Here is a 54176-nt window from a genome sequence, read left to right as displayed (position 1 = left end):
ACCAGCGACACGCCGATCGCGGTCGCCACCGCCTGCGCCACCGCGACGAGCACCAGCCCCACGATCGGGGTGACCAGTTCGGCGGCCGGCTGCCGCGTGGCGACCAGGTCGACGACCCGGCCGAGCAGCGGCGCGGTCACCAGGCCGATCGCGGTGGCCGCGAAGAGCATCGTGAACGCGGCCGCCGCGCGGCCCTTCGCCCGGCCGACGAGCTCGCCGAGGACGGCGCGGATCCGCCGTCCGTCGGCCACGGGGAGGAGTTCGCGGGTCATGACAGCACCGCCGCTCGGTAGTCGGGACGCCCGGCCAGCTCGGCGTGACTGCCTTCACCCGCGACGCGCCCGTCGTCGAGCAGGACGACGCGGTCGGTGGCGGCCAGCAGCGCCGGGCTGGTGGTCACGAGGATCGTGGTGCGGCCGCGCCGCAGTTCGGCGAGACCCGCGGCGATCCGGGCCTCGGTGACCGTGTCGACGGCCGTCGTCGGGTCGTGCAGCACCAGCACCGGCGCGTCGGCGGCGAGCGCCCGGGCGAGCGCGACCCGCTGCCGCTGCCCGCCCGAGAGCGACCGCCCGCGTTCGGTGACGGCGGTCGCGACGCCGTCGGGCAGCGCGCTCGCCACCTCGTCGACGGCGGCCGCGGTCATCGCCTCGGCCGTCTTCGGCCCGGTCTCGATGTTCTCGGCGACGGTCCCGGCGAACAGGTCGGCGTCGTGCGCGGCGACCAGCACCACCTCGCGCACCCGGCTCGGGTCCACAGTGGACAGGTCGATCGAGTCGACCGACACCGAGCCGCCCGTGGGATCGGCGGCGCGGCCCAGGCAGTCGAGGAGGTCCGTCGCGGCGGCCGGGTCGGTGGCCACCACACCCAGCAGCTCGCCCGGCCGCGCTTCGAAGCCGACGTCGCGCAGGGCACCGCGGTTCAGCGCGGACAGCTTCACGTGCCCGGCCGCCGGAACCGGCAGCTTCGCGTCCCCGGCGCCGACGGCCGGGGGCGCGTTCAGCACGTCGGCGATGCGCGCGGCCGACGCCCGGCCCTGCGCGAGCTCGCCGTTCACCCACGAGAAGATGCTGAACGGCGTGATCAGGTACTGCGCCAGCCCGACCGCCGCGACCAGGTCGCCGACGCTGATGTCGCCCGCCGCGGCGAGGTTGCCGCCGACCAGGGCGACCACGGCGATGAAGATGCCGGTGAGCGCCAGCAGCGCGCCGTTGTGCCAGGCCTGGGCGCGGGCCGCCCGCAGCGTCGCCCGCAGCGAGTCCTGGCTGGTCCGGCGGTAGCGGTCGACGGCGGCGCGTTCGGCGCCGACGCCCTTCAGCACGCGCAGCCCGGCGACCAGGTCGGTGGCGACGCCGGAGGCGAACGCCGACCGCTCCTGCTCGGCCTCGCTGCGGCGCTCGAGGGGCTTCCCGATGAGGTGCGCCAGGTACAGCATCGGCGGCGTGCCGAGCAACACGAGCAGACCGAGTGGCAGCGACATGGTGAGCAGCGCGACGGCGCTGACCAGCAGCCCGGCCAGGCCCGCGACGCCGAAGGGCAGGACGCCGTTGACGGTGCCGACGCGCTTGGCGTCCGACGTCCCGATGCTCACCAGCTCGCCGGCGAGGGTGCCGGAGTCGGCCACCCCGCCGGGGTGCAGCACCCGGCGTCCGACGTCGAGGCGGAGGTCGTGGGCCGCGCGTTCGGCGGCGCGCTCGCCGAAGCGGGCGCCCAGGCGGTAGCTGGTCGACAGCGCGGCGAAGAGCACGCCCAGCACCGCCAGCCAGGTCAGCAGCGTGCCCACCGAGCCGCCGGCGACGGCCTGGTCGATGACCACGCCGATCACCACCGGGACCAGTGCTTCGCCGCCTTGGTGGCCCGCGGTCAGCAGCGCCGCGAGCGCCACCGATCGTCGTTGCCCGGCGATCGACCGGCGGAGGACCTGCCGTCCCGTCGTGCTCACCCGCGCCTCCCTCCAGAGCTGGGATAGGTAAGGCTAGTCTAAGTAAAGAAGTTACGGGAACACGGTCGGCTTCGTCTCAGTCCGCGATTCGGTCGCCGGTTCGCCGAACCGGGCCAGCGCGAGCGCGGCCACCACGGCCAGGGCGAATCCGGCGACGGCGACGGCCGCGAAGCCGGGCCGGGTGCGGTCGCCGAGCGCCAGCACGCCGACCAGCGAGGGGAAGATGGTCTCGCCGAGGACCATCATCGCGGTCGAGGTGGTGACGCTGCCGCGCTGCAACGCCGTCGCGTAGAACAGCATCGCCAGCCCGCCCGCGACCGCGACGGTGTAGGTCGCGGGATCGGTGAGCAGGTCGAGCGGCGCGAGGCTGGGGATGATCCGGCCGGCGATGGCGACGACACCGAAGCACAGCCCGGCGACGAGCCCGAGCGCCGGCGTCCGGATCCGGCGGCCCGCCTTGCCCGCGACGATCCCGGCCACCGCGAGGACGGCGACCGCGCCGAGCAGGACGAGCCGGAAGCCGAGCCCGACGGGATCGGACCCCTCGCTTTCGGCGGCGGCGCCGAGCAGGGCGAGCCCGGCGCACACGACCCCGATGGCAGCCCACTCCCTCTTGCCGAGCCGCACCCCGAGGAACCGCGCGGCGACGGCGGTCACGGCGAGGCTCGCGGCGAGCGCGGCCTGCACGACGAACAGCGGCAGCACGTGCAGGGCGGCGATCTGCGCGACGAACCCGAGGACGTCGAGGAAGAGGCCGAGCACGAACTTCCACTGGCCGAGCACGCGGACCAGCAGTTTCGGGTCGACACCGGCGGCCCCGGTATCGGTGGCCCGTGCGGCGACCGACTGCATCACCGAAGCCACGCCGTACGCGCATGCCGCGCCCAGGGCGCAGAGCAGTCCCCACCACATGCTGATCACTCTATTCGCCGGACCGGTTTTGTCGGACCGGTGCGGTACGGTGCGGCCATGTCGAACACGAGTTCGAAAACACGCCGCCAGTGGCCCGCCCCGCTGGCGGCCGACGAGCTGCGTCTGTTGCTGGATTTCCTGCAGTTCCTCCGCGCGACGGCGGTGAACAAGCTGGCGGGGTTGTCGCCGTCGCAGGCCGCGGCGACACCGCTGCCGGCTTCGCCGCGGATGAGCGCGCTGGGGGTGCTGAAGCACCTGACGGCGGTGGAGCGCTGGTGGCTGTCGATCGAGGCGGGCGGGGCGGACGTGCCGTCGCTGTGGGTGGGAAGCCCGGACCCGAGCTGGGACGTGGGCCCGGACGACACCCCACTGTCGGTGGTGGCGGCGTACAAGGCGGAGTGGGCGCGGGCGGAAAAGGCGCTGCGCGGGCTGGGCCCGGACGACCGGACCCGGCGGCGGTCGGAGTTCACGGTGCGGTGGGTGGTCGCGCACGTCGTGCAGGAGACGGCGCGGCATGTGGGGCATCTGGACGTGCTGCGGGAGCTGGCGGACGGGGAGGTGGGTGAGTGACCGGCGAGTGAGCGGGTGGCGGCGGGTGGGTGGGCGAGGGGGAGGGGGAGGGGAGGTTGCGTATCGGCCGGGCAACTCCGGCCTGAATGCAGCACGATCCCGCAGCGAGCAGCGAGCAGCGAGCAGCGAGCAGCGAGCAGCGAGCAGCGAGCAGCGAGCAGCGATGCGGCTCCGCGGCGAACCGGGCGCTCCCGGTGCCGGCGCACGCCCCGGTCCACTTCGGCGGAGAACATGCCCAGCCCGACCGAGGTCGGCAGGGAGCCGTCGAACAGCAGCGCAGCCTGGACGCGAAGGCCACGACCACCGCGCCGAGTGCGAAAACCGCGCCCGCGACCTCACCGGGGCACGCGATACCGCAGGTGCGTGACCGAGGCCGTCGCCCGCGAGTCCACCTGCTCCAGGTTCAGCGGCCCGACGCCGTCGAACAGCCGGACGCCGTCGCCGAGCGTGTACGGCGCGACGTGCAGCCGCAGCTCGTCGATCAGGCCCGCGGCGAGGTACTGGTTGACGGTGGTCGCGCCGCCGTGGACGGAGATCCCGCCCTCGCCGGCTGCTTCGCGCGCGCGGGCCATCGCCGCCTCGATGCCGTCGGTGACGAAGTGGAAGGTGGTGCCGCCCGCCATCGGCTGCGGTTCGCGCGGGTGGTGGGTGAGCACGAAGACCGGGCCGTGGTAGGGCGGGTTGTCGCCCCACCAGCCCGTCCACGGCCGGTCCCACTCGCCCCGCACCGGCCCGAACATGTTGCGCCCCATGATGAACGCCTTGGCCGTCAGCATCCGGTCGAACTCGGCCGGGTGCTCGTCGCGGCCTTCGCCGTACCAGGCGTGCAGCTTGTCGCCCCAGCCGTCGCCACCGTCGTCGCCGAACGGGCGCTGTTCGGTCTGGTGGTGCCCGGCCGCGTATCCGTCGAGGGTGATCGTGAGGTCGCAGGTCACCTTGCCGGTCATGTCCGTGTCCTCCTCGGTCGGCTGCTCCGGACCAGGATGGACCGGACATCACATGACGTCCAATGTCAATCGGGCCGAGGACTCATTGATATTCTCGATGAATGCTGAACCTGGTCCAGCTCAAGGTCCTGGCCGCGGTGGCCCGGCACGGCTCGGTGACCGAGGCAGCGCGGGAACTCCACTATTCGCAGCCGTCGGTGAGCCACCACCTGGCCCGCTTGGAAGCGGCCACCGGCGTCCGGCTCGTGCAGCGGGCCGGCCGCGGAATCCGCCTGACGCCGGAAGGCCGCCTGCTGGCCGACCGCGCCGCCGAAATCGCCGGACGCGTGGACGCGGCGGCCGAAGAGCTGGCCGCGCAGGTCGGCCTGCGGGCCGGGCGCGTCCGGTTGGCCGCCAACGCGTCCGCGCTGAGCACCCTCGTGCCGAGAGCGGCCGCGTCGCTGGCCCAGGACCACCCGGGGCTCGAGCTGAGCCTGGTCGACCGGCATCCCGTGGAAGCACTGGACATGCTGCGCCGCGGCGAAATCGACGTCGCCCTCGTCTTCCAGCACGCCGGCGCCCCGCTCGAGGAGGAAGGATTCCGCTTCCGCCACCTCGCCGACGACCCGATCCACCTGATCAGCCGTCGGCCGGGCGAAAGCCTGGCCGACCACCGCGGCTCCGCCTGGATCGGCGGGTGCGACCGGTGCCGGGCGGAGCTGACGGCCGTCTGCGCGGGGGCGGGTTTCAGCCCGCGCTTCGGCTCGCTCAGCGACGACATGGTCGTGGTGCAGTCCCTGGTCGCCGCCGGCCTCGGCGTCGCGATCCTGCCCGGGCTCGCGCTGGAAGCCCACCGCCGTCCCGGCATCCACGCCACCGAACTCCCCGGCGTCCACCGCCGCATCCACGCGGCCACCTACGGCGACCCACCGGACCCGCCCGCGGTGGCCGCCGTCCTGGCCGCGCTCACCCAGGCCGCCGCCCCGGTATCGAGTGCGCCGTAGGGTGTCCGGCATGACTGATCGGCTCTACTTCCGGCAGCTGCTCGCCGGGCGTGACTTCGCCGTCGGCGACCCCGTCGCGACGCAGATGGTGAACTTCGCCTACCTGATCGGCGACCGTGAAACCGGCGACGCCGTCATCGTCGACCCCGCCTACGCGGTGCGGGACCTCCTCGACGTCCTGGCGCAGGACGGCATGCGGCTCACCGGCGTGCTGGCCACCCACCACCACCCCGATCACGTCGGCGGCGAGATGCTCGGCTTCTCCCTGCCCGGGATCGCCGAGCTCCTCGCCGTCGAGCAGGTGCCGATCCACGTCAACGGCGCCGAGACCGAGTGGGTCAAGCGGGTCACCGGCGTCTCCGGCACCGACCTGCGCGCGCACGACCACGACGACGTCCTCGAAGTCGGGGCCATCCCGATCCGGCTGCTGCACACGCCCGGGCACACGCCGGGCAGCCAGTGCTTCCTGGTCGAGGACAAGCTCGTCTCCGGCGACACGCTCTTCCTGGAAGGCTGTGGCCGCACCGACTTCCCGGGCGGCGACGCCGACGAGATCTACCGCAGCCTGCAGGCGCTCGCCGGCCTGCCCGGGGACCCGGTCGTCTACCCCGGGCACCAGTACTCGGCCGAGCCGTCGGCCGCGCTGTCCGAGGTCAAGCGCAGCAACTTCGTCTACCGGCCGCGGTCGCTCGACGAATGGAAGGTCATGTTCGGCGGCTGAGCCAAGTCGTTCCACGGGGTGAAACACGGGGCGTTCACGGAGTGGGCGCCGATTGACTTCGCGTCCCACTCCCCGGATGGTCGGGACCACGCAATCCCGAAAACGTCCCCTCCCGGGAGAAATCCGTGTCGATTTCCACTACGGGCGTGCTCACGCATGCCCGGAAACGCGCCGCCGGGCCGCCGCGCAAAGCCGTGCGGCGGCCCGATCTCCGGCGCTGGATCAGCCCGGTGGTGCTCCTCGCCGCCTGGCAGGTCGCCAGCGCCACCGGCGTCCTGCCGCCCGACAAACTGAGTGCACCGTGGACGGTCGTGCAGGCCGGCGTCGAAGCCGCGCGCAGCGGCGAACTCGGTGCCGCCTTCGCCGTTTCGCTCGGCCGGGTCGGCGCCGGCTTCGCGCTCGGCGCGGTCGCCGGCGTCCTGCTCGGCATTGTCTCCGGGCTCTCCCGCTGGGGCGAAGCCCTGGTCGACCCGCCGGTGCAGATGCTGCGCACGCTGCCGTTCCTCGGCCTGATCCCGCTGTTCATCCTGTGGTTCGGCATCGGCGAAGAGACGAAGATCGTGCTGGTCGCCCTCGGGGTGGCCTTCCCGCTGTACCTCAACGTCCACTCGGGAATCCGCGGCGCCGACCCGGCGCTGGTCGAAGCATCCCGGGCACTGGGTTTCAGCCGCGCGGAACGGCTCTGGCACGTCGTCCTGCCCGGCGCGCTGCCGCAGACCCTCGTCGGGCTGCGGCAGTCGCTCGGCCTCGCCTGGCTCGCGCTGATCGTCGGCGAGACGGTCAACGCCGACGCCGGCGTCGGCTACCTCATCAACAACGCGCGGGAGTTCCTGCGCACCGACGTCGTGGTCGTCGGGCTGGTCCTGTACGCCCTGCTCGGCCTGGTCACCGACGCGCTGGTCCGGCTGCTCGAACGGAAGGTGCTGCGGTGGCGAACCCGGTAGCCGAGGTCCGCGGCCTCACCAAGCGGTTCGGCGACCGGACCGTCCTGTCCGGACTGGACCTGACCGTCGGACGCGGCGAATTCGTCGCCCTGCTCGGCCGCAGCGGGTCGGGCAAGTCGACACTCCTGCGGGTGCTCGCCGGCCTCGACGATGACGTCGAAGGTGGCGCGGAAGTCACCGGGACGGTCTCGGTCGCGTTCCAGCAGCCGAGACTGCTGCCGTGGCGGAAGGTCTGGCGCAACGTCGTCCTCGGCCTGCGCCAGGACGGCGTCGCGAAGTCCCGCAACCGGGCGCTCGCCGAGAAGGCCCTGGCCGAAGTGCACTTGGCCGACCACGCCGACGACTGGCCGCTCACGCTGTCCGGCGGCGAGGCCCAGCGCGTCTCGCTGGCCCGCGCCCTGGTCCGCGAGCCCGACCTGCTGCTGCTCGACGAGCCGTTCGGTGCCTTGGACGCGCTCACCCGGATCTCCATGCACAGCCTCGTGCAGGACCTCTGGCAGCGGCACCGGCCGGGTGTACTGCTGGTGACCCACGACGTCGACGAGGCCCTGCGGCTCGCCGACCGGGTCCTGGTGCTCGACGGCGGCCGGATCGTGGCCGCGCACCGGCCGCGCGAAGCCGCCGGCCACGACGACCTCCGCCGCCGCGTGCTGGCCGACCTGGGAGTGACCGAAGATGCTGTGGCGTAAGGGAATACTCGCAGTTGCGGCGGCTCTCGCCGTGTCCGCGTGCGGCACGGCAACCGGCGACGCTCCGGTGCCGGCGACGGTGAGCGCGGCCGACCTGGCAAAGGTGACGCTCAAGGTGGGCGACCAGAAGGGCGGGGTGAAGTCCCTGCTCACCGCGGCGAACCTGCTGCAGGGGACGCCGTACAAGGTCGAATGGGCCACCTTCACGTCGGGCCCGCCGCTGCTGGAAGCCGCCTCGGCCGGCGCGATCGACACCGGGCGCGTCGGCAACACGCCGCCGATCTTCGCGGCCGCCGCGAAGGCGAAGATCAAGGTGATCAGCGTGTCGCGCAGCAACGTCGAGCGGGAAGCCGTGCTCGTGCCGCCGGACTCGCCGCTGCAGGACGTCGCCTCTCTGAAGGGCAAGACGATCGGCGTCGCGAAGGGCTCCTCCGCGCACGGGCAGCTGCTGAACACGCTGCACAACAACGGGTTGTCCACCAAGGACGTCAAGCTGAGCTTCCTCCAGCCGTCCGAGGCGTATGCCGCGTTCACCCAGCACGCCATCGACGCCTGGGCGATCTGGGACCCCTACACCGCACAGGCGCAGATCGAGGCCCACGCCCGGGTGCTGGCCGACGGCCGGGGCGCGTCGAACGGCCTGGGCTTCCTGGCCGCGAGCACGGCCGCGCTCGGCGATCCGGGCAAGAACTCCGCCCTGCGCGACTTCGCGGTGCGCGTGGTCAAGGCGCAGAAGTGGGCCGACACGCACCGCGAAGCGTGGGCGCAGGCGTGGGCCAAGGAGACCGGGCTGAAGCTCGAAGTCGCCCGGAAAGCCGTCGAGGCGGGCCGCGACCGGCCGATCGTGCTGGACGACTCCGTGGTGGCGTCCGAACAGCAGCTCGCGGACGCCTTCACCGACGAGAAGACTCTGCCGGGCAAGGTGGACTTCGCCGCCTTCGTCGACCGGCGGTTCGGTCCCGAACTGGACCAGGCGAGGAGCAACGGATGAGTGTCAGGCTGCACTGGTTCCTGCCCACCAGCGGTGACGGCCGCACGATCGTGGAACGCTTCCACGCCAACCGGTCCGCGGGCCCGGCCGCCCAGCGCGACCCGGACCTGGACTACCTGGCCCAGGTCGCCCGCGCGGCCGAGCGGCAGGGCTTCGAAGGCGTCCTGACACCGACGGGCACCTGGTGCGAGGACGCGTGGCTCACCACGGCCGCGTTGATCCGGGAGACGACCCGGCTGAAGTTCCTCGTCGCGTTCCGCCCGGGCGTCATCTCGCCGACCCTGGCCGCGCAGATGGCAGGGACGTTCCAGCGGCTTTCGGGCGGTCGTGTGCTGCTCAACATCGTCACCGGCGGTGACGCGGTGGAGCAGCGCCGCTTCGGCGACTGGCACGACCACGACGCCCGGTACGCCCGCACGGACGAGTTCCTGACCATCGTGCGCGGGGTCTGGTCCGGCGAGCCGTTCAGCTTCGAAGGCGAGCACCTGCGCGTCGAAGGCGCGACGACGCTGGCCGCACCGGACCCGGTGCCGCCGATCTACTTCGGCGGCTCGTCACCGGCCGCGCTGCCGGTCGCGGCGCGGCACGCCGACGTCTACCTGACCTGGGGTGAGCCGCCCGCGCAGGTCGCCGAGAAGATCGGCAAGGTGCGGGAGCTGGCCGGGGACCGGCCGATCCGGTTCGGCGTCCGGCTGCACACGATCTCGCGCGACACTTCGGCCGAGGCGTGGGCGGAGGCGCAGAAGCTGCTCGACGCGCTGAGCCCGGAGCAGGTTGCGAAGGCGCAGGCGCAGCTGGCCGCGAGCGAGTCGGTGGGGCAGCAGCGGATGGTGGCGCTGCACGGTGGCCGGACCGACGGCAGTGTCCGCGGGCTGGAGATCCACCCGAACCTGTGGGCGGGCGTCGGCCTGGTCCGCGGCGGCGCGGGCACCGCGCTGGTCGGCAGCCACGAAGAGGTCGCGGACCTGATCGAGGAGTACCACAGCGTCGGCGTGAGCGAGTTCGTGCTGTCGGGCTATCCGCACTTGGAGGAGGCGTACTGGTTCGGTGACGGCGTCCGGCCGGAGCTGGCCCGGCGCGGCCTGCTGGCCGGCGTCCCGGCCCTGCACCGGCCGGCGCACCCGGAGCGGAACGTCTCCGCGCTGTAGCGGTGGTGCGGGGCGGCACCCCGCACCACCGGCGCTACCGCTGGGATTCGGCGAGCAGCCGCAACGCCAGCTCTTTCAGCTGCGGGCCGGCCGCCGCCGCGTCGCCCGCGTCGAACGGGGGCTGCGGGTCGTACTCGACGGCCAGCTGGACCGCGCGGGCGACTTCCTCGCCGGCCAGCTCGGCCGCGAGGAACAGGGCCAGGTCGATGCCCGCGGAGACGCCCGCCGCGGTGATCACCTTGCCGACCTGGACGTACCGTTCGGGCACGTACCGGACGCCGAAGGTGGCCTCCAGGTAGGGCGCCGACGCCCAGTACGTCGTGGCCCGCTCACGAAGCAGGCCGGCCGAGCCGAGAATCAGGGCACCGGTGCAGACCGAGGTCGTCCAGGTCGTGTGGCGGTCGATGCGGCGGATCCAGTCCAGCAGCACCGGGTTGTTCATCGCGGCGACCGTGCCGCGGTTTCCCGCGCCGGGCACCAGCAGGACGTCGAGCCGGTCCACTTCGGACACCGCGCGGTCGGCGAAGACGGCGGTGCGCCCGGTGTCGGTGCGCACCGGGCCGCGGCGCTCGCCGATCATGGTGACCGTCGCGCCCGGGAGCCGGGAGAGCAGTTCCGCCGGACCGGTCGGGTCGAGCAGGCTGAAGCCGTCGTAGAGCAGGATGCCGATCTTCGGACCGGGACGGCCGTCCAGGACCGGCACCGCGGCCGCGGTGCCGGTCGCGGCCGGAAGCGCCAGCGCCGCGGCGGCCAGCCCGCCGAGCACGGTCCGGCGGGTCGTCTGTGAAGTGGTCATGCCCCCGGAGTCTGGACGGCCGCCGCGTCCGGGAGCCGGGGCATGTCCGGCATCCTGCGAAGCGTGTCCCCGGTGACGCCGTAGTGGTCGAGGAACGCCTGCCGCAGCGTCTCGGCGGAGCCGAACCCGCACCGGCGGGCGACGGCGGCGAGCGGCAGTTCGCTGCCCCGCACCAGGTACGCGGCGGCTTCGGTGCGCGCGGAGCGGACCGCGCGGGCCGGGGTGGTGCCGACGTGGGTGGCGAACAGCCGGGCCAGGTGCCGCGTCGTCACGCCCGCCCGTGCCGACAGCGCCGGCGGGCTCAGATCCGCGTCCAGGTGGGCGGCGATGTACCCGAGCAGGTCCCGCACGACCCGGTTCCCCGGCGACGGCGCGGCGAGGAACATGCTGATCTGGGCCTGGTCCGCGGGGCGGTGCAGGTAGGTGACGAGCTCGCGGGCGACTTCGCGGGCCAGCGTCGGGCCGTGGTCGGCTTCGATCAGCGCGAGCGTCAGGTCGAGCGCGCTGGTGACCCCGGCCGAGGTGTAGACGTTCCCGTCGCGCAGGTACAGCGGCGCCGGATCGACGGTGACGGCGGGGAAGGCGGCCGCGAGCAGCTCACCGTAACCCCAGTGCGTGGTGACCCGCCGCCCGTCGAGCAACCCGGCCGCGGCGAGCACGAACGTGCCCGTGCACACGGAGGCGATCCGGCGGCTCCGCCCGGCCAGCCGGCGGATCTGGGCCAGCAGCGGCTCGTCGAGGACGGCCGCGCGCGTCCCGGCGCCGCCGACGACCATGAGCGTGTCCAGCGGGCCGGTGATCGCGGCGAGCCGCCGGGCCCCGGCGAGCACGATCCCCGCCGAGCTGCGCGCGCCCTGCCCGGACACGGTGGCCAGTTCGACCCGGTACGGCGGTGCGGCGCCGTGCGAGTTCGCCAGTTCCAGCGCGCCGCTCGGGCAGGCCACGTCGAGGATCTGGACCTGGTCGTAGGCGGCGATGACGACCCGCTTTTCCGGCCCCATGACCGGAACCTACCGGGTCAGGGTGAGGAGCCCGGGCGGCGCGAACAGCGGGTAGGTGACGAGCACGCCGCCGGCGGTGCGGACGACCGAGGCGGGGCGGAAGAGGTCGAGCCGGCCGGTGAAGAAGGCGGTGGCGCCGTCTTCGTCGCCGGTCAGCAGGACCCGCCGGCGCGGCTGCCCGGCGGCGTCCTCACCAGGGACGTCCGGAAAGGCCGCGACGCCCACGGGCTGAGTGGCGGCGAGCGCGGCGATCGTCGCGATGAGCCGCGAATCGACACCGCCTTCCCGCAGCACGGCGGCGGCTTCGGGGGACAGCGTGATCCGGGCCGACGCGGCCAGGGCTTCGCCGGCGTGAGCCCGGGCGGGCGTTTCGGGCGGTGCGGCGGGATCGGGCGGGGGCAGGCCGAGGCGCCAGACCGTGACCCGCGTGTCGCCGGCGCCGAAGACGGCGGTGGGGCCGGCGCCGGTGAAGGCGCCGTCGAGGGCGGGGTAGTGCTTCCGGAGGGCGGTCTCGTCGGTCCCGAAGACGGCCCACTCGGCGGGCGGGCAGGTGACGGAGCAGGTGGCGGGCGGCGCGAGCATGCCGGTCGGCCAGCCGGTGTTCGCGAGTTCGGCCCAGGCGGCGTCATCGACCAGCAGCCGCGAGCCGGAAGCGTTGACGTGCACCCAATCCCGGGCGTCGGCGAGCGGACCGCCCCGGTCGACGGCCGGCCGGAGCCCGGAGTACCCGACACCCCAGCTGACGGCGAGTGCGGCGACCAGCGCGGCGACGGCGAGTGCGGGCAGGGTCCGGCGGCGGGTGGTGCGGCCGTGGCGAGCCGCGGCGGTGGGCGGTGCGTTCTTGGCCGGGCTCGTGCCGCCGCGGTACGTGGGACTGGGGCCTGGCGCGCCTTTGGCCTGGCTGGTGCTCGCGTGGTGTGTGGGACTGGGCGGGGTGGCGGTGTGAGTGGGTCCGGTCCAGGCCCGCGCCACCCCGGCGCGACCTCCGCTCCCCGCCACGCCATGGCGTGCGTGGGAGCGCCGCCGGGTCACCGCCTGGGCGACGCCCGCCAGCAGCAGCGGCGTCACCGGCACCAGCAACGCCAGCACGGCCGTGTCCGGCACCCCCGGCACCAGCAGCGTCGCCGCGAGCAGCAAGCCCGTCGCCGCCAGGGGACGGACCGGCTTGACCGCCACCGCCGCCACCAGTACCACCAGCGACAGCACCACCGACGCCGGATCCAGGGCCGCCCAGTCGGCTGCCGAGGGGCGGGTGGCCGCCGCCAGGTGGGGGCGGAGTGCCGCGGCCGCCGGGCCGAACGCGATGCCCAGGCCCAAATTCAGCAACACCGCCACCAGTGCCGCGCGGACCGGTGCCCGGCGCGCCAGCAGCCAGCCCGCCGCGGGCAGGAAGAACAGCGCCAGCGGCGATGTCAGCACCGCCGCCAGCAGGCACACCGCCGCCGCGATGTCGTGGCGGATGCGGGCGCGCCGGCGGGTGATCAGGACCAGCGCCCCCAACGCCCACGCCACCGCCAGGTGCTCCACGACGACCAGCCGCTGCAGTCCCAGGGCCAGCGGAGAGGCCGCGAGGAGCAGCACCGCCGCCGCCGACGCCCAGCGGGTCAGGCCCAGACGGCGTGCCAGGAGCCACGACAGCACCGTGCCGATGAGGGCCGCGACCAGCACCGTTTCGCGGACCGCGGCCAGCGCCGTGGCGGAGCGGCCGAACGCGTCCGAGACCATCGTGGCCGCCGCCAGCTGCAGCCAGCCGAACGGGCTCACCCCCGCCCCGCCCGCGTCGGCGAACGTCGTCAGGTTGCCGAGGGCGTAGACGTGCGCCACGGTGGCCGCCTCCGCGGGCAAAGCCGGTGCGGACGCCGCGAGGTAGAGCACGCGCAGCCCGCCGGCCAGCGCCAGCAGCGCGAGCACGATGTCGAGCGACAGCAACCGGTGCGCGGCGGAGACCGGGCGGTGCTGGACCATTGCACGGATCGTAGTGGGTGCCGGGGACCCGCCCCGGGCGGGACCACGCCGTCAGCCGGATGGCCCAGCCGCCGGAAACCCGTTGCCGGGCAAGATTATTTCCGGTTGTCGGCCGTGGATCCGGAGAGTGTCCGGGTCAACGCGAGGGCGACCGTCCGGACGGCCGGGGCGACGCGTTCGGTTCGCATCCGGTTGGCCCAGCCGGAAATCGACACCGCCGCCACCGCGACGCCGCGGGCGTCCAGCAGCGGGCTCGCCGCGCACACCACGCCGACGCCGGATTCCTCGCGCTCCAAGGCGATCCCGTCCTCCCGGACGCGGGTGAGCTGACGGCGGAGCAGGCCGGGTGCGGTGATCGTCCGCGCGCTCATCCGCGGCAGCCCGGCGTCGATCACCTGGTTCACCACCGATTCCGGGGAGAACGCCAGGATCGCCTTGCCGACGCCGGTGGCGTGCGCGGGGAACCGGCCGCCGATGCGCGAGGGCAGCGTCGGTGCGTCCGGGCCGCGCAACACGTCGAGGTACACCACTTCGGTGCCTTCGAGGATTGCCAGGTGGACGGTGTTGCGGGTGGCCTCGCGCAGGTCGGCCAGGTACGGCCGGGCCGCCTCGACCAGGCCGCGCCGCGGCGAGGCGAGCTGGCCGATTTCGAACAGGCGCAGCCCGAGCCGCACCGCGCCGGCTTCGCGTTCGAGCAGGCCGGTCTCGCTCAGGTGCCCGACGAGCCGGTGCACGGTCGTCTTCGCCAGCCCGGTCCGGCGGGCCAGCTCGGAGACGCCGAGGGTCTCGTCACCCGGCCGAAAGGCTTCCAGGAGCGCGGCGAGCCGGGCCGCGACGAGGCCGTCGCCGCTCGCGCCGTCGTTCCGCCCAGCGGTACGCATGGGTTGAGTGTGCCCGATCGCCAGGGCGAGTGTCAGCAGACGGAGGTGGGTCAGTGGCCGTCGGCGCCCAGGACGAGTTTCACGCAGTGCGCGACGAGCCGCTCGCGCGCGACCTTCAGCGAGCCGTCGAGGTAGGCGACGAAGACGTTGGTCAGCGCGCCGACCAGCCCGATGGCGACCATCCGGCGTTCGGTCTCGTCGCCGTGGGTCAGCTGCTCGCCGACCAGCGCCGCGAACACCGGCAGCAGGTGCAGGCCACGGCGGGTCAGTGCGGGATCGGTCAGCGGCGCGAGCAGCAGGACCCGGCCCTTGCGGGGGTCGTCGACGATCAGCTCGACGAACGCGCGCACGGCGTTCTCCGCCCGCGACACGGGGGTGGGCGCGTCCCGGACCGCGTCGACGAGCGCCTGCCGCGCCTCTTCGCCGACGTGCTCGTAGACGGCCGCGACGAGCTCTTCGCGGTCGCTGAAGCTCTCGTAGAAGTAGCGCTCGGTCAGCTTCGCGTGCCGGCACACCGCGCGGACGCTCGTCCCGGCCGACCCCTCGGTGCCCAGCAGCGCCAGGCCGGCGGCCACGAGCTGCTCGCGCCGGAGCGCCTTCCGGTCGTCCAGCGTCGTGCCCGCCCAGGTCCGGCCCGGCATCACAGCTCCTCGGTTGACTACAACTGTTGTCAGATCCTAGCCTGACAACAGCCGTAGTCAGTTCGAGACTCGACGAGGAGCCGCCGATGACCCCCAAGCCGTTGGGTCCCGACTCGCTGACGTGGAAGTACTTCGGCGACTGGCGTGGCCTGCTCATCGGCCTCTGGGCCGGGTCGATGCAGAACATGCACCCCGGCCTCGGCGCCGGCGTCGAGCAGCACTCGCGCTTCTTCGAAGAACGCTGGCAGCGGCTGTTCCGCTCGCTCTACCCGATCGGCGGCGTGGTCTACGACGGCCCGCGCGCCCACGCGACCGCCCTGGAAGTCCGCGGCTACCACGACCGCATCAAGGGCGTCGACGCTCAGGGCCGCCGGTACCACGCGCTCGACCCCGACACCTACTACTGGGCGCACGCGACGTTCTTCGTCAGCACGATCCTCATCGCGGACAACTTCATGGGCGGCATCGGCGAGGCCGAAAAGCGGCAGCTGTTCGACGAGCACGTCCGCTGGTGGCGGATGTACGACATGAGCATGCGGCCGGTGCCGGAGAGCTGGGAGGACTTCCGGCGCTACTGGAAGCACATGTGCACCGATGTCCTCGAAGACAACAAGGCCACCCGGGATGTCCTCGACATCCGCGGGCTCGGCAAGCCGCCGTTCCTGCCGTGGCTGCCCGACGCGCTGTGGCGGCCGGTCCAGTGGGTGATCGCGCGCAACTTCGTCTGGCTCACCATCGGCCTGTACGACCGCGAGGTCCGCGACCTGCTCGGCTTCCGCTGGACCGAGCGCGACGCGCGCCGGCACCGGCGGTTCGGGAAGCTCGTCGACGCCGTGTTCAAGCTCGTCCCGCACGATCGCCGCTACCACCCGCGAGCGCGCGCCGGGTGGCGCCGCGAGCGCGGGGAGGTGGCCACGGATGCGCCCGTGGTCGAGACTCCACCCAGGAACCTGCCGCCGCTGTCCGAGCGGGGCAAACCCGAGCACTACGCGCCGAACGTCTGAGGAGAAACTCGTGAAGCTGGGATTCCACGTCGGGTACTGGCAGAGCGGCCCGACCCCGGGTGCGCTGGAAGCCGTCCTCAAGGCCGAGGAGCTCGGCTTCGACTCGGTGTGGACGGCGGAGGCGTACGGCTCGGACGCCTTCACGCCGCTGGCCTGGTACGGCGCCTCCACCAGCCGGATCCGGCTCGGCACGAACATCGTGCAGATGGCCGCCCGGACCCCGACGGCGACGGCGATGAGCGCGCTGACCCTCGATCACCTCTCCGGCGGCCGGATGGTTCTCGGGTTGGGCGCGTCCGGTCCGCAGGTCGTCGAGGGCTGGTACGGCCAGCCGTACCCGAAACCCCTCGCCCGGACCCGGGAGTACGTCGACATCGTCCGGCAGGTGATCGCCCGCGAGGCGCCGGTGACCCTGGACGGCGAGCACTTCCAGCTGCCCTACAAGGGCGGCGCCGGGCTGGGCAAGCCGCTGAAGCCGACGGTGCACCCGCTGCGCAAGGACATCCCGATCCACCTGGCGGCCGAAGGCCCGAAGAACGTGGCTCTCGCGGCGGAGATCGCCGATGGCTGGCTGCCCCTGTTCTTCTCACCCAAGAGCAACGACTTCTACAAGGCGGCGCTCGAAGAAGGCTTCTCACGGCCAGGCGCGCGGCACACCCTGGACACGTTCGAGGTGCCCTGCTCGCTGCCGGTCATCGTGCACGACGACGTCGAAGAGGCGGCGAGCTGGATCAAGCCGTCGCTGGCGTTGTACATCGGCGGGATGGGCGCCAAGAGCGTCAACTTCCACCACGACGTGTACGCCCGGCTCGGCTACGGCGACGTCGCCGACAAGGTCCAGGAGCTCTTCCTCGCCGGCCGCAAGGAGGAGGCGGCCGCGGCGATCCCGACGTCGCTGGTGGAGGACACCTCGCTGATCGGGCCGGCGGAGAAGATCCGCGACGAGCTGAAGGCCTGGGAGGACACCGTGGTCACCCACCTGCTCCTGCGTGGTGACGCCGCGACGCTGGAGAAGATCGCCCGCGCCCTGGGCTGACCGGCGGGTCGCTCGGTGCTCCAGGTCACGACGATGGCACGATTCCCCTCGACCCCTACCGGGTGTCCGCCGAGATCGAATACTCATGCGGGCACCCGGTAAGCCATTCGAGGAGGACCATGGCGACGCTGTCCGGCCGGACGAGGTTCCGCTATTCGCTCGGCTCGTTCGTCACCGGGTCCTTCGGCACGGTCCCCGGCCTGGTGCTGGTGAAGTACCTGACCGACACGATGGCCGTGCCCGCCGGCTGGGCCGCCGCGATCGTGTTCGTGCCGAAGGCCTGGGACTTCTTCTTCAACCCTGTCGCCGGCCGGCTGTCCGACGCGGACCTGATCAAGACCGGCAGCCGGCGGCGCTTCCTGCTCATCGGTGGCATCGGCGTCGCGATCCTGTTCGCGGCGATGTTCGCCCACCCCGGCTTCGGAACCCCGCTGCCGGACGCGCTGTACGTGGCGATCACGTTCGCCCTCTGCGCGACGGCGTACGCGCTGTTCCAGGTGCCGTTCAACGCGCTGCCCGCCGAGCTGACCGAGTCGGCGACCGAGCGCACGAAGCTCACCAGCGTCCGCATCGGCGTACTGGCCGTGACGATCCTGATCTGCGGCGGTGGCGCCCCGGCGATCACCGCGGCGATCGACGGGGTCGCCGGCTACCGCGTCATGGCCGTGGTGATCGGCCTGATCGTGCTGGCCGCGACGCTGCTGGTGTACTTCGGCCTCAAGGACGCGCCGGTCGGCTCGCTGCGGCCGAACACCGTGAACCTGAAGGAGCTGGCCCGCACGCTCGCCGGCTGGCGGCCGTTCCGCTGGCTGCTCGGCACCTACTTCATCCAGGCGCTCGGCATCGGCACGGTGCTTGCCGCGATCCCGTTCTTCGCCCAGCGCATCCTCGGCGACGAGGGCTACGGCACGATCCTGTTCGTCATCTTCGTCGGCCCGGCGCTGGTCACCATGCCGCTGTGGCCCCGGCTGGGCGACCGGGTGGGCAAGCTCAACGGCTTCCGCCTGGCCACCGCCGCCTTCGCGGTCGGGCTGCTCGGCCTGGTCTTCGCCCAGGAGATCCCGCTGGCCGTGACGTTCGTCTTCGTGGCGCTCTGCGGGGTCGGGTACGCCGGGATTTCGGTGTTCCCGCTGGCCATCCTGCCCGACCTGATCACGGCCGAGGAAGAGCGCACCGGCGAGACCCGGGCGGGGATCGCGGCGGGCGTGTGGACCGCGGGGGAGACGCTGGGACTGGCCTTCGGCGGCGGCCTGTGGGCGATCATCCTCGCCGTCGGCGGGTACGTGTCGAGCACCGACGCGACGGCGAACCAGCCGCACAGCGCGATCGTGGCGATCCTGGTCGGGGCGTCGATCATCCCCGGCGTGCTGATCGCGCTGGCCCTGCCGCTGCTGCGGCGCAAGGTGCTGGAGCCCCGCCCGTGATCCCGCCTGAGGACGTCCTCGCGACGCTGCGGGAACTCCGCGCGGGGGACCTGCCGACGCACGGCGGCCGGACCCTGGCCTACGTCTACGACAGCGGGCTGTCCGAAGTGGACTCCCTGGGCGCGGCGGCGCACGCGCTCGCGTCGTCGGCCAACGGCCTGGACCCGACGGCGTTCCCGAGCTTGCTGCGGATGGAGAACGACCTCGTCTCCGCGGCGTCCCGGTTGCTGGGCGACGTCCCGGGCGTGGCCGGCTCGGTGACGTCCGGCGGCACGGAGTCGTGCTTGCTGGCGGTGCTCGCCGCGCGCGACGCGCACCCCGCGGTCGCGTCGCCGTCGATCGTGCTGCCGACCACCGCGCACGCGGCCTTCCACAAGGCGGCCCACCTGTTCGGGCTGCGGCGGATCGACGTCCCGGTCGACCCGGTGACGTTCCGCGCGGACCCGGCGGCGATGGCCGCGGCGATCGACGACTCGACGGTCCTGGTCGTGGCGAGTGCACCGTCGTACGCCCACGGCGTGCTCGACCCGGTGCCCGAGATCGCCGCGGCGGCACTCGAACGTGGCGTCCGGATGCACGTCGACGCCTGCATCGGCGGCTGGGTGCTGCCGTACTTCGCCCGCCTCGGCGCGGACGTCCCGCCGTTCGACTTCCGCGTTCCCGGCGTCACGAGCATCTCGGTGGACCTGCACAAGTACGCGTACTGCCCGAAGGGGACGTCGGTGCTGCTGCACGCTTCGGCGGAGCTGCGGCGCACGCACTACTTCGCGAGCGCGGCCTGGCCGGGCTACACGATGCTGAACACGACGATCCAGAGCACCCGCTCGGGCGGCCCGCTCGCCGCGGCGTGGGCGGTGGTGAACCACCTCGGTTCCGACGGGTACCTTTCGTTGGCGGCGTCCACACGGGAAGCGGTTTCCCGGATCCGTTCCGGGATCTCCGAGCTGCCGGGCCTGCGAGTGCTCGGCGACCCGGTGTCGACGCTGATCGCGTTCACCGGCGACGACGGCTTCGACCTGTTCACGGTGGCCGACGAGATGAAGGCGCGCGGCTGGTACGTCCAGCCGCAGTTCGCTTTTGAGTCGTCCCCGGCGAACCTGCACCTGACGGTGACGGCGGCCAACCACGGCAGCGAGAAGGAGTTCCTGACCGACCTCGCGGCGTCGGTGGACGCGGCGCGAGCGGCGGGCCCGGTGGTCGTCGATCCCGCGGTGGCGGAGTTCGTCGCGGCGCTCGACCCGGCGACGCTGACGTCGGAACAGTTCGCGGGCCTCTTGGCCGCCGCCGGGCTCGGCGGCGCGGCCGGCCTCCCGGATCGCATGGCGCCGATCAACGCCCTCCTCGCCACGGCTCCGCCGCCGCTGCGGGAGCGTCTCCTGCTGGAATTCCTCGGCGCCCTCTACACCCCGTCGTGAGTGGTAATTAGGGTTCTAACCCTAATTACCACTCACGACCGCTTACTGGTTGCGGGAAGCCAGCCCGGCGGGGGCGGACTTGACGGCCGCGTGGATCGCGTCCGCGAGGGCGAGGGCGTCCTCCTCGGTGAGCTCCAAAGCCACCCGAGCCGACGCGCCCAAGGCCGGGTTCCGGAAGTCGATGTTCACCGTGTGCGCGTACGGCGCGTGCACCGGGTGGTCGACGTACACGGTGCCTTCGTTCAGCCGGAACCAGCCGCGGGCGCCTTTGCCGCTGCCTTCGAGCGCGAACTTCTCCGTCAGGTAAGTGCACATGCGCGAGTCCTCTCAGGCGGTGAGCGTGCGGGCGTAGAAGTCGAGGATGCGTTCCCAGCCGTCCTTCGCGGCTTCGGGGCGGTAGCTCGGGCGGTCGACGGCGAAGAACGCGTGGCCGGCGCCGGCGTAGGTGTGGAACTCGTGCTCCTTGCCGTGCTTCTCCAGTTCCGCCGCCAGCACGGCCACCTCGTCCGGCCCGGGGAACTGGTCGTCGGCGCCGAAGATGCCCAGCAGCGGGCAGGACAGCTGCGGTGCCAGGCCGAGCAGCGGCTTCATCTGCTTCATCGCTTCCGGCGGGTCGTTGACGACGAAGGCGCCGTAGCAGTCCACCGCCGCGTCGAGGTCCAGCGAGCAGGCCGCGAGGAACGCGTGGCGGCCGCCGGAACAGTGCCCGATGACGCCGACGCGCCCGTTCGCGTTTTCCAGCGCGCGCAGGTAGTCGGCCGCGCCGGAGACGTCGCCGACCAGGCGGTCGTCGGGGACGCCGCCCGCCGCGCGGACCGTCGCCGCCGCGTCGTCGGGGTCCGCGCCCGGAGCTTCTCGCGTGTAGAGGTTCGGGCAGAGCGCGTTGTACCCCTCGGCGGCGAAGCGGCGCACCATCTCCTTCGTCGCCGTGTCGTAGCCGGGCAGGTGGTGGATCACCACGACGCCGCCGCGGGGGGTCGCGTCGGTCGGCTTGGCCAGGTAGGCCTCGAGTTCGTCCCCGCCGTTTCCGGTGATGGTGACGGTCCCGGCGATGATCTCGTCGGTCATCGGTGCTCCTTCGCTCGGTCGGGAGGATGGACGTAGCGCTTGCCGCGCGAAGCGGACGCGATCGCGGCGACGACGGCCATCGCCGCGGCCGCGGTGAACACGACCACCAGGCCGTGGTGGAACGGACCGGAGACCAGCCGCGGGAAGAACTCGCCGCCGGTGAGGGCCGTCCGGTCGGCCGGTGCCAGTCCGGAAAGGACGTCCGGGCCGAGCAGGTGCCCGACCGGGTTGCTGCCGAGGAACGCTGCGAACAGCGTGCTGACCGGCGGGAGCTGCGCGACGCCGTCGGCGACCGGCGCCGGGACGCCGTGCGCCTGCAGGCCGCCGGTCAGCGTCTGCGGCAGTGACGAGGCCAGCCCGGCGACCATCAGCGAGAAGAACACGCCGATCGACAGCGACGTCCCGGAGTTCTGGAACGTCGCCCGCATGCCGGAGGCGACACCGCGCTGCTCGGTCGGCACACTGCTCATGATCGCCGAGGTGTTGGGGGCGGCGAACATGCCCTGGCCGATGCCGCTCAGCACGAGCAGGGCCGCGAACGCCGGGTAGGAAAAGTCCACCGGCAGCGCCAGCAGGCCGAGGAACGCCGCGGCGACCAGCAGCAGGCCGCCGGTGGCCAGCGGCCGGGCGCCGAACCGATCGGAGAGGCACCCGGACACCGGCCCGGCGAGCAGGAACCCGACGGTCAGCGGCAGCAGGTGGATGCCCGCCCACAGCGGTGTGCGCTCGTAGTCGTAGCCGTGCAGGGGCAGCCAGATCCCCTGCAGCCAGATGATGAGCATGAACTGCATGCCACCACGCGCGACCGAAGTCAGCAACGCGGCGATGTTGCCGGCGGCGAACGCGCGGATCTTGAACAGGCTCAGCTGGAACATCGGTGCGGCGACGCGGGTTTCGATGACGCCGAACAGCAGGAGCAGCAGCACGCCGCCGCCGATCCCGCCGAGTACCCACGGGTTCCCCCAGCCGGTGGCTGCGCCGCCGTAGGGCTGGATGCCGTAGGTGATCGAGGCGAGGACGAGCGCGGTCCCGGCGGCGAAGGTGACGTTGCCGCCCCAGTCGACCTTCGCGCGCTGCGGGGTGCCGGCCTCGCGGAGGCTGCGGATCGACCAGATCGTGCCGAGCAGGCCGAACGGCACGCTCACCCAGAACACCGCGCGCCAGTCGATCTCGGCCAGCAGCCCGCCGACGACCAGGCCGAGGAACTGCCCGGCCAGCGCGGTGATCTGGTTGACGCCCAGCGCCATCCCGCGCTGCTCGGCCGGGAAGGCGTCGGTGAGGATGGCCGCCGAGTTGGCCGTCAGCATCGACCCGCCGACGGCCTGCACGATCCGCCAGCCGATCAGCCAGAGCGCCCCGGCCCCGGCGTGGAACGGGTCGAACGACAGGGCGACCGACGCGGCGCTGAACACGACGAAGCCGAGGTTGTACATCTTGACCCGGCCGAACATGTCGCCGAGCCGGCCCAGCGTCACCACCAGCACGGCCTGCACGAGCAGGTAGCCGAGGATCATCCAGAGCAGGTAGCCGATGTTGCCCGGCGCCAGGGGGTCGAGCCCGATGCCGCGGAAGATCGCCGGCAGCGAGATGATGACGATCGAGCCGTCGAGCGCGGACATCAGCACGCCGAGCGTGGTGTTCGACAGCGCGACCCACTTGTAGCTCACAGCTCGTCCGCCAACCGCTCGATCAGCGGGATGGCCGCGATCAGCTCGCGCTGCTCGGCCGCGGTGAACTTCTCCGCCAGCGCGGCCGCCATCTGCCGGGTCGTCCGCGAGCGCCGGTCGGTCAGCAGCTTGACGCCGGTTTCGGTGACCGACATCAGCACCTTGCGGCCGTCGGAGTCGTCCTTGCGCCGCTCGACCAGCCCGCGCCCGACCAGCCCGGCGAGGGTGACGCCCATGGCCTGCGGCTTGACGCGTTCGAGGTCGGCGAGACAGCCCGGGGTGGCCGGGCCCTCGCGGTCGAGGCGGGACAGGACCGAGCGTTCGGGCAGGGTGAGTTCACCGGCGACGTAACCCTGGCGCAGCCGCCGGACCAGCCGGCCGAGCGCGACGCGCAGGTCGGCGCTCGCCTGGAGAAGCTCCTCGTCCGGCACAATCGTCAACCTAGACTGATAAAGCTGGATTTATCAACTCGGACGCGGGCGCCGCTATCGGGTGAGCCGGGAGCTTTCGCCCGGACCGTGGCCGGGCTCCGGTGTTACCGTCCGAAATGGACACACCTGGAAGGGACACCCGATGACCACCCTGCACGTCGAGCACGCCGGCCACGACCACGTCCACCGCGAGGGCTGCGGGCACGCGGCGATCCCGCACGGCGACCACGTCGACTACGTGCACGAGGGCCACCTGCACGTGGCCCACGACGGCCACTTCGACGAGTGCGAAATCGCCGGCCACGTGCCGCACCCGGGCCACGACCACACCCACGGCGACGGCTGCGGCCACCTGGCTGTCCCGCACGGCGACCACGTGGACTACCTGCACGACGGCCACCGCCACGCCACCCACGACGACCACTACGACGACCACTGACCCGTCGTGAGTGAGAAACAGTGGTAGAACACTGTTTCCCACTCACGACAAGCCGCGGCAGATCAGCCGAGCGGGACCTCGACGGTGGCCCGACCGCCGGGGGCCTCGACGGCCAGGGTGAGCACCCGGGCCTCTTCCGGCGGGCCGGGTTCGAACGTGCGCCGCTCCAGGAGCAGGCCGTGCGACCCGGATCCGCCACCGCCGCCGCCGCGGTACTGCGTTCCGGCGTCGTCCCACCCTCGCCAGTCGGTGCGCAGGTGGAAGAGCTCTCGCAGCCGGTGCGAATCGCCGCCCTCACGTGCCATGGTCAGCACGACGAAGGTCGACCACACCTCCAGGCTCACCAGGTTCACCTTCAGTTCGCCGGCCTCGAGTATGCGGCCCGCCAGCGAAACCACGTTCCGCAGCACCGGCGCAGGCGGCTCTTCGATCGCCTGCCGCCACTCAGGTTGTTCGGTGCCCACGGGCGTGGCCACCGGCTCGAAGCCGGCGGAGGCCGAGGCTTCCACGTGCACGACCTTGAGCTGGCCGGACCGTTGCAGGGTCTCGTCCAGGTCGGCGAGGATCCGGTCGGCTTCCTCCTGAGCCAGTGTCCCCGCGGCCACCAGGCCGATCGCCACCCCGCGGATCACCCGCCGGTCGAACCCGGCTTGCCGCCCGAACACCGGCTGCCCCCGGCCCGCGCCCAGACTGTCGGCGATCAGCTTCTCCAGATATCGGCGCCCGTCCATACCGCCATGGTCCGCCGATTTCAGTGCACGTGGACCGGACCCCACTCCGGGAACGGGTCCGGGCCGGTCGCGACGTCACCGAGGCAGTCCCGCAGCGCCGCCAGCAGTGCCTCCCCGGCCAGGTCGACGCCGATGAACACCAGCTCCTGCCGCGGTTCGGCCGCCACGCCCTGGGGTTCGAACCGCGCCACCGTGCCCGCCTGCGACCACAGCCCGGTCACCCCGGGCCGGGACGCCAGCGCGAAGAACCCCTTCGACCGCAGCACCGTCCCGAACTCGCCGGAGTCCAGCCGCCGGCTGACGAAATCCCACAGCCGGGCCGGGTCGAACGGCCGCGCCGCGCGGAACACCACACTGGAAATGCCGTACTCCTCGGTTTCCGGGACGTGGTCGCCGTTCAGCTCGGCCACCCAGCCCGGCGCCTCCTGAGCCCGGACGGCGTCGTACCGGCCGGTGCCGAAGACCCGCTCCAGCGGTACCTTCCCGAAGCTGCCCGTGACGACGTCGGCGGCCGGGTTCAGCCGCCGCAGGGTCGCCACGAGCCGGTCCGCTTCGGCAGGAAGGGCCAGGTCCGTCTTGTTCAGCAACAGGACGTCGGCGAACTCGACCTGGTCCATCAGCAGGTCGCTGACCGTCCGCTCATCACCGGAGTACTGGTCGAGCCGGCGCTCCACCAGCGAGTCGCCGGCCGCCAGCTCGCGGGCGAAGTTCGCCGCGTCCACCACCGTCACCATGGTGTCGAGGCGGGCGACGGAGTCCAGGAACGTGAACGTCGCGGCCACCGGCATCGGCTCGGAGATGCCGCTCGACTCGATGAGCAGGTGGTCGAAGCGGTCGTCCGCACATAACGCCGCGACCTCCTCCAGGAGGTCCTCCCGCAGGGTGCAGCAGATGCACCCGTTGGTCAGTTCCACGAGGCGCTCCTGCGACCGGACCAGCGCGGCGTCGATGTTGACCTCGCTCATGTCGTTGACGATCACCGCCACCCGCAGGCCCTCGCGGTTGGCGAGGATGTGGTTGAGCAGGGTCGTCTTGCCCGCGCCGAGGAAGCCGGACAGCACCGTGACGGGAACGCTCACTGCTGATGGAAGTGCTTCATCAACCGGCGCGGGACCAGCTGAACCTGGCCGTCGACCTTGATCGGGACCAGATCGGGCACGGCGGCCTTCCACTGCGACCGCCGGGACCGGGTGTTGCTGCGGGACATCTTGCGCTTGGGGACGGCCATCAGCGGGTGCCTCGCTTTCCGTAGCGGCGGTGGAACTTCTCGACCTGGCCGGCACTGTCCATGATCCGCTGGGTGCCGGTCCAGAACGGGTGCGACCACGAGCTGATGTCGACCATGACGAGCGGGTAGGTGAGGCCGTCGGACCACTCGATGGTCCGGTCGGAGGTGATGGTGGAGCGGGTCAGGAACGCGTCTCCGGTCGACGAGTCCTTGAACACCACCGGGTGGTAGTCGGGGTGGATGCCGGGTTTCACTGGTCGTCCTTTCGGTTCGCCGCGGTCGCGTCGTGCCGCGCCGGGTCGGCTTCGGTGTCTTCGCACGGTTCCTCGTGCCAGTCCCCGAACGGGTCGGGGTAGCGGGCCCACGCCTCGGGGCCTTCGGCGAGTTCCGCGTCGGTCAGCAGCGCGCCGCGCAGAGCGGCCTCGACCTCGTCGGGGGTCGCCTGGTCGGTGACGACCACCAGTTCCTGGGCGCGGTCGCCGTGCACCGGGTCCCAGCGCAGGGACGCCAGCGTGCGGCGCTCCGGGGAGACGTCCGTCCACTCCGGACCGTCCGGCGACGCGAGCCACGGCCCGGCGTGGCCCAGGCCCAGCCCGCCGCCCGCCGACTCGATCCAGAACGCGACGTCGGGCTGGCTGGCCACCCACGCGCGCCCGCGGGTGCGGACGACGCCGTCGAGGAGGACGTCGAGCGCGTCGTGCAGCCGCGAGGGGTGGAACGGACGGCGCGCGGTGAAGGTGAGCAGGGCGATGCCGCAGTCGTCGTGCAGGGGCGGTTCGCCGCGCAGCAGCGCGCCGTGCATGTCGGTGACCTCGCCGCGGCGGGCGTTCGCCGGGATCGCGTCGAGCACGCCGTGACCGTCGGTCCTGGCCAGCTCGACCCGGGGAATCGACGGCGCCACCCGGTCGAGCACCGCGGACGCCTTCGCGGCGCTCCACGCGTCGGTGGCGGCGCCGGCCAGCACCAGGACGTCGGCGAACTCCACCTGGGACAGCGCGACCTGGGCGACCGTCCGCTCGTCCTCGGGGCTGCCCTGCAGGTTCCGGTCGGCCAGTTCGTCGTCGCCGGTCACGTCGGCGAGCCAGGTCGCGCAGTCGACGACGGTGAGGACGGCCCGCAGGTCGACGTCGTCGCCGACCGGGTGGTCGCCGACCAGGACGTTCCGGACCGCCCAGCTCACCGGCTCCGGCTCCATGGCCTCGTCGAGCCGGACGACGATCCGGCGCACCTCCGGGCGCCGGGCGAGCCGCCGCAACAGCGGGAGCAGGTCTTCCCGCAGGGTGCAGGACACGCAGCCGTGGGCCAGTTCGAGCACGGTCAGCTCGTCGCGCTCGCCGAGCCGCAGCCGGCGGCGGACGACGCCGGAGTGGATCTCGCGCAGGTCGTGGTGGACGACGGCGGTGCCGGGCTCGGCCACGCGCAGCAACTCGGCGAGCGAGGCGTTCGGTCCGGCGACCAGACCGCTCACGAGGACGAGCGGGACGCGGGGGTGGTGGGTCTGCTCGGGGGTCACGGGGGCTCCAGGAATGCGGGCGGGGTACGGTGCGTAGAGTAGATGAAAACGACAACCACTATCAACTCGGGAGGGCCTTTGTCCGCCGTGTGCCAGGTCACCGGCCGCAAGCCGGGCTACGGCAAGCAGGTCTCGCACTCGCATCGCCGCACGTCCCGGCGGTGGGAGCCGAACCTGCAGAACCGCCGGTACTTCGTGGCCAGTGAAGGCCGCTGGGTGCGGCTGCGCGTCTCCGTCAAGGGCATGAAGACGATCGACAAGCGCGGCATCGAGTCCGTCGTCGCCGAGCTGAAGGCGAAAGGGATGAAGCTGTAATGGCGAAGAGCACCGACATCCGGCCGATCATCAAGCTGCGGTCGACCGCGGGCACCGGCTACACGTACGTGACGAAGAAGAACCGCCGGAACGATCCGGACCGGATGGTCCTGCGCAAGTACGACCCCGTGGCGCGCAAGCACGTCGAGTTCAAGGAAGAGCGCTGATGGCCAAGAAGTCGAAGATCGCGAAGAACGAGCAGCGGAAGGTGATCGCCGCCCGGTTCGGCGACCGCCGCCGCGCGCTCAAGGCCGTCGTCGCCGCGCCCTCGTCGTCGCCGGAGGAGAAAGCAAACGCGGTCGTCGCGCTGCAGAAGCTGCCGCGCGACGCGAGCCCGACGCGGATCCGCAACCGCGACGTCGCGGACGGCCGTCCGCGCGGCTACCTGCGGAAGTTCGGGCTCTCGCGGGTGAAGATGCGCCAGGCCGCGCACAACGGCGAGCTGCCCGGCGTCACGAAGTCGAGCTGGTGAGCCGGATGCCGAAGCCGAACCGCGACCGTCCCGGCAAGCGCAAGGTGAACCTGCTGCGCGCCCACAAGATCACCGAAGTCGACTGGAAGGACGTCGACCTGCTGCGGAAGTTCATCTCCGACCGCGGCAAGATCCGGGCCCGCCGGGTGACCGGATTGACGCCGCAGCAACAGAAACAGGTCGCCACGGCGATCAAGAACGCGCGCGAGATGGCCCTGCTGCCGTACCCGTCCGCGGGCCGCGCGAGCTAAATTCGGGTGCGCGGACACCGGGCGGTGCGCGACCATGGGCGTCCGAAAGGGGGCGTCGCAAGGGATGTCCTGGCACAGGAGGTCCACGCTTGCACGCCCAGCTCACGGTCACGCCCGCCCGGCTGCCCGAGATCCTGCTCACCACCGCCGTCGTGCGGCCGGTGTTCCTCTGGGGCGCGCCCGGAATCGGGAAATCCTCGCTGGTGCGCGACTTCGCGGTGTCGCTGGGGCTCGACTGCGTTTCGCTGCTGGGCACCCAGCTCGCGCCCGAAGACCTGATCGGCGTCCCGCAGATCGTCGACGGCCGCAGCCGGTTCTGCCCGCCCGAGCAGATCGCCCGCGACGAGCCGTACTGCCTGTTCCTCGACGAACTGAACGCCGCCGCGCCGGACGTCCAGAAGGCGTTCTACTCGCTGATCCTCGATCGCCGCATCGGCTCGTACGAGCTGCCGCCGGGCTCGGTCGTGATCGGCGCCGGCAACCGCGCCACCGACCAGGCCCTCGCCCGGCCGATGGCCTCGGCCCTGGTCAACCGCCTGGTGCACGTCCACCTGCGCGCCGCGCCGGGCGACTGGCTCGCCTGGGCCGCCGGGAACGGCATCCACCCGTGGGTGATCGAGTACCTCACCCAGCGCCCGGACCACCTGTGGAGCCCGCCGCCGAAGACCGAAGAGCCGTTCTCGACGCCGCGGTCCTGGCACATGCTCTCGGACCTGCTCCACTCCGCCGGTGACCCGGCCGACGACGAGACCGTCGCGCTGCTGGCGTACGCCACCCTCACCCCGGCCCACGCCGGTGCCTTTCGCGCGTACCTCAAGGTCGCCCGGCACGCCTTCGACCTGGAGGCGATCCTCAAGGGCGACGCGCGCTGGCCCGCCGAGCCTGCCGACCGCGATCTGCTCTACTTCCTCGCCGAGACGTTCCGCGCGCGGCTGGTCAAGGACCTGCCCGCGGACAAGCGGCACGCCTCGGCGGCCGTGCGCCAGTTCGCTTTCCGGGCGAAGAGCCTGCTCGTCGAGCTGGCCGAAATCTCCCTGGAGATGGCGCAGCTGGTGATCGCCGACGACGAGGCCGGCAATCCGCGGCTGCCGTCGTGGTTCCTGGTCGAAGCCGCCCGCGACCTGCCGCGGCTGGTGGCGGCGCGCGCATGAGCAACGCCCGCGCCGAAGCCAAGCGCCGCCAGCGCCGGACCAAGGCGATCGAGGACGGCTGGGCCGCAGTGTGCGCCAACACCGTCCTGGAGCGCCTCGCCGGCGGTGCGAGCCTCAGCCGGGAGAGTCTGACCGGGGTGGACAGTTGGGCCGTCGTCTCCTTCCGCGGCCTGATCACCGTGAACCGAGCCCGCGACGCCGAACCCGGCGAGTGGGCCTGGGTGTTCGCCCACCTCCTGCTGCACCTCGGCCTCGGCCACCTCGACGACGAGGCCCTGGCCGAAGCCGAAGCCGTCACACCCGGCCGCGGCATCGACGCGGTTTACAGCGCCGCGTGCTGCGTGGCCGTCCACCGGTTCGCCGAGGCGATCCGAGTGGGGACGCCGGTCCTGGACCTGCCGGAACTGCCGGGCACCGGCGAGGTCGCGCTGACTCGCGGGTGGCGCGAGACGGGCGTGCCGGAGCCGTTGAAGGCCCTCGGCACCGGCGGTCCGCGGCCGTGCCTTCAGCTCGCTCCACCGCTCAGGGGATGGGGGCTGCAGTACCACGGCAGGCCGGAGACGTGGACCGAACGGTTCGCTCGCGGGCTGATCGCCTCGGCGACCGAAGCCATGGAACACGCCGCCGACGCGCGCGGCCAGACCCGGCACCGGCGGGCGATGGGGGAGTGGGACCGCGCCCTGTCCTGGTTCGTCTCGTCGTTCCCGTTGCTCGGCGCGGTGGCCGCCGGGTTCACCCTGGTCGCCGACGTCGACGTCGTCCGGGCGTGGGACATCTCCCTGGCCGCCGTCGACGCCGAGCACGGCGAGATCTACATCAACCCGGCCGCTGCGCTGACCGCCGAGGAATGGCGGTTCGTGCTGGCCCACGAGATGCTGCACGCGGCGCTGCGGCACGACCGGCGGGCCCTGGGCCGCGAGCCGTACCTGTGGAACGTCGCCTGTGACTACGTGATCAACGGCTGGCTGGTCGCCATGGGCGTCGGCGAGCTGCCCGACGGCAGCCTGCACGACCAGCAGCTGACCGGGATGTCGGCGGAATCGGTGTACGACACGCTGACCACCGACCTCCGCCGGGCCCGCAAGCTGCTCACCCTGGGCGCGCGCGAGGCGGGCGACGTGCTGGGCGACTGGCTGTCCGAGCCGGAGGCGGTGCAGCGCCGCTCGTCCAAGCGGGGCGCGCGGCCGGTGCCGTGGGGTGACCGCGTCCAGGGCGTCGACCTCGACGAGTTCTACCGCCGGGCGCTCACCCAGGGGCTCGAGTACCACCACGCCCAGGGCCGCGGGCTGCTGCCGGCCGGGCTGGAGCAGGAGATCCGGGCCCTGGATCACCCGCCGCTGCCGTGGGACGCCCAGCTCGCGCGCTGGTTCGACGAGTACGTCCGGGTGGAGGTGCCGGTGCGCAGCTACGCACGGGCGTCGCGCCGCCAGTCGGCGACCCCGGACATCCCGCGCCCGGGCCGCGTCCGTCCGGAACGCCTCGATCACCGCGTCACCTTCGGTGTGGTGCTGGACACCTCGGGCTCGATGAACGCGGAGCTGCTCGGCAAGGCCTTGGGCGCGATCGCGTCGTACGCGCTGGCCCGGGACGTCCCGGCGGCGCGCGTGGTGTTCTGCGACGCCGTCGCCTATGACGCCGGCTACCTCGCGGTGGAGGACATCGCGGGCCGGGTCAAGGTGCGCGGGCGCGGCGGGACGATCCTGCAGCCCGGCGTCGACCTGCTGCAGCGGGCGGACGACTTCCCGGCCGATGGGCCGATCCTGATCATCACCGACGCGCAGTGCGACCACGTCCGGCCGCGCCGCGAACACGCGTACCTGGTGCCGCGGGGTGCGCGGCTGCCGTTCGTGGCCCGCGGGCCGGTCTTCCGGGTGGCGTGACCCACGCTGGGCTGTCGTGGGCGTGAACCCAAAATAGACTCCCGCCCTATGGACGACCCGCACTACCTTTCCGGCCTCCAGCTCTCCGGCCGCCGCGTCGTGATGATCGGCGGCGGCACCGTGGCCCAACGCCGGCTGCCCCGGCTGATCGGCGCGGGAGCCCGCGTCGAACTGGTGTCGCCGCACACGACGCCCTCCGTGCAGGGGATGGTGGACGCGGGCGAGCTCGTCTGGCACGAACGCCCCTACGCTTCCGGTGACCTTCGCGATGCCTGGTACGCGCTGGCCTGCACGAACGACCCCGAGGTGAACGCCGCCGTCTGCGCGGAGGCCGAGCGGGAGCGGGTGTTCTGCGTCCGTGCCGACGAGGGCGAGTCGGGCTCGGCCGTCACGCCGGCGTCCGGGCGGCACGGTGGCCTGCTGTTCGGCGTGCTCTCCGGCGGCGAGCCGCTGCGCTCGGCGGCGGTGCGCGACTCGATGCTCGACGGCCTGCACAACGGCACGATCGAGGACGGCCGCCGTCCGCACCCGGAGGGCACCCTGCCCGGCGTCGCGCTGGTCGGCGGCGGCCCGGGCGACCCGGAGCTGATCACCGTCCGCGGCCGTCGCCTGCTCTCGCGCGCGGACGTCGTCGTGGTGGACCGGCTGGCGCCCCGCGAACTGCTCGACGAGCTCGCGCCCGAGGTCGAGATCGTCGACGCGGCGAAGATCCCGTACGGCCGCGCGGCCAGCCAGGACGTCATCAACAGCACGCTGATCGAACGCGCCAAGGAGGGCAAGTTCGTCGTCCGCCTCAAGGGCGGCGACCCGTACCTGTTCGGCCGCGGCTTCGAGGAGGTGCTGGCCTGCGCCGAGGCGGGCGTCCCGGTGACGATGGTCCCGGGCATCACGAGCGCGTTCGCGGTCCCGGCGGTGGCGGACGTCCCGGTCACCCACCGCGGCGTGGCGCACGAAGTCGTGGTGGTCTCCGGCCACGTCGCCCCCGGCGACGACCGCTCCCTGGTCGACTGGACGCTCCTGGCCCGGATGCGCGGCACGATCGTGCTGATGATGGGCGTGGAGCGGCTCCCGCAGTTCGCCAAGGCCCTCCTCGACGGCGGCCGCCCGGCCGACACCCCGGTCGCGATCATCGAGGACGGCACGATGCGCACCCAGCGCTCCCTCCGGTCCACATTGGACACGGTGGTCGCGGACGCGGCGGCGTCCGGAGTCCGCCCGCCCGCGGTCATCGTGATCGGCCCGGTAGCCGGCCTCGCCCCCGTGTCCTGAAGCTAATCGCGTGATTGGGGAGTCAACACATGTGATTGCGGAGTCGACACGCGTGATTGAAGGGTCGACACGACAAGACTTCGGCCGGACGTCGTGTCGACCCATCAATCACGCGAGTTGGCGTCCCAATCACGCGAGTTGGCGTCCCGATCACGGGAGATCGGGGGAGCGAGGCGGCGGGCGGCGGCGAGGATCGCGTCGGCGACTTCGGGCAGGGGCCGGGTGCCGTCGACGAGGGTTGCGCCGGGGTGTTGGTAGGCGTTGTCGGCGAGGGCCGCCGCCAGTTCCTCCGGGTGCTTGCCGAAGGAGTTGGTGGTGCGGGTCAGGAGCCGATGGCGGAGCGTGTCTTCGTCGATCACCAGGCAGATCACGAGGTCGAAGAGATCCCGCACGTCGTTGTGGTTTTCGGGGCAGCCGCAGAAGTACGCGATGCGACCGGCCGTCCGGGTCGCGAGGGCCTCGACCTTCGCCCGGCTGATCCGCCACCCGAAGCGGTCGAGCCAGCCCGCCGGCACCGGGTCCGGGGGATCGGTGACCACCTGGCCGGTCGTCCGGTCCGCCCAGTGGTGGTAACCCTCGTTGTCCGCGTCGACCGCGAGTTCGCCCCGCTCCTTGAGGACTTCGCAGACCGCCGACTTGCCGGCTCCCGCGTTGCCGGTCACCCACACCAATGGCATCGGCGAAGCATCTCAGTTCTCGTAGCAGCTCGCGGCGAAGTCGCGGATCGCGTCCGACAGCCGGGTCGGGTCGAGCCGGAGCTCGACCGGGCTGCGGGCCTGGACGAACTCCGCGTCCGGCATGTCGACGGCCAGGGTGTCCGCGTCGCCGAACGGGTGGATCGGGTCGCCCTGGTGGCCGATCACCAGTGTGCGCGTCGTGATCTTGCGGCGGACCGACTTCGGGGGCGCGATCCGGCCGAACAGCACCCCGTGCAGCAGCGCCGCCATCGGGGCCGGGCGCTGGGAGAGCGTGTCCGTGACGACGTCGACCCACTGGTTGCCGTGCGGGACCACCGACGCCGCCAGCGCCACCGCCTGCACCGTGAACGGCAGGAACCGGGCCGCCATCAGCAGCGGCGCGAAGGTGACCAGCCCGGCGACGATCGCGTTGTCGAGCACCGGCATCTCGACGATCAGCCCCCGCGCCCGCGAAGGCGCCTGCACCGCCACTTCGAGGGAGACGTTCGCGCCCAGTGACGTCCCGCCGATCACGGCGGACGACACCTCGAGGTGGTCCAGCAGGGCCAGGGTCTGCTCGGCGAACGACGGCATCGAGTACAGCCACGACTCGGTCGGCCGGTCGGAGTCGCCGTGGCCGAGCAGGTCGAGGGTGATCACCCGGAAGCCCGCGCGGGCCAGCCGGCGTGCGAGGGGCGCGTGCATCCGGCGGGTCAGCATGATCCCGTGGGTGAGGACGACGACCTTGTCGCCGCTGCCGAACTCGGTGTACCAGAGCCGGTGTCCTTCGTGGTCGAACGAGCCGGTCAGCTCGATCGGCCGCGACGACCGCCGGACGGGTGCGGAAGGAGGTTCGGGCTCGATTGCGGTCGCGCTGGCCGGGCTCATGTCCCACCGTCCTCCCCGGGTCGTGGTGTGAGTCTCTTTCAGGAAAGCATCCCCCGACCAGCTTGGCACGATGACAAGGGCGTCAATTGACACCGTGCCAATGGCGGGTCGTCGCGGGCATGGGTCAAGATGACCCCATGACCGCTACTGCTGACAGTCTGCCCGACCTGGTGTCCCTCAAGGTCGACGTCGACGGCCCTGTGGCCGAAGTGACGCTCCTCGGCCCGTCGAAGGGCAACGCGATGGGCCCGGACTTCTGGCGCGAGCTGCCGCTGGTGTTCCGCGCCTTGGACGCCGACCCGCAGGTCAGGGCCGTGGTGCTCACCGGCAGCGGCAAGAACTTCTCCTACGGCCTCGACCTGCCCGCGATGATGGGCGACTGGGCGCCGATGCTGGGCGGGGACAACCTGGCCGGCCCGCGCACGGCGTTCCTCGACCAGGTCCGCTCGCTGCAGGCGGCGGTCAGTTCGATCGCGGAATGCCGCAAACCGGTCGTCGCGGCCGTGTCCGGCTGGTGCATCGGCGGCGGGGTCGACGTCATCGCGGCCGCCGACGTCCGGCTGGCCGCCGCCGACGCCAAGTTCAGCGTCCGCGAGGTGCGCGTCGCCATCGTCGCCGACCTCGGCAGCCTGCAGCGGCTCGCCCCGATCATCGGCGAGGGGCACCTGCGGGAGCTCGCCCTCACCGGCAAGGACGTCGACGCCGCCCGCGCCGAGAAGATCGGCCTGGTCAACGACGTCTACCCCGACTCCGACACCCTGCTGAAGGCCGCGCGGGAACTCGCCGGCGAGATCGCTGCGAACCCGCCGCTGGTGGTGCAGGGTACGAAGCAGGTACTGGCGGCGAACACCGAGCGCCAGGTCGCCGACGGCCTCCGGTACGTCGCCGCCTGGAACTCGGCGTTCCTGCCCAGCAAGGACCTCGGCGAGGCGGTCCAGGCCTTCATGGAGCGCCGCAAGCCGGAGTTCACGGGCGAATAGGAGGCAGCTGCGTGAGCGTCCACCACGCGTTCCGCGTCGCGCGGGACTACCTGCAGACCCACCGCGAGGACTACGACACGGCGTACCGCGATTTCGCCTGGCCGCAGTTCGACGAGTTCAACTGGGCGATCGACTGGTTCGACGTCGTCGCGCACGATCCGGACAACGCCGAGCGGTACGCGCTGTGGATCGTCGAAAAGGACGGCTCCGAGAACCGCTGGACCTACCCGGAGATGTCCGGCCGGTCCAACCAGGTGGCGAACTGGCTGCGCTCGCTCGGCGTCCGCCGCGGCGACCGGCTGATCCTCATGCTGGGCAACCAGGGCGAGCTGTGGGAGACGATCCTCGCCGCGATCAAGCTCGGCGCGGTGATCATCCCGGCGTCCACGCTGCTCGGGCCGGCCGACCTGACCGACCGCGTGGAGCGCGGCGCGGCCAGGCACGTCGTCGTCCGCTCGGCCGACGCGCCGAAGTTCGACGGCGTGGCGGGCGGGTACACCCGGATCGCGGTGGGGGAGCCGGTCGAGGGCTGGCTCTCGTACTCGGCCGCGTTCGCCGAGTCGCCGGAGTTCGCCCCGGACGGCCCGACGAAGGCCGGCGACCCGCTGCTGCTGTACTTCACCTCCGGCACGACGGCGAAGCCGAAGCTGGTCCAGCACACGCACGTCTCGTACCCGGTGGGCCACCTGTCGACGATGTACTGGATCGGGCTGGAACCCGGGGACGTCCACCTGAACATCTCCTCGCCGGGCTGGGCGAAGCACGCGTGGAGCAACTTCTTCGCCCCGTGGAACGCCGAGGCGACGGTGTTCCTCTACAACTACAGCCGGTTCGACGCCGGCGCGCTGATGGCCCAGATGGACCGGTGCGGGGTGACCAGCTTCTGCGCGCCGCCGACGGTGTGGCGGATGCTCATCCAGGCCGACCTGACGGCCCTGAAGACGCCGCCGAAGAAGGTCGTCGGGGCCGGGGAGCCGCTCAACCCCGAGGTGATCGACCAGGTCGGGAAGGCGTGGGGCGTCACCATCCGCGACGGCTTCGGCCAGACCGAAAGCAGCGTCCAGATCGCGAACACGCCGGGCCAGGAGGTCGTGCCCGGCTCGATGGGCCGTCCGCTGCCCGGCTTCGTGGTGGCGCTGGTCGACCCGGTCAGCGGCGAGCGCGCGCCGGAGGGCGAGATCTGCCTCGACCTGCAGCACCGCCCGGTGGGCCTGATGACCGGCTACGCCGACGACGACGAGCGCACGTCGGCGGCCTTCGCCGGCGGCTTCTACCACACGGGTGACGTCGGTTCGATCGACGAGCGCGGCTACATCACCTACGTCGGGCGCACCGACGACGTGTTCAAGGCGTCGGACTACCGGATCTCGCCGTTCGAGCTGGAGAGCGTCCTGATCGAGCACGAAGCCGTGGCGGAAGCGGCGGTCGTCCCGGCCCCCGACCCGATCCGGCTCGCGGTGCCCAAGGCGTACGTCGTGCTGGCGACGGGCTTCGCGCCGGACGCCGCGACCGCGCGGTCGATCCTGGCCTACTGCCGCGAGCACCTGGCGCCGTACAAGCGGATCCGGCGGCTGGAGTTCGCGGAGCTGCCGAAGACGATCTCGGGCAAGATCCGCCGCGTCGAGCTGCGGGGCCGCGAGAGCGACCCGGCGCGGGGCACGGGGACCGAGTACCGCGAGGAGGACTTCCCGGACCTCAAGTCCTGAGGCCCCCTCAGGCGCGGGTGCCCTCGACCTGGCGGCCGTCCTCGGTCGAGCACGCGGTCACCGGGTCGTTCGCGCCGCTGCCGCACGTCCACTCGTCGACGACCACCGGGCCGGGGCCGTCCGCGGAGGCGGCCTCGGCCGGGGTCAGCTTCGCGAAGTAATCCCGGAGCAGCTTCGTCGCCGCGGCGCAGTCGACCTTGCCGTGCGCGACGACGGTCGTCTTCGCGCCGCCCGTGCCGGTGACCTCGCCGCAGGGCACGCCGGGGGCCGTGGACCCGGCCGCCGCGGCCGCGGCGGGCACGGGAGCGGACGACGGCGCGGCGGGCGCCGGGTCGCCGCCGCAGCCGGCCAGGACGGCGGCCGCGGCGACGAGCAGCAGGGGGTACGCGAGTGTCTTCATGGGCCCTTCAGGAGCGCGGGAGAACGGAACGGACTCACTCGGACGGCACGACGGCGGCGAAGACCGTCTGCTCGCCCTTGGTGCAGGTGGTGCCGCCCTGGGCGGCGGGCGGCCCGGAGGTGCACAGCCAGCCGTCGACGGTCTCGTTCACCGCGTCGTTCGAGCCGGCGCCCTGGCGGCCGGTGATCTTGCGGTGGAAGTCGCCGACCAGCTTCGTCGCCGCGACGCAGCTGATCCCGGCGGCGCCGCTGTCGAAGACGTAGAGGGTCAGCCCACTGGCGGCGGCGACGGTGCCGCACGCCCCGGGTACCGACGGCGGCGGCCCGGACGGCCGGGTCACCGGGGGTGCCGCGGACTCGCTCCCGCCGGGGGCCGGTGCCGGCGGCGGAGTGCCGGCCGGCGTCGGCACTGACTCCGCGGTGGTGGCGGACGGCGGGGCCGGGGGAGCCTGTGCGGCGGGGTCGCCGGAGCAGGCGGCGAGCAGGGGCAGGGCGAGGCAGGCCACGAGCCACGTCCTCGTGGTGGTCGGGTGGGGCACCGCGTTCCTTCCTCCCCGGCTGCCGGCCGGTCGTCCTGGTCGCCGCGAGCGACGCGCCCACGGGTGTGCCGGAGATTACAACAGCGGCCCGGCGGCCCGGTCCGGTGGCCACCGGAATTATGTCCACAATGGACGATTAACATTCCGTTCACGCTCCGAAACCTTCCGCTGTCATCAAGAATCGATCGGTCTAATTCGCGCCGCGACGGTTAACAAACCGGCCCCGCGCACCGAAGATCTTGGTGGAAGCCGACGAGCTTCCCGTCCCCGTCACCCGTCCCGAATCCGTGAGAGCGATGAACGCCGACGCTGTGAGCACCGAAGACCCCTCCAGTCCGCCGACCGTCCCGAGCACCGTGGTCTGGTGCGGTGGCCGCCCGTACGTCCTCGAGGGACGAGCCGGCCGGGCCCGCTGGATGGGCACCGACTACCGCGGCCGCCCCGAGGCGCTGAGCAGCGCCGAACTGCAGCGACGCGGGTGGAGCCACCGGCGCCGCGCCAGCTGACCGGCCCGGCAGTGGCAGCGGCAGCGGCAGCGGCAGGAGCGTCTTGAATGACTCATTCAGGACCTCAGGCGTCTTGAATGAGTCATTCAAGACGCTTGCCCGGTGGTCCGGCCCCGAGCCGCTGTTTAATGGCCCCGTGAGCACAGCCGCCCCCGAACCCGCCGCTCAGGCAGGCCCCGCCGCCGAGCCGTCGCTGCTGCGGCAGGCCCTCAACGTCCCCAACATCCTCTCCCTGCTGCGGCTGGCCGGGGTCCCCGTCTTCCTCTGGCTGCTGCTCGGCCCGGAAGAAGACGGCTGGGCGCTGGCGCTGCTCGTCTTCAGCGCCCTGACCGACTGGCTCGACGGCAAGCTCGCCCGCTGGCTCAACCAGATGTCGCGGCTCGGCCAGCTGCTCGACCCCGCCGCCGACCGGCTCTACATTCTCGCCACCCTCGTCGCCTTCCTCGTCCGCGACATCATCCCGTGGTGGGTCGTCGTCCCGCTCGTCCTGCGGGAGGCCGTGCTCGGCGTCTGCGTCCTCACCCTGCGCCGGCGCGGCTTCGCGCCGCCCGAGGTCACCTACCTCGGGAAGGGGGCGACCTTCGTCCTGATGTACGCCTTCCCGTTCCTGCTGCTCGCGCAGGGTGGCTCGGACGTCGCCGCGTTCGCTCGGCCGGTCGGGTACGCCTTCACCATCTGGGGCGGCGTCCTCTACGTCTGGTCCGGGGTGCTCTACGTCGTGCAGGCGCGCAACGCGCTGCGAGGCACTCCCGCAGAGTGAGCTTCCGCCGGGTCGTGGCGGGCGGCTGGGCCGTGTGGGTGTAAGACTTCGCCCAACACTTTTCGCCAGTGAGGGTATGAAAGGGGACCGGCGGTGTCCGCTCCTGAAGAGCTTCGCTACACCGAGGAACACGAGTGGGTCGCCACCCGCGGCGAGGACACCCTCGTGCGCATCGGCATCACCGAGTACGCGCAGGACCAGCTCGGCGACGTCGTCTTCGTCGACCTGCCCGAGGTCGGCAGGCAGGTCAGCGCCGGGGACGTCTTCGGCGAGGTCGAGTCGACCAAGAGCGTCTCCGAGCTGTTCGCGCCCGTCGACGGGGAGGTCGTCGCGGTCAACGACGCCGTCGCCGATTCGCCGGAGCTGATCAACAGCGACCCCTACGGCGAGGGCTGGCTGATCGAGATCCGGCTCGACGACCCGGCGGGCCTGGAAGCCCTGCTCGAAGCCGAGGCGTACGACGCCCTGACCAAGGGCTGAAGCCCGCTCCGCCGGTTCGGGGAGCCGGGGCTCGGAGAATCGATCAGGCACGGTACGTTGGCAGCTACACGTTCTTGAGTACTGGCAACACAGCATGTGTGGAGGAGAGCTCAGGTGAGCACGAACGACGGGCCCGGCGGCGTTCCCCCGGAGCAGTCTCCGGAGCGGACCTCTGTCTTCCGGGCCGACTTCCTGGCCGAAGCCGAAGGCCGCGAGCCCGCCCCGGAAGCCCCGGTCCAGGGTGTCGACGCCCTGCCCGCGGGTTCGGCGCTGCTGGTCGTGAAGCGCGGCCCCAACGCGGGTTCGCGGTTCCTGCTCGACCGCGACACCACCAGCGCCGGGCGGCACCCGGACAGCGACATCTTCCTCGACGACGTCACGGTCTCCCGCCGGCACGCCGAATTCCGGCGTGAGGGCGGCGAGTTCGTCGTCATCGACGTCGGCAGCCTCAACGGCACCTACGTCAACCGCGAGCCGGTCGACCAGGCGGTGCTCGCCGGCGGCGACGAGGTGCAGATCGGGAAGTTCCGCCTGGTCTTCCTGACCGGCCCGGGGCACGGGGGCCAGGGGGCGCAGTGACGGCGGCCGGGCGGCCACAGAACCACGGACTGAGCATCGGGGCGGTACTCGCGCAGCTGCGCGGCGACTTCCCCGATGTCACCATCTCCAAGATCCGGTTCCTCGAAGCGGAAGGCCTGGTGCAGCCGGGCCGGACGCCTTCGGGGTACCGGCAGTTCGCCGCGGCGGACGTGGAGCGACTGAGGTTCGTCCTGGCCGCCCAGCGGGATCACTACCTCCCGTTGAAGGTCATCAAGGAGCAGCTGGACGCGGCGGACTCGGGGGCCGGGCCCGTCGCGGACCTGCCCCGCCCGCCGCGCCGGCTGGTGCCCATCGATGTGACGGCGGAGAACGTCGGCTTGCCCGTGGCGGAAGATTTCGCCGCGGGCAAAGAGCTGCGCCTGACCCAGGAGGAACTCCTGGAGCAGGCCGGTCTCGACGCGTCGGCACTGGCCGAACTGCAGCAGTACGGCCTGGTCCGGCCCGGTCCCGCCGGGTTCTTCGACCCGGACGCGGTGCTGGTGGCGCGGACGGTCAAGGCGATGACCGAATTCGGGATCGAACCGAGACACCTGCGTGCTTTCCGCGCCGCGGCCGACCGTGAGGTCGGGCTGCTGGAGCAGATCGTGACGCCGGTGTACCGGCATCGCGACCCGGAGGCCAAGTCCCGGGCCGACGAGGTGGTGCGGGAGCTCGCGGCACTGTCCGTGACCCTGCACACGCTGCTCGTGAAGGCGGGAATCCGCGGCGTCGCGGGATGTTGATCGATAACGGGGCAGTGAGATCCTCTTTGCGGTCCCATGTCAATGACTGAATGTTCGGCACCGCATGCCGTACCGTGAAGGCACGGGTTTGCGGCACGCGAACCGAGAGTGTCCGGACAGCGAGCACAGCGCACGGATGACGGGTAGCGTCGGGAGTATGGGCGTGAAGCCGGTTCAGCGCTGCGGCCCGTGTGCACGAGAGGGAGGCGAAGCCCGATGAGCGAAATGCGCGTCGTCGGTGTGCGGGTCGAGCTGCCCGCGAATCAGCCGATCTTGTTGCTGCGGGAAACCGAGGGTGAACGGTACCTGCCGATCTGGATCGGCTCGGTCGAAGCCACCGCCATCGCCTTGGAGCAGCAGGGTGTCCGCCCCGCCCGCCCGCTCACGCATGACCTGCTGAAAGAGGTCATCGGAGCGCTCGGCCGGGAGCTGGAGCAGGTCGTCATCACCGACCTGAAGGAGGGCACGTTCTTCGCGGAGCTCGTGTTCGACGGCGACATCCGGGTGTCCGCCCGGCCGAGCGACTCGGTGGCGCTCGCCCTGCGGATCGGCGTCCCGATCCACGCCGTGGATTCGGTGCTGGAGGAAGCCGGCCTGATCATCCCGGACGAGCAGGAGGACGAGGTCGAGAAGTTCCGCGAGTTCCTCGACTCCGTGTCGCCCGAAGACTTCCGCGGAGCAGACACCTGATTCCTTGCCTTGACGCGGACGTCAACGTCTAGCGTCGACAGCATGCGGATCGGAGAACTTGCGCAGCGCACGGGTGTCACCACCCGTGCGCTGCGGTTTTACGAGGACCAGGGCCTTCTGACGGCCCGGCGTTCGGCGAACGGCTACCGCGAGTACGACGAGGACGACCTCCAGCTGGTCCGGGAAATCCAGACCCTGCAGACAGTCGGCCTGACCCTCGACGAGACCCGGCCCTTCGTCGACTGCCTGCGCAGCGGCCACGAGACCGGCGACTCCTGTGCGAGTTCGATCGAGGTCTACCGGCGCAAGCTCGAAGAAGCCGACGCGCTCCTCGCGCGGCTGGGCGGAATCCGCGGCGAACTGGCCGGGAAACTCGCCGCCGCCCTCGCCCGGCAGGCGCCCGATCCGTGTGTCGTGCCCGAATCCCCGCGCTCGTGAAGGAGCCCTGTCATGTCCGAAGTTGCTGACGTCACCGATGCGACCTTCGCCGAGGTCCTCGGCAGCGACGTCCCCGTGCTCGTCGAGTTCTGGGCCACCTGGTGCGGCCCGTGCCGGATGGTCGGCCCGGTGCTCGCGCAGCTGGCCGCCGAGCGGGACGGCGAGCTCGCCGTCCGCAAGATCAACGCCGACGAGAACCCCGAGACCACCCGCTCCTACCAGGTCATGTCGCTGCCGACGATGATCCTCTTCTCGGGTGGCGAGCCGGTCGAGACGATCGTCGGCGCGTTCCCGAAGGCCCGCATCGAAGACCGGCTCGACCGGGCGCTCAAGGCGCCGTCGCTTTGACGAAGGTGTCCGCGACCTCGCGCCCGTACCGCTCCAGGTCAAGCGCGGGGTCGGCCGCGTAGGCCGCGGCCACGCCGTCGATGGCCTGCGCGACGGACATCGCCATCACCTCGGGGGTGAACTCGCCGAACGCGCCCTCGGCCTGGCCCTGCTTCAGCTGGCGGGCCAGGCCGTGCACGCGCATGTCGTCGACCAGCACCTTCGTCATCACCCAGCCGTCGGCGTCGTCGGCGTTGGCCGCGAGCTCGGTCAGCGTCCGGACGCACTCGGGGTAGGCGCGCAGGAACGCCACCGACGTTTCGATGTGCGCCCGCAGGTAGCCGGGCCGGTCGGCCGGGTCGAGGCCGCCGCCGGTGCGCTCGGCGAGGAACTCGTTCTTCGTCTCGACGACCGTGCTGAGCACGGCCTGCATCAGGCCGGCCTTGTTCGTGAAGTGGTACGAGATCAGCCGGGTGCTGCTGAGCCCGGCGCGCTCCTTGATCTTGGCGAAGGTGGTCCGGCGGTAGCCGAGGTCGGCCAGGACGCCGATGGTCGCGCCGATGATCTGCGCCCGGCGCGCGGCCTCGGTGACGCTGAGGCCCATCTCGGCCATGAGGTCGGTGTTTACTTGCATGAGTAAAAATTTACCTGGCTGAGTAAAAACTGTCCAGTGGGTTTGGCCGGCCACGAGCGGGGGTACGGCGAACGGCTCAAAGGCTCAGCCGAGCGTCGAGGCTTGCCGCGCGTCGCGTTGACCGGCACTGTCCGGGCGCTTACCGTCGAAGAAGAGAAATTGCCACGGTGTGATTAACGGTCTGGGGCCGGGCCGTGGCGGTTGATCTCCGGCGGGTCCCGCTCCTGGGGCTCCTCCGGCTGTCATTCGCCGGCCGCCTGGTCGGGCGAGGGGAGGCTTGCGTGGTCGAGGCTGGTTCCGAGAAGCAGCCTGTCGAGGTCGCGACTGGTGAGCAGGGGGAACTGTTCCCCGACGACTCGCTGCCCGACGAGCTGGTGGGCTACCGGGGTCCGGCGGCGTGCCAGATCGCCGGCATCACCTACCGGCAGCTCGACTACTGGGCCCGGACCAAACTGGTCGCGCCCAGCATCCGCACCGCGCACGGCTCCGGCTCGCAGCGGCTGTACTCGTTCAAGGACATCCTGGTCCTCAAGGTCGTCAAGCGGCTCCTGGACACCGGGGTCTCGCTCCAGAACATCCGGGTCGCCGTCGACCACCTGCGTCTCCGCGGCGTCCGCGACCTGGCCCGGGTGACGCTGTTCTCCGACGGCACCACGGTCTACGAGTGCACGTCGCCGGAGGAGATCGTCGACCTGCTCCAGGGCGGTCAGGGCGTGTTCGGCATCGCCGTCAGCGGCGCGATGCAGGAAATCAGCGGCACGATCCACGAGTTCCAGGCCGAACGCGCGGACGGCGGCATCGTCGAGACGCACGAACCGGACGAACTCACCCAGCGCCGCAACGCCCGCAAGACCGGGTGATCATCGCTGCGGCGGACGGAGTAAGGTTCTCCTCGCGGTCGACGAATCCGCGCGGGAGAGTCCGAGTCACACCTTGAGCTCGGCGCCGAAGGAGCAAGTCCTCCCCGGAACCTCTCAGGCACCCTGGACCGCGCGGACGAGACGCCTCTGGAAAGCGGGTCGTCAGGACACAGCCTGATGGCCCCGCCGACGGTGCAAGCCCGGCAAACTGCGGGCGAAACTCTCAGGCGCCTCCTTCGGGAGGTACGGACAGAGTGGGGAGGACCCGGACATCGCCGTCCCGGTCCACCCCCGCTGTCCCCAGGAGACCATCGTGGATCCGTCACTCGCCTCCCTGGAACAGGGCATTCCCTTCGTCGACCGGCACATCGGGCCCGGTCCGGACGACCTCCGGCGCATCCTCGACGTCATCGGTGTCGCCTCCCTCGACGAACTCGCCGAGCGGGCCGTGCCGGGGTCGCTGCGGGAGTCCGCCCGGCCGCTCGAACTGCCGCCCGCCGCCTCCGAAGCGCAGGCCCTCGCCGAACTCCGCGAGCTGGCCGCCCGGAACCGGCCGACCGCCGCCATGATCGGGCTCGGCTACCACGACACCGTCACCCCGCCCGTCATCCGGCGCACCGTGCTCGAGAACCCGGCCTGGTACACCGCCTACACGCCCTACCAGCCCGAGATCTCCCAAGGGCGGCTCGAAGCGCTGCTCAACTTCCAGACCATGGTCGCGGACCTGACCGGGCTTCCCGTCGCCAACGCCTCCCTGCTCGACGAGGCCACCGCGGCCGCCGAGGCGATGACCCTGGTGCGCCGGGCCGGAAGGACGAAGTCGCACCGGTTCGTCGTCGACCAGGACACCCTGCCGCAGACCCTCGCCGTGCTGCGGACCCGGGCCGAGCCGCTCGGTATCGAGGTCGTCGTCGAGGACCTTTCGCAAGGATTGACCGGGCTCGGGCTGGGCGGGGACTTCTTCGGCGTGCTCCTGTCCTACCCGGGCGCGTCCGGCGCGGTCCGGGAGCTCGACCTCACCATCAGCGAGGCCAAGAAGCACGGTGCGGCCGTGATCGTCGCCGCCGACCCCCTCGCCCTCACCCTGCTCCGGCCGCCGGGCGAGCTCGGCGCCGACGTCGCCATCGGGTCGACGCAGCGGTTCGGCGTCCCACTCGGCTTCGGCGGGCCGCACGCCGCCTACCTGGCGGTGCGCCAGGGCCTGGAACGGCAGCTGCCCGGTCGGCTGGTCGGCGTCTCGAAGGACGCCGACGGCACCCCCGCGTACCGGCTCGCCCTGCAGACGCGCGAACAGCACATCCGCCGCGAGAAGGCGACGTCCAACATCTGCACCGCGCAGGTCCTCCTGGCCGTGATGGCGTCGATGTACGCGGTCTACCACGGGCCCGAGGGGCTGCGCTCGATCGCGCTGCGGGCGCACCGGATGGCCACCGTGCTGGCCGCAGGCCTCGCCGAGGGCGGCGTCGAGGTCGTGCACGGCGAGTTCTTCGACACGGTCGTCGCGGCCGTGCCCGGCCGGGCGGACACGGTCGTCGCTGTGGCGCGTGACCTCGGCATCTCGCTGCGCCGGATCGACGACGACCACGTCGGCATCGCCTGCGACGAGACCACCACCCGCGAGCGGCTTTCCTGCGTGTGGAAGGCGTTCGGCGTTTCGGTGTCCGATGTGGATGGTCTGGACGCGGACACCGCGGACGCCCTCCCGGCGCCGCTGCGGCGCACGAGCGGATACCTCACGCACCCGGTGTTCCACGCGCACCGCTCGGAAACCGCGATGCTGCGCTACCTGCGGCGGCTGGCCGACTCCGACGTCGCCCTCGACCGGAGCATGATACCGCTGGGCTCGTGCACCATGAAGCTCAACGCCACCGCCGAAATGGAGCCGGTCACCTGGCCGGAGTTCGCCGGCCTGCACCCGTTCGCGCCGGCCGAAGACGCCGCCGGGCTCCTGGACGTGGCCGCCGACCTGAGCGCGTGGCTCGCCCGGATCACCGGCTACGACGCGGTTTCCCTGCAGCCCAACGCCGGCAGCCAGGGCGAGTTCGCGGGCCTGCTCGCCATCCGCGCCTACCACCGCTCCCGGGGCGAGGCCGCGCGTGACGTCTGCCTGATCCCGGCCAGCGCGCACGGCACGAACGCGGCCAGCGCGGTGATGGCGGGCATGCGGGTGGTCGTCGTCCGCTGCGACGACGAGGGCAACATCGATCTCGCCCACCTGCAGTCCACAGTGGACGAGCACCGCGCCGACCTGGCCGCCATCATGCTGACGTACCCGTCGACGCACGGGGTCTACGAGGACACCGTCGGCGAGGTCTGCGCGGCGGTGCACGACGCGGGCGGACAGGTGTACGTCGACGGCGCCAACCTGAACGCGCTGATCGGCGTCGCCCAGTACGGCCGCTTCGGCGCCGACGTCTCGCACCTCAACCTGCACAAGACGTTCTGCATCCCGCACGGCGGGGGCGGCCCCGGCGTCGGCCCGATCGGGGTCCGCGCACACCTGGCGCCGTTCCTGCCGAACCACCCGCTGCAACCGGCGGCCGGCCCGGCCACCGGCGTCGGCCCGGTCAGCGCGGCGCCGTGGGGGAGCGCGTCGATCCTCCCGATTTCGTGGGCCTACGTCCGGATGATGGGGGCCGAGGGCCTCCGCCGGGCGACGCTCGTCGCGGTCGCCAACGCCAACTACGTCGCCCGCCGCCTCGACGGCCACTACCCGGTGCTCTACGCCGGCCGCGAAGGCCTCGTCGCGCACGAATGCATCCTCGACCTCCGGCCGCTGACGAAGGCCACCGGCGTCACGGTCGACGACGTCGCGAAACGGCTGGCGGACTACGGCCTGCACGCGCCGACGATGTCGTTCCCGGTCGCCGGCACGCTGATGGTGGAGCCGACGGAAAGCGAAGACCTCGCCGAACTCGACCGCTTCTGCGCGGCGATGATCGCGATCCGCGCGGAAATCGACCGCGTCGCGGCGGGGGAGTGGCCCGTCGAGGACTCGCCGCTGCGGCAGGCACCGCACACCGCCCGCTGCGTCGCCGGCGAGTGGAACCGGCCCTACAGCCGCGAGACGGCGGTGTTCCCCGCCGGTACGGGCGCGCCCAAGATCTGGCCGCCCGTCCGCCGGATCGACGGCGCCGCGGGCGACCGGAACCTGGTCTGCTCCTGCCCGCCCCCGGAGGCGTTCGGCGAAAGTTCGTGAAGGCCACCTTCAGGAACTTGAAGTTCCTCAAGGTGGCCTTCACGAACTTGCCACCCGGCGCACTGCGGGCTCACAGGAACGCCGGGTAGGTTGACGCGCATGGCGAGTGCGCACGGTCCCGTCCGGACGTCCGTGGTCGTGACCGGCGGCAGCGGCTTCATCGGCCGGGCCGTCGTGCGCGCCCTTCGCGAGCGGGGCGTGCCGGTCACCGCCGTCGACCGGGTTCCCTTTCCCGAAGACGCGGACGGCGTCCGCGTGGTCACCGGGAACCTGCGCGACGCGGCCGTCCGCGAGGAAGCCGTGACCCGCGAGACGGCGGCGATCGTGCACCTCGCCGGGCTGACGTCGGTGCTGAAGTCGGTCGAGCTGCCCGAGGACACCTTCGCCGACAACGTCCTGGTCACCCAGGAACTCCTCGAACTGGCGCGCCGCCACGAGGTGCCGAAGTTCCTGCTCGCCTCGACCAACGCGGTGATCGGCAACGTCGGCGGCGCCACCATCACCCCGGACCTGCCGCTGCGCCCGCTGACGCCGTACGGGGCCACCAAGGCGGCGTGCGAAATGCTGCTGTCGGGCTACGCCGGCGCGTACGGCATGACGACGTGTGCGTTGCGGTTCACCAATGTCTACGGCCCGGGAATGTCCCACAAGGACAGTTTCGTGCCGCGGATGATGCGGGCCGCGCTGACCGGCGGCGGGGTCAAGGTCTACGGCGACGGCCGCCAGCGCCGCGATCTCGTGCACGTCGACGACGTCGTGCGGGCGGTGTTGTCGGCCCTCGACAGCGGCTACTCCGGCCGGGCGATCGTCGGCGCCGGGCGCTCGGTGTCCGTGCTGGAGATGGTCGAAGCCGTGCGCGAGGTGACCGGCGCCGAGCTGCGGGTCGAGCACGTCGAGGCCCCGGCCGGGGAGATGCCCGCGGTCGTCGTCGACGTCTCGGCGAGCGCGGAGACCATCGGCTACCGGCCGGAGGTCTCGCTGACCGACGGCCTCGCCACGGCGTGGAAGTACTTCTCCGGCCTCGAGAACCAGTGAAGGTCTTTCTCAAGCGCCACTGGCTGCTCCTCCTGCTCCTCGTCCCGGCGATCACCCTCCGGGTGCTGACCTGGCTGGCCTACCGGCCCGCGCTGCTGTTCATCGATTCCTTCCGGTACATCGACAACCTGCACGCCCTGCGCGCCGACCAGCTCGACCCGATCGGCTACGACCTCGTCCTGCGGCCCCTGCTGGCCGTCGGCGGGCTCGCCTGGGTCGCCGCGGTCCAGCACGCCGGCGGGGTGCTGATCGCGATCGGCGTCTACGCGCTGGTCCTGCGCCTCGGGGGCCGTCCGTGGGTCGGCGCGCTCGCCGCGGCCCCGGTGCTGCTCGACGCCTACCAGCTGCAGATCGAGCAGAACATCATGTCCGAGGTGACGTTCGAGGCCGTCCTCCTCGGACTCCTCTGGCTGCTGCTCGGCTGGGGCACGCCGGGCTGGAAGCGGGCCGGCGCGGCGGGCCTGCTGCTCGGCTTCGGCGTGCTGACCCGGCTGATCGGGATCTCGCTCGCCCTCCCGCTGCTGGTCTTCCTCGTCGTCGCCGGGGGAGCGTGGCGGCAGTGGGCGGGCTGGCGCCGGGCCGGCGTCGGGCTGCTGGGCCTGCTCGCCGTGCTCGTGCCGTATGCGGCGCGGGTGCACGCGGAGACCGGCAAGTGGGGCCTGTCCGGACCGTCCGGGAACATGCTCTACGGCCGCACCGCCGCCGTCGCCGACTGCGCGAAGCTCCACCTCGACCCGGTGCTGCAGGTCTTCTGCCCGGCCGAACCCCGCGAAACCCGGCTCGTCGACAACTACACCCACGCCGACCTCGACCCGAACTGGCCCGGCCCGCTGCCCCCGGGCGCGGACAAGGCCGCCCTGGCCCACCAGTTCGCCGTCGACGTCCTGAAGGAGCAGCCGGGCGACGTCGCCGGCGCGATCCTGGACGACTTCGCCAAGAGCTTCGCCTGGACCCGCGAGCAGGACCCCACCGACGTCCCCCTGGACCGGTGGCAGTTCCAGCCGACCTACCCGCAGTGGGCCGACCAGTCCCTGATCGACCTGGTCACGCAGCAGAACGACGGCGTCGTCGCGAGCGTCGACCGGCCCCTCGCCAAGATCCTGCGCGACTACCAGCTCGGCGGCGGGTACGTCCCGGGCGCGGTCCTCGGCATCGGCGCGCTCCTCGGCCTCCTGACGGTGTTCCGGCGCAAGAAACCCCTGGACCGCGCCCAGGCGGGAGCGCTGCTCGCGACGTCCGGCGGACTCCTCCTGCTGTTCGCCTCGGCGGTGTTCCAGTTTTCGTGGCGCTACCAGCTTCCGGCGCTCGTGCTGCTGCCGGTCGCCGGAGCGCTGGGCTTCACCACGCTGACGTCGGCGAGCCGGAAGCGGCTCGGCGCCTTCCCCGACGACGTCGACTCCGGCGCCCTCGACGACTTCCGCGGCCGGCACCCCGGGCTCGGACTGGCGCCGCTGACCGTCGTCATCGCCGCCTACAACGAAGCCGGTGGCATCGGCGAGGTCCTGGAGAAGATGCCGGACGAGTGCCTCGGCATGCCGGTGGACGTCCTCGTCGTCGTCGACGGCGGGACCGACGACACGGCCGCGATCGCCGAGGCGCACGGCGCGTACGTGTGTGTCGCGCCGCGCAACCGCGGCCAGGGTGCGGCGCTGCGGCTGGGCTACCACCTCGCGGCGGAAGGCGGCGCCGACTACGTCGTGACGACCGACGCCGACGGCCAATACGACAACAGCGAGCTGGAGGCGCTCGTTCGCCCGGTCGTCGACGGCACGGCGGACTTCGTCACCGGGTCGCGGCGGCTCGGGCACGAGGAGGCCGACAGCCGCGTCCGGTGGCTCGGCGTGCGGGTGTTCGCGGCGCTGGCGTCGGTGCTCACGGCCCGGCGGATCACCGACACGTCGTTCGGCTTCCGCGCGATGCGGGCGGAGCTGGCCTGCGCGGTCCCGCTGCGCGAGCCGCAGTACCAGTCGTCGGAGCTGCTGCTCGGCAGCACCGCCCGCGGCGCCCGCGTCACCGAGCTGCCGATGAGCATGCGGCTGCGCAAGGCGGGCAAGAGCAAGAAGGGCGGCAGCCTCGTCTACGGCGCCAACTACGCCCGGGTCATGACCGGGACGTGGTGGCGGGGGTACGTGCTGCGCCGCGGCCGAACACGAACCGGTCGAGCAGCGTGAACTTGACGACGAACATCAGCGCGTAGCTGCCGACGTACGCGCCGTCGACGAGCACGACCCACCAGAAGTGCGGCAGGCCCAGGGGCGTCAGCAGCGAGCCCGCGAGGGTCGTCAGGCCGATCGAGGCCAGCCCGCCGAGCCCGATCACCGCGAGGTAGGGCAGCAGTTCGCGCCGGACCCGCGGCCGCCCGGTGCGGCCCCACACCCAGCGCCGCGTGACCAGGAAGTTCAACACCGCACCGGCCGCCCAGGCCAGCGTGCTCGCCAGGGCCGCGGCGCCGCCGGTGGCCAGCACGGCGAGCAGCACGACCTGGCTGAGGACCGTGGCGGCGACGGACGTCGTCGCGGCGCGCGCCAGCCGGGCCCAGCCGCGGCGGCGGGTCTTCTCCGCCGTGCGGGGCCGCACGCTGTTGGTTACGGTCGTCATGTCCCCATCCTCCCCGCGGGCCGGTCGCGCCGCCGTCCGACCCCCTCACACATAGGAGATTCACAGGTCATTGCCAGGTCCTCATCAGCACGCGATCTATAGCGTTCGGGTGGCGTAAACGAGCAGGAAAGGCGGCACAATGCGGGTGCTGGTTCTCGGCGGTGACGGATATCTGGGCTGGCCGACCGCGCTGCACTTATCGGACAAAGGCCACGAGGTGGCCGTTCTCGACAATTTCGCGCGGCGCGGGTACGACGCCGAACTCGGTGTCGAAAGCCTGGTCCCGATCGAATCCCTCGCCGGCCGCATCGCCGCCTGGCACGAGGTTTCCGGCCGCACGATCACCAGCTACGAAGGCGACCTCCTCGACGCGGAGTTCCTGTTCGAAGCGGTGCGTGACTTCGCGCCGGATGCCGTCGTCCACTACGCCGAGCAACGGTCGGCGCCGTATTCCATGATCGACCGCGAACACGCGGTGTACACGCAGCACAACAATGTGGTCGGGACGCTGAACCTGCTCTACACGATCGCGGAGATCAATCCCGCGATCCACCTGGTCAAACTCGGCACGATGGGCGAATACGGCACGCCGAACATCGACATCGAAGAAGGCTGGCTGGAACTCGAGCACAACGGGCGCCGCGATCGCGTGTTGTTCCCGAAACGGCCGGGTTCTTTCTACCACCTCACCAAGGTGCACGATTCCCACAACATCGAATTCACCTGCCGCGCGTGGGGCCTGCGCGCGACGGACCTCAACCAGGGCGTGGTGTACGGCCAGCAGACCCCGCAGACGGCGCTGGACCCGAAGCTGGCGACCCGCTTCGACTACGACGCCGTGTTCGGCACGGTGCTCAACCGGTTCGTCATCCAGGCCGTGCTGGGCCAGCCGCTGACGGTGTACGGCAAGGGCACGCAGACCCGCGGGCTGATCGACATCCGCGACACCGTGGAATGCATCCGCCTGGCCGTCGAGCACCCGGCGTCGCCCGGCGAGTTCCGGGTGTTCAACCAGATGACGGAGAGCATGCCGGTGGCCGGGATCGCCGAGCTGGTGGCCGACCGCTTCCCGGGGCCGGTGCAGATCGAGCAGCTGGAGAACCCGCGCACCGAAGCACCGGAGCACTACTACAACGTGAAGCACACCGGGCTGGTCGGGCTGGGCCTGGAGCCACACCTGCTGTCGGACACGCTGATCGAGTCGATGTTCGACATCGTGGGCGCCAACAAGCACCGGGTGAACCCGGAGAAGCTGCGCCCGACCGTCCGCTGGCGGGGCGCGCTGAAAGCCTGAAGCGCACCGTGCGGGCTCCCGCGCCCGGGATGCGCCCCAAGGCGGCCTTGGTTGCGTCTGACGCAACCAAGGCGGCCTTCGGTGCGTCTGACGCACCGAAGGCCGCCTTGGGGCGCTCGGGGTCTGGAGTCCGGGAGCCCGCACGGGCTGGTCAGCCGGGCAGCTTGTCGAGAAAGCCGTGCACCCGGGCGATCTTCCCGTCTTCGAACTCGACGACGTCGAACCCGATGGCGACCGGCTCGGCACCGGGAGCGCCGAGGTACCACCGGAAGCGGGCGAGGTCGTGGTGCGCGTCGGGTTCGGCGGGCAGGCTGAAGGTGAGCCCGCCGAACTGCTGCTGCGCCCCGGCGACGAACCGGTCGATCCCGTCGTGCCCGCTGACGGCGCCGAGGGGGTCGGTGTAACCGGCGTCCGCGGTGAAGACGTCGGCGACGAGGGCGCGCCGCTTGTCGCCGTCGGTCTCGTTCCAGACGGCGATGTACTGCTCGACGATGGTTCGGGCGTCGGTCATGGGTGGTTCCTTTCGTTGGGGGACAACGGTTTCCGCCGTCCCGGCGCTGGAACCCACTCTGGCGGTGCGGCGGCGGCGCGTCGATTACGCGAGAGGTAATGCGGAGCCATTACCCCCGAAGTAATGGCAGCGGCTCCGTGATCGCCGTAGCGTCGCTCGCGTGACGACCATGATGCAGGCGCGGCAGCGGCCCGTCGGGGAGCTGCTGCGCGAATGGCGGGACCGGCGCCGGATCAGCCAGCTCGATCTGGCGATCTCGGCGGACATCTCCACCCGCCACCTGAGCTTCGTGGAAACCGGGCGCTCCAAGCCGAGCCGGGACATGGTGCTGCGCCTCGGCGAGCACCTCGACGTCCCGCTGCGGGAACGCAACCGGCTGCTGCTCGCCGCCGGGTACGCGCCCGCCTTCACCGAGACCGCGCTGAAGGACCCCGGGATGGACGCCGTCCGGCGGGCCGTGCGGCAGCTGCTCACCGGGCACGAGCCGTACCCGGCCGCCGTCGTCGATCGGAACTGGGACCTCGTCGACGCCAACGCCGCCGTCGGTCTCTTCGTCGCCGGGATCCCGCCCGAGCTGACCACCAACGTCCTGCGCGCGACCCTGCACCCCGACGGCATGGCGCCGCACGTGCTCAACCTGGGGGAGTGGCGGGCCCACCTGCTCGGGCGGCTGCGGCGCCAGGTGACCCAGACCGCGGACGCCGGCCTGGCCGAGCTCCTGGACGAACTGCGCGGCTACCCGTGCGACCAGCCCGTGCCCGAGGTGGAAGTCCCCGGACCGGGTGACATCTTCGTGCCGCTGAAGTTCCGCCACGACGGCACCGACCTCACGTTCTTCAGCGCGGTGGCCACGTTCGGCACCCCGCTGGACGTCACCGTGGCGGAACTGGTGATCGAGTCGTTCTTCCCGGCCGACCCGGCGACGGCGGCGTATCTGCGCGAGCGGGCCGTCCGGGTGGGATGATGGGGATCCGCGCAGCATCCGAAGTGAGGATCACCGGTTGATGGCCGTCCCGCCTTCGCTCGCCCTGTCCGTCGGAGTCCGCATCCCCCAGCTGCTGTTCGGCGTCGCCGGTCTGTCCCCGGCCGAAACCGGCCGCGCCGTCCGCATCGCCCTCGACACCGGATACCGCGGCATCGACGCCACGCCGGGCAGCGAGACGGCGGTGGGCGCGGCGCTCGTCACGGCCGAGGTGCCGCGCGAGGACCTCTTCGTCAGCGTCCACGTGCCCGCCCAGGGCTACGACATCGCCCGCCGGGCCGCCGACCAGGTACTGGCGGCGCTGCAGCTGGAGCGGGCCGACCTGTGCCTGCTGGACGGCACCCAAGGCGCCTTCACCGACACCTGGCGCGTGCTGAGCCGGCTGCGCGCCGAAGGGCGGGCCCACGCGATCGGCGTCGCCGGCTTCGGCGCCTCCGAGCTGCGCCGGCTGATCGACGCGACCGGCTCGGTGCCCGCGGTGAACCAGGTCGAGCTGCACCCCTGGCTGCAGCAGGTGCCGCTGCGCGAGTTCCACGCCGAGCGCGGCATCGTCACGGCCGCCGCCAGCCCGGCCGCGAACGCGGCGCTGCTGTCCGACGAGACGATCACCGCGCTCGCCGCCAAGTACGGCAAGACCCCGGCCCAGATCGTGCTCCGGTGGCACCTGCAGAACGGCACGGTCGCGGTGGCGGCCTCGGCCACCACGACCCGGATCCGCGAGAACTTCGGGATCTTCGACTTCGAGCTGGCCGACGACGACCTCGCCGTGGTGGCCGAGCTCGACAACGGCACCCGGGTCTAGCGTCTTGAATGACTCATTCAGTTGTCGGTGTCCCTGGCGGGACGTCCGTGCTGGGGTGAAAATCGTGTCTGGTCGCTTGCGTGACGTCGTGTGTCCTTGGCGCTGGGTCGAGGCCGTCATTCAGTCT

Annotated in this window: 61 protein-coding genes and 1 riboswitch (1 of these 62 running past the window's edge); of the genes, 36 read left to right on the top strand and 25 right to left on the bottom strand. The window is 72.0% G+C overall.

Features of this window, described 5'->3' with window-relative positions; translation table 11 throughout:
- The 3 genes in view from ACLJQF_RS36510 to ACLJQF_RS36500 are tightly spaced (at most 51 nt apart) and all read right to left on the bottom strand, a layout consistent with a single transcriptional unit that may run on beyond the window.
- Window positions 1–272, bottom strand: partial view of an ABC transporter ATP-binding protein gene (locus ACLJQF_RS36510; RefSeq protein ID WP_410614834.1) — the 5' end (the start) only. It extends 1480 nt beyond the left edge of the window; only the first 272 of its 1752 coding nucleotides appear in the window; the start codon lies at window positions 270–272; the stop codon falls past the left edge of the window.
- The gene (locus ACLJQF_RS36505) at window positions 269–1939 is read right to left on the bottom strand and encodes an ABC transporter ATP-binding protein (protein WP_410614833.1); all 1671 of its coding nucleotides are present in this window, start codon (window positions 1937–1939) and stop codon (window positions 269–271) included. Before ACLJQF_RS36505 ends, ACLJQF_RS36510 begins: the two co-directional genes overlap by 4 nt.
- 51 nt (window positions 1940–1990) lie before the next feature.
- Window positions 1991–2851, bottom strand: coding sequence for a hypothetical protein (locus ACLJQF_RS36500; RefSeq protein ID WP_410614832.1), 861 nt, complete (start codon window positions 2849–2851; stop codon window positions 1991–1993).
- Between the two features lie 57 nt (window positions 2852–2908).
- On the opposite strand from ACLJQF_RS36500, the gene ACLJQF_RS36495 reads away from it, so the two are divergent.
- A complete protein-coding gene (locus ACLJQF_RS36495) occupies window positions 2909–3421 on the top strand; it encodes a DinB family protein (protein WP_410614831.1) in 513 nt (170 codons plus the stop codon).
- A gap of 335 nt (window positions 3422–3756) precedes the next feature.
- Here the strand turns inward: ACLJQF_RS36495 and ACLJQF_RS36490 are convergent, their stop codons facing one another.
- A complete protein-coding gene (locus tag ACLJQF_RS36490) occupies window positions 3757–4368 on the bottom strand; it encodes a dihydrofolate reductase family protein (RefSeq protein ID WP_410614830.1) in 612 nt (203 codons plus the stop codon).
- Between the two features lie 101 nt (window positions 4369–4469).
- Here ACLJQF_RS36490 and ACLJQF_RS36485 point away from each other — a divergent pair, with 101 nt between their 5' ends.
- From ACLJQF_RS36485 to ACLJQF_RS36460, 6 genes are all read left to right on the top strand, one after another.
- Window positions 4470–5351: a LysR family transcriptional regulator gene (locus tag ACLJQF_RS36485; protein ID WP_410614829.1), complete on the top strand. Its 882-nt coding sequence runs from the start codon at window positions 4470–4472 to the stop codon at window positions 5349–5351.
- Window positions 5352–5361: 10 nt separating this feature from the next.
- Window positions 5362–6072 carry an MBL fold metallo-hydrolase gene (locus tag ACLJQF_RS36480; RefSeq protein ID WP_410614828.1) on the top strand — a complete coding sequence of 237 codons (711 nt, stop codon included), beginning with the start codon at window positions 5362–5364 and terminating at the stop codon, window positions 6070–6072.
- 125 nt (window positions 6073–6197) lie between these two features.
- Window positions 6198–7016, top strand: a complete 819-nt coding sequence (locus ACLJQF_RS36475) for an ABC transporter permease (protein WP_410614827.1) — start codon at window positions 6198–6200, stop codon at window positions 7014–7016.
- A complete protein-coding gene (locus ACLJQF_RS36470; protein WP_410614826.1) occupies window positions 7001–7705 on the top strand; it encodes an ABC transporter ATP-binding protein in 705 nt (234 codons plus the stop codon). The genes ACLJQF_RS36475 and ACLJQF_RS36470 overlap by 16 nt, the downstream gene beginning before the upstream one ends.
- The gene (locus ACLJQF_RS36465) at window positions 7692–8696 is read left to right on the top strand and encodes an ABC transporter substrate-binding protein (protein ID WP_410614825.1); all 1005 of its coding nucleotides are present in this window, start codon (window positions 7692–7694) and stop codon (window positions 8694–8696) included. Before ACLJQF_RS36470 ends, ACLJQF_RS36465 begins: the two co-directional genes overlap by 14 nt.
- Window positions 8693–9844 (top strand): LLM class flavin-dependent oxidoreductase, encoded by a 1152-nt coding sequence (locus ACLJQF_RS36460; protein WP_410614824.1) that lies wholly within the window; start codon window positions 8693–8695, stop codon window positions 9842–9844. Before ACLJQF_RS36465 ends, ACLJQF_RS36460 begins: the two co-directional genes overlap by 4 nt.
- 34 nt (window positions 9845–9878) lie before the next feature.
- Here ACLJQF_RS36460 and ACLJQF_RS36455 read toward each other — a convergent pair whose 3' ends face one another.
- The 5 genes from ACLJQF_RS36455 to ACLJQF_RS36435 form a co-directional block, all read right to left on the bottom strand.
- Window positions 9879–10640, bottom strand: coding sequence for a DJ-1/PfpI family protein (locus ACLJQF_RS36455; protein ID WP_410614823.1), 762 nt, complete (start codon window positions 10638–10640; stop codon window positions 9879–9881).
- Entirely contained in the window at window positions 10637–11641 is a 1005-nt protein-coding gene (locus ACLJQF_RS36450; RefSeq protein ID WP_410614822.1) for a GlxA family transcriptional regulator, read from the bottom strand. Before ACLJQF_RS36450 ends, ACLJQF_RS36455 begins: the two co-directional genes overlap by 4 nt.
- A gap of 9 nt (window positions 11642–11650) precedes the next feature.
- Window positions 11651–13606 carry a glycosyl transferase gene (locus tag ACLJQF_RS36445; RefSeq protein ID WP_410614821.1) on the bottom strand — a complete coding sequence of 652 codons (1956 nt, stop codon included), beginning with the start codon at window positions 13604–13606 and terminating at the stop codon, window positions 11651–11653.
- Window positions 13607–13701: 95 nt separating this feature from the next.
- Window positions 13702–14487: an IclR family transcriptional regulator gene (locus ACLJQF_RS36440; protein WP_410614820.1), complete on the bottom strand. Its 786-nt coding sequence runs from the start codon at window positions 14485–14487 to the stop codon at window positions 13702–13704.
- A 50-nt stretch (window positions 14488–14537) separates the two neighbouring features.
- Window positions 14538–15128, bottom strand: a complete 591-nt coding sequence (locus ACLJQF_RS36435) for a TetR/AcrR family transcriptional regulator (protein WP_410614819.1) — start codon at window positions 15126–15128, stop codon at window positions 14538–14540.
- Window positions 15129–15214: 86 nt separating this feature from the next.
- Between ACLJQF_RS36435 and ACLJQF_RS36430 the strand changes: the two genes are divergently transcribed.
- From ACLJQF_RS36430 to ACLJQF_RS36415, 4 genes are all read left to right on the top strand, one after another.
- Window positions 15215–16132, top strand: coding sequence for an oxygenase MpaB family protein (locus ACLJQF_RS36430; protein ID WP_410614818.1), 918 nt, complete (start codon window positions 15215–15217; stop codon window positions 16130–16132).
- A 10-nt stretch (window positions 16133–16142) separates the two neighbouring features.
- Window positions 16143–17168 (top strand): LLM class F420-dependent oxidoreductase, encoded by a 1026-nt coding sequence (locus tag ACLJQF_RS36425; RefSeq protein WP_410614817.1) that lies wholly within the window; start codon window positions 16143–16145, stop codon window positions 17166–17168.
- A 119-nt stretch (window positions 17169–17287) separates the two neighbouring features.
- Window positions 17288–18592 carry an MFS transporter gene (locus ACLJQF_RS36420; protein ID WP_410614816.1) on the top strand — a complete coding sequence of 435 codons (1305 nt, stop codon included), beginning with the start codon at window positions 17288–17290 and terminating at the stop codon, window positions 18590–18592.
- The gene (locus ACLJQF_RS36415; RefSeq protein WP_410614815.1) at window positions 18589–20007 is read left to right on the top strand and encodes a pyridoxal phosphate-dependent decarboxylase family protein; all 1419 of its coding nucleotides are present in this window, start codon (window positions 18589–18591) and stop codon (window positions 20005–20007) included. Before ACLJQF_RS36420 ends, ACLJQF_RS36415 begins: the two co-directional genes overlap by 4 nt.
- A gap of 42 nt (window positions 20008–20049) precedes the next feature.
- Here the strand turns inward: ACLJQF_RS36415 and ACLJQF_RS36410 are convergent, their stop codons facing one another.
- Genes ACLJQF_RS36410 through ACLJQF_RS36395 form a run of 4 tightly spaced genes read right to left on the bottom strand, consistent with a single transcriptional unit; the run spans window position 20050 to window position 23173 of the window.
- On the bottom strand, window positions 20050–20322 hold the full coding sequence (locus ACLJQF_RS36410; protein ID WP_191306301.1) for a DUF6295 family protein: 273 nt from the start codon (window positions 20320–20322) through the stop codon (window positions 20050–20052).
- 12 nt (window positions 20323–20334) lie between these two features.
- On the bottom strand, window positions 20335–21075 hold the full coding sequence (locus ACLJQF_RS36405) for a dienelactone hydrolase family protein (RefSeq protein WP_410614814.1): 741 nt from the start codon (window positions 21073–21075) through the stop codon (window positions 20335–20337).
- Window positions 21072–22742 carry an MFS transporter gene (locus tag ACLJQF_RS36400; RefSeq protein WP_410614813.1) on the bottom strand — a complete coding sequence of 557 codons (1671 nt, stop codon included), beginning with the start codon at window positions 22740–22742 and terminating at the stop codon, window positions 21072–21074. The genes ACLJQF_RS36405 and ACLJQF_RS36400 overlap by 4 nt, the downstream gene beginning before the upstream one ends.
- The gene (locus tag ACLJQF_RS36395; protein WP_410614918.1) at window positions 22739–23173 is read right to left on the bottom strand and encodes a MarR family winged helix-turn-helix transcriptional regulator; all 435 of its coding nucleotides are present in this window, start codon (window positions 23171–23173) and stop codon (window positions 22739–22741) included. The genes ACLJQF_RS36400 and ACLJQF_RS36395 overlap by 4 nt, the downstream gene beginning before the upstream one ends.
- Window positions 23174–23315: 142 nt before the next feature.
- Here ACLJQF_RS36395 and ACLJQF_RS36390 point away from each other — a divergent pair, with 142 nt between their 5' ends.
- Window positions 23316–23612 carry a hypothetical protein gene (locus tag ACLJQF_RS36390; protein ID WP_410614812.1) on the top strand — a complete coding sequence of 99 codons (297 nt, stop codon included), beginning with the start codon at window positions 23316–23318 and terminating at the stop codon, window positions 23610–23612.
- A 62-nt stretch (window positions 23613–23674) separates the two neighbouring features.
- Here ACLJQF_RS36390 and ACLJQF_RS36385 read toward each other — a convergent pair whose 3' ends face one another.
- From ACLJQF_RS36385 to mrf, 5 genes are read right to left on the bottom strand one after another with little or no spacing between them, the layout of a single operon-like run.
- Complete coding sequence (locus tag ACLJQF_RS36385; protein ID WP_410614811.1) at window positions 23675–24343, bottom strand: hypothetical protein; 669 nt, start codon at window positions 24341–24343, stop codon at window positions 23675–23677.
- Between the two features lie 20 nt (window positions 24344–24363).
- Complete coding sequence (locus ACLJQF_RS36380; protein ID WP_410614810.1) at window positions 24364–25422, bottom strand: GTP-binding protein; 1059 nt, start codon at window positions 25420–25422, stop codon at window positions 24364–24366.
- Window positions 25419–25571, bottom strand: coding sequence for a 50S ribosomal protein L32 (rpmF, locus tag ACLJQF_RS36375; protein ID WP_410614809.1), 153 nt, complete (start codon window positions 25569–25571; stop codon window positions 25419–25421). Before rpmF ends, ACLJQF_RS36380 begins: the two co-directional genes overlap by 4 nt.
- Complete coding sequence (locus ACLJQF_RS36370) at window positions 25571–25825, bottom strand: type B 50S ribosomal protein L31 (RefSeq protein ID WP_410614808.1); 255 nt, start codon at window positions 25823–25825, stop codon at window positions 25571–25573. Before ACLJQF_RS36370 ends, rpmF begins: the two co-directional genes overlap by 1 nt.
- Window positions 25822–27084, bottom strand: a complete 1263-nt coding sequence (gene mrf, locus ACLJQF_RS36365) for a ribosome hibernation factor-recruiting GTPase MRF (protein ID WP_410614807.1) — start codon at window positions 27082–27084, stop codon at window positions 25822–25824. Before mrf ends, ACLJQF_RS36370 begins: the two co-directional genes overlap by 4 nt.
- A gap of 78 nt (window positions 27085–27162) precedes the next feature.
- On the opposite strand from mrf, the gene rpmB reads away from it, so the two are divergent.
- From rpmB to cobA, 7 genes are all read left to right on the top strand, one after another.
- Window positions 27163–27399, top strand: coding sequence for a 50S ribosomal protein L28 (gene rpmB, locus ACLJQF_RS36360; protein WP_410614806.1), 237 nt, complete (start codon window positions 27163–27165; stop codon window positions 27397–27399).
- The gene (gene rpmG / locus ACLJQF_RS36355; protein ID WP_005149953.1) at window positions 27399–27566 is read left to right on the top strand and encodes a 50S ribosomal protein L33; all 168 of its coding nucleotides are present in this window, start codon (window positions 27399–27401) and stop codon (window positions 27564–27566) included. Before rpmB ends, rpmG begins: the two co-directional genes overlap by 1 nt.
- Window positions 27566–27871 carry a 30S ribosomal protein S14 gene (gene rpsN, locus ACLJQF_RS36350; RefSeq protein WP_410614805.1) on the top strand — a complete coding sequence of 102 codons (306 nt, stop codon included), beginning with the start codon at window positions 27566–27568 and terminating at the stop codon, window positions 27869–27871. Before rpmG ends, rpsN begins: the two co-directional genes overlap by 1 nt.
- Window positions 27868–28122, top strand: a complete 255-nt coding sequence (gene rpsR / locus ACLJQF_RS36345; protein ID WP_410614804.1) for a 30S ribosomal protein S18 — start codon at window positions 27868–27870, stop codon at window positions 28120–28122. Before rpsN ends, rpsR begins: the two co-directional genes overlap by 4 nt.
- Window positions 28123–28211: 89 nt before the next feature.
- A complete protein-coding gene (locus tag ACLJQF_RS36340; protein ID WP_410614803.1) occupies window positions 28212–29273 on the top strand; it encodes an ATP-binding protein in 1062 nt (353 codons plus the stop codon).
- On the top strand, window positions 29270–31153 hold the full coding sequence (locus ACLJQF_RS36335) for a DUF2201 family putative metallopeptidase (RefSeq protein ID WP_410614802.1): 1884 nt from the start codon (window positions 29270–29272) through the stop codon (window positions 31151–31153). Before ACLJQF_RS36340 ends, ACLJQF_RS36335 begins: the two co-directional genes overlap by 4 nt.
- A 48-nt stretch (window positions 31154–31201) precedes the next feature.
- Window positions 31202–32422 carry a uroporphyrinogen-III C-methyltransferase gene (gene cobA, locus ACLJQF_RS36330; protein WP_410614801.1) on the top strand — a complete coding sequence of 407 codons (1221 nt, stop codon included), beginning with the start codon at window positions 31202–31204 and terminating at the stop codon, window positions 32420–32422.
- A gap of 104 nt (window positions 32423–32526) precedes the next feature.
- Here cobA and ACLJQF_RS36325 read toward each other — a convergent pair whose 3' ends face one another.
- Entirely contained in the window at window positions 32527–33099 is a 573-nt protein-coding gene (locus ACLJQF_RS36325) for a hypothetical protein (RefSeq protein WP_410614800.1), read from the bottom strand.
- 12 nt (window positions 33100–33111) lie between these two features.
- Window positions 33112–33987: an alpha/beta fold hydrolase gene (locus tag ACLJQF_RS36320; protein WP_410614799.1), complete on the bottom strand. Its 876-nt coding sequence runs from the start codon at window positions 33985–33987 to the stop codon at window positions 33112–33114.
- Window positions 33988–34124: 137 nt separating this feature from the next.
- Here ACLJQF_RS36320 and ACLJQF_RS36315 point away from each other — a divergent pair, with 137 nt between their 5' ends.
- A complete protein-coding gene (locus ACLJQF_RS36315; RefSeq protein WP_410614798.1) occupies window positions 34125–34967 on the top strand; it encodes a crotonase/enoyl-CoA hydratase family protein in 843 nt (280 codons plus the stop codon).
- A gap of 11 nt (window positions 34968–34978) precedes the next feature.
- Window positions 34979–36673: an AMP-binding protein gene (locus ACLJQF_RS36310; protein WP_410614797.1), complete on the top strand. Its 1695-nt coding sequence runs from the start codon at window positions 34979–34981 to the stop codon at window positions 36671–36673.
- A gap of 7 nt (window positions 36674–36680) precedes the next feature.
- On the opposite strand, the gene ACLJQF_RS36305 is transcribed toward ACLJQF_RS36310, so the two are convergent.
- Together ACLJQF_RS36305 and ACLJQF_RS36300 are read right to left on the bottom strand one after the other, a co-directional pair.
- Window positions 36681–37073: a hypothetical protein gene (locus tag ACLJQF_RS36305; protein ID WP_410614796.1), complete on the bottom strand. Its 393-nt coding sequence runs from the start codon at window positions 37071–37073 to the stop codon at window positions 36681–36683.
- 34 nt (window positions 37074–37107) lie between these two features.
- The gene (locus ACLJQF_RS36300) at window positions 37108–37611 is read right to left on the bottom strand and encodes a hypothetical protein (protein WP_410614795.1); all 504 of its coding nucleotides are present in this window, start codon (window positions 37609–37611) and stop codon (window positions 37108–37110) included.
- 296 nt (window positions 37612–37907) lie between these two features.
- On the opposite strand from ACLJQF_RS36300, the gene ACLJQF_RS36295 reads away from it, so the two are divergent.
- The 8 genes from ACLJQF_RS36295 to trxA all read left to right on the top strand — a co-directional run bounded on the left by ACLJQF_RS36295 (window position 37908) and on the right by trxA (window position 42155).
- A complete protein-coding gene (locus ACLJQF_RS36295) occupies window positions 37908–38117 on the top strand; it encodes a hypothetical protein (RefSeq protein ID WP_410614794.1) in 210 nt (69 codons plus the stop codon).
- A 136-nt stretch (window positions 38118–38253) separates the two neighbouring features.
- Entirely contained in the window at window positions 38254–38877 is a 624-nt protein-coding gene (locus ACLJQF_RS36290) for a CDP-alcohol phosphatidyltransferase family protein (RefSeq protein ID WP_410614793.1), read from the top strand.
- Between the two features lie 93 nt (window positions 38878–38970).
- On the top strand, window positions 38971–39357 hold the full coding sequence (gcvH, locus tag ACLJQF_RS36285; protein WP_086679382.1) for a glycine cleavage system protein GcvH: 387 nt from the start codon (window positions 38971–38973) through the stop codon (window positions 39355–39357).
- Window positions 39358–39471: 114 nt separating this feature from the next.
- Window positions 39472–39936 carry a glycogen accumulation regulator GarA gene (gene garA / locus ACLJQF_RS36280; protein WP_086844851.1) on the top strand — a complete coding sequence of 155 codons (465 nt, stop codon included), beginning with the start codon at window positions 39472–39474 and terminating at the stop codon, window positions 39934–39936.
- Window positions 39933–40679, top strand: coding sequence for a MerR family transcriptional regulator (locus tag ACLJQF_RS36275; protein WP_410614792.1), 747 nt, complete (start codon window positions 39933–39935; stop codon window positions 40677–40679). The genes garA and ACLJQF_RS36275 overlap by 4 nt, the downstream gene beginning before the upstream one ends.
- A gap of 216 nt (window positions 40680–40895) precedes the next feature.
- Window positions 40896–41369: a bifunctional nuclease family protein gene (locus ACLJQF_RS36270; protein ID WP_004559569.1), complete on the top strand. Its 474-nt coding sequence runs from the start codon at window positions 40896–40898 to the stop codon at window positions 41367–41369.
- 42 nt (window positions 41370–41411) lie between these two features.
- Window positions 41412–41807, top strand: coding sequence for a MerR family transcriptional regulator (locus ACLJQF_RS36265; RefSeq protein ID WP_410614791.1), 396 nt, complete (start codon window positions 41412–41414; stop codon window positions 41805–41807).
- 12 nt (window positions 41808–41819) lie between these two features.
- On the top strand, window positions 41820–42155 hold the full coding sequence (trxA, locus tag ACLJQF_RS36260) for a thioredoxin (RefSeq protein WP_410614790.1): 336 nt from the start codon (window positions 41820–41822) through the stop codon (window positions 42153–42155).
- Here the strand turns inward: trxA and ACLJQF_RS36255 are convergent.
- Window positions 42136–42768: a TetR/AcrR family transcriptional regulator gene (locus ACLJQF_RS36255; RefSeq protein ID WP_410614789.1), complete on the bottom strand. Its 633-nt coding sequence runs from the start codon at window positions 42766–42768 to the stop codon at window positions 42136–42138. The genes trxA and ACLJQF_RS36255 overlap by 20 nt on opposite strands.
- A gap of 281 nt (window positions 42769–43049) precedes the next feature.
- Here ACLJQF_RS36255 and ACLJQF_RS36250 point away from each other — a divergent pair, with 281 nt between their 5' ends.
- The 4 genes from ACLJQF_RS36250 (at window position 43050) to ACLJQF_RS36235 (ending at window position 50033) form a co-directional block, all read left to right on the top strand.
- Complete coding sequence (locus ACLJQF_RS36250; RefSeq protein ID WP_020638353.1) at window positions 43050–43628, top strand: MerR family transcriptional regulator; 579 nt, start codon at window positions 43050–43052, stop codon at window positions 43626–43628.
- 42 nt (window positions 43629–43670) lie between these two features.
- Window positions 43671–43769: riboswitch (glycine riboswitch) on the top strand.
- Window positions 43770–43941: 172 nt separating this feature from the next.
- Window positions 43942–46827, top strand: a complete 2886-nt coding sequence (gcvP, locus tag ACLJQF_RS36245; protein WP_410614788.1) for an aminomethyl-transferring glycine dehydrogenase — start codon at window positions 43942–43944, stop codon at window positions 46825–46827.
- Window positions 46828–46926: 99 nt separating this feature from the next.
- On the top strand, window positions 46927–47862 hold the full coding sequence (locus ACLJQF_RS36240) for an NAD-dependent epimerase/dehydratase family protein (RefSeq protein ID WP_410614787.1): 936 nt from the start codon (window positions 46927–46929) through the stop codon (window positions 47860–47862).
- The gene (locus tag ACLJQF_RS36235; RefSeq protein ID WP_410614786.1) at window positions 47859–50033 is read left to right on the top strand and encodes a glycosyltransferase; all 2175 of its coding nucleotides are present in this window, start codon (window positions 47859–47861) and stop codon (window positions 50031–50033) included. The genes ACLJQF_RS36240 and ACLJQF_RS36235 overlap by 4 nt, the downstream gene beginning before the upstream one ends.
- On the opposite strand, the gene ACLJQF_RS36230 is transcribed toward ACLJQF_RS36235, so the two are convergent.
- Window positions 49963–50460, bottom strand: coding sequence for a GtrA family protein (locus tag ACLJQF_RS36230; protein WP_410614785.1), 498 nt, complete (start codon window positions 50458–50460; stop codon window positions 49963–49965). The two genes, ACLJQF_RS36235 and ACLJQF_RS36230, sit on opposite strands and share 71 nt — an antisense overlap.
- Before the next feature lie 139 nt (window positions 50461–50599).
- Here ACLJQF_RS36230 and ACLJQF_RS36225 point away from each other — a divergent pair, with 139 nt between their 5' ends.
- On the top strand, window positions 50600–51754 hold the full coding sequence (locus tag ACLJQF_RS36225; protein WP_410614784.1) for an NAD-dependent epimerase/dehydratase family protein: 1155 nt from the start codon (window positions 50600–50602) through the stop codon (window positions 51752–51754).
- A gap of 151 nt (window positions 51755–51905) precedes the next feature.
- Here the strand turns inward: ACLJQF_RS36225 and ACLJQF_RS36220 are convergent, their stop codons facing one another.
- Window positions 51906–52265: a nuclear transport factor 2 family protein gene (locus ACLJQF_RS36220; protein WP_410614783.1), complete on the bottom strand. Its 360-nt coding sequence runs from the start codon at window positions 52263–52265 to the stop codon at window positions 51906–51908.
- 169 nt (window positions 52266–52434) lie between these two features.
- Here ACLJQF_RS36220 and ACLJQF_RS36215 point away from each other — a divergent pair, with 169 nt between their 5' ends.
- Window positions 52435–53229 (top strand): helix-turn-helix domain-containing protein, encoded by a 795-nt coding sequence (locus tag ACLJQF_RS36215; protein ID WP_410614917.1) that lies wholly within the window; start codon window positions 52435–52437, stop codon window positions 53227–53229.
- Window positions 53230–53269: 40 nt separating this feature from the next.
- Window positions 53270–54049, top strand: coding sequence for an aldo/keto reductase (locus ACLJQF_RS36210; protein ID WP_410614782.1), 780 nt, complete (start codon window positions 53270–53272; stop codon window positions 54047–54049).
- Window positions 54050–54176: the final 127 nt, after the last annotated feature.

The organism is Amycolatopsis sp. lyj-109, assembly GCF_046548995.1.
Lineage (GTDB): Bacteria > Actinomycetota > Actinomycetes > Mycobacteriales > Pseudonocardiaceae > Amycolatopsis.
This window is presented reverse-complemented; position numbering and strand designations above follow the sequence as displayed.

Excerpts from the sequence above, each read along its gene's own strand:
- ACLJQF_RS36500 (WP_410614832.1), bottom strand. The coding sequence starts at position 2,851 with ATGTGGTGGGGACTGCTCTGCGCCCTGGGCGCGGCATGCGCGTACGGC.
- ACLJQF_RS36495 (WP_410614831.1), top strand. The coding sequence starts at position 2,909 with ATGTCGAACACGAGTTCGAAAACACGCCGCCAGTGGCCCGCCCCGCTG.
- ACLJQF_RS36490 (WP_410614830.1), bottom strand. The coding sequence starts at position 4,368 with ATGACCGGCAAGGTGACCTGCGACCTCACGATCACCCTCGACGGATAC.
- ACLJQF_RS36485 (WP_410614829.1), top strand. The coding sequence starts at position 4,470 with ATGCTGAACCTGGTCCAGCTCAAGGTCCTGGCCGCGGTGGCCCGGCAC.
- ACLJQF_RS36480 (WP_410614828.1), top strand. The coding sequence starts at position 5,362 with ATGACTGATCGGCTCTACTTCCGGCAGCTGCTCGCCGGGCGTGACTTC.
- ACLJQF_RS36465 (WP_410614825.1), top strand. The coding sequence starts at position 7,692 with ATGCTGTGGCGTAAGGGAATACTCGCAGTTGCGGCGGCTCTCGCCGTG.
- ACLJQF_RS36460 (WP_410614824.1), top strand. The coding sequence starts at position 8,693 with ATGAGTGTCAGGCTGCACTGGTTCCTGCCCACCAGCGGTGACGGCCGC.
- ACLJQF_RS36455 (WP_410614823.1), bottom strand. The coding sequence starts at position 10,640 with ATGACCACTTCACAGACGACCCGCCGGACCGTGCTCGGCGGGCTGGCC.
- ACLJQF_RS36450 (WP_410614822.1), bottom strand. The coding sequence starts at position 11,641 with ATGGGGCCGGAAAAGCGGGTCGTCATCGCCGCCTACGACCAGGTCCAG.
- ACLJQF_RS36445 (WP_410614821.1), bottom strand. The coding sequence starts at position 13,606 with ATGGTCCAGCACCGCCCGGTCTCCGCCGCGCACCGGTTGCTGTCGCTC.
- ACLJQF_RS36440 (WP_410614820.1), bottom strand. The coding sequence starts at position 14,487 with ATGCGTACCGCTGGGCGGAACGACGGCGCGAGCGGCGACGGCCTCGTC.
- ACLJQF_RS36435 (WP_410614819.1), bottom strand. The coding sequence starts at position 15,128 with ATGCCGGGCCGGACCTGGGCGGGCACGACGCTGGACGACCGGAAGGCG.
- ACLJQF_RS36430 (WP_410614818.1), top strand. The coding sequence starts at position 15,215 with ATGACCCCCAAGCCGTTGGGTCCCGACTCGCTGACGTGGAAGTACTTC.
- ACLJQF_RS36420 (WP_410614816.1), top strand. The coding sequence starts at position 17,288 with ATGGCGACGCTGTCCGGCCGGACGAGGTTCCGCTATTCGCTCGGCTCG.
- ACLJQF_RS36410 (WP_191306301.1), bottom strand. The coding sequence starts at position 20,322 with ATGTGCACTTACCTGACGGAGAAGTTCGCGCTCGAAGGCAGCGGCAAA.
- ACLJQF_RS36405 (WP_410614814.1), bottom strand. The coding sequence starts at position 21,075 with ATGACCGACGAGATCATCGCCGGGACCGTCACCATCACCGGAAACGGC.
- ACLJQF_RS36390 (WP_410614812.1), top strand. The coding sequence starts at position 23,316 with ATGACCACCCTGCACGTCGAGCACGCCGGCCACGACCACGTCCACCGC.
- ACLJQF_RS36385 (WP_410614811.1), bottom strand. The coding sequence starts at position 24,343 with ATGGACGGGCGCCGATATCTGGAGAAGCTGATCGCCGACAGTCTGGGC.
- rpmF (WP_410614809.1), bottom strand. The coding sequence starts at position 25,571 with ATGGCCGTCCCCAAGCGCAAGATGTCCCGCAGCAACACCCGGTCCCGG.
- rpmG (WP_005149953.1), top strand. The coding sequence starts at position 27,399 with ATGGCGAAGAGCACCGACATCCGGCCGATCATCAAGCTGCGGTCGACC.
- rpsN (WP_410614805.1), top strand. The coding sequence starts at position 27,566 with ATGGCCAAGAAGTCGAAGATCGCGAAGAACGAGCAGCGGAAGGTGATC.
- ACLJQF_RS36335 (WP_410614802.1), top strand. The coding sequence starts at position 29,270 with ATGAGCAACGCCCGCGCCGAAGCCAAGCGCCGCCAGCGCCGGACCAAG.
- cobA (WP_410614801.1), top strand. The coding sequence starts at position 31,202 with ATGGACGACCCGCACTACCTTTCCGGCCTCCAGCTCTCCGGCCGCCGC.
- ACLJQF_RS36325 (WP_410614800.1), bottom strand. The coding sequence starts at position 33,099 with ATGCCATTGGTGTGGGTGACCGGCAACGCGGGAGCCGGCAAGTCGGCG.
- ACLJQF_RS36320 (WP_410614799.1), bottom strand. The coding sequence starts at position 33,987 with ATGAGCCCGGCCAGCGCGACCGCAATCGAGCCCGAACCTCCTTCCGCA.
- ACLJQF_RS36315 (WP_410614798.1), top strand. The coding sequence starts at position 34,125 with ATGACCGCTACTGCTGACAGTCTGCCCGACCTGGTGTCCCTCAAGGTC.
- ACLJQF_RS36305 (WP_410614796.1), bottom strand. The coding sequence starts at position 37,073 with ATGAAGACACTCGCGTACCCCCTGCTGCTCGTCGCCGCGGCCGCCGTC.
- ACLJQF_RS36295 (WP_410614794.1), top strand. The coding sequence starts at position 37,908 with ATGAACGCCGACGCTGTGAGCACCGAAGACCCCTCCAGTCCGCCGACC.
- ACLJQF_RS36270 (WP_004559569.1), top strand. The coding sequence starts at position 40,896 with ATGAGCGAAATGCGCGTCGTCGGTGTGCGGGTCGAGCTGCCCGCGAAT.
- ACLJQF_RS36265 (WP_410614791.1), top strand. The coding sequence starts at position 41,412 with ATGCGGATCGGAGAACTTGCGCAGCGCACGGGTGTCACCACCCGTGCG.
- trxA (WP_410614790.1), top strand. The coding sequence starts at position 41,820 with ATGTCCGAAGTTGCTGACGTCACCGATGCGACCTTCGCCGAGGTCCTC.
- ACLJQF_RS36255 (WP_410614789.1), bottom strand. The coding sequence starts at position 42,768 with ATGCAAGTAAACACCGACCTCATGGCCGAGATGGGCCTCAGCGTCACC.
- ACLJQF_RS36240 (WP_410614787.1), top strand. The coding sequence starts at position 46,927 with ATGGCGAGTGCGCACGGTCCCGTCCGGACGTCCGTGGTCGTGACCGGC.
- ACLJQF_RS36230 (WP_410614785.1), bottom strand. The coding sequence starts at position 50,460 with ATGACGACCGTAACCAACAGCGTGCGGCCCCGCACGGCGGAGAAGACC.
- ACLJQF_RS36225 (WP_410614784.1), top strand. The coding sequence starts at position 50,600 with ATGCGGGTGCTGGTTCTCGGCGGTGACGGATATCTGGGCTGGCCGACC.
- ACLJQF_RS36220 (WP_410614783.1), bottom strand. The coding sequence starts at position 52,265 with ATGACCGACGCCCGAACCATCGTCGAGCAGTACATCGCCGTCTGGAAC.
- ACLJQF_RS36215 (WP_410614917.1), top strand. The coding sequence starts at position 52,435 with ATGATGCAGGCGCGGCAGCGGCCCGTCGGGGAGCTGCTGCGCGAATGG.
- ACLJQF_RS36210 (WP_410614782.1), top strand. The coding sequence starts at position 53,270 with ATGGCCGTCCCGCCTTCGCTCGCCCTGTCCGTCGGAGTCCGCATCCCC.